Genomic DNA, 48,313 nt, shown 5'->3' with positions numbered 1-48,313 from the left:
AACAAATGAGTTCCCCGAAATAACAAATGAGTTCCCCGAAATAACAAATGAGTTCCCCGAAATAACAAATGAGTTCCCCGAAATAACAAATGAGTCCGCCGAAATAACTTTTGCGTTGGCGAGCATTTACCGCAGGCATCGCCATGATTGCAACAATTTAGCTTTGACGCAGGAGCGTAACGCACCCTTCTCCTATCGCAGACGCTACGCGTAGCAAGATCCCGAAGGGTACGGATGACGCTCCTGTCTTGAAAAGTGACGCTCCTGCGGACGCTCGTTCCGACGCTCCTACGTTGCTAACGCAGCGCTAACGGCAAAAGCCGCCGCTCCGACTAAGCAGACCTAGAGAGCCAGCCTACTAATGTATATTGACAAAAGCTTAAGTATGTGTATTGAAATAAAACGCCTATTTTTGATTGAAGATTACCAAGCACAAGGAAAACCCCTACCAGAGCCTTTGACTGCAAACGTTTCCTTTCGGTTTGTGTAATTCTCACCCTAATTATAAGAACACTCGGTAATTTCAAAAATGATTCAACAAAATTTTATAGGAGTTATGAGGTATAGTCTTTATTCTTAACTCCTGTACATACGCGATTAATCGCGTCTCTCCAAACCCCTAACTTTTTTCATGCCATCTAAAATCTTACCACCGCCCCTAAAACCTGGAGACTTACTACGAGTAATTGCCCCTAGTGGTGCTTTGCGAGAATTTAAGGCATTTGGGCGGAGTGTGGAAATTTGGCGATCGCGTGGTTATCGAGTAGAAATCACTCCCCAGATAGATGACCAATGTGGTTATTTGGCAGGAACAGATGAAAACCGTCGTCACCAGCTCGCAGCAGCATGGCAAGATCCTGATTGTCGCGGTATTCTCTGTGCCAAAGGCGGTTTTGGCAGCACCCGTATCTTAGAAGATTGGAATTGGCCAAACTTAGGGCTTCCCAAGTGGCTCATCGGATTTTCTGATATCACAGCTTTATTATGGAGCCTTTATACAGCAGGAATTTCTGGTGTTCATGCTCCCGTACTGACGACTTTGGCAGATGAGCCAGATTGGTCAATTGAGCGATTATTCAATTTGGTGGAAGGTTGCCCTCTCGCCCCTCTCAAAGGTTGCGGTTGGGGTAATGGTGCAGTTAATGGCACTTTATTACCAGGTAATCTCACGGTGGCCACTCACCTTTTAGGTACACCAATCCTGCCGCATTTGGATGGTGTAATTCTGGCCTTGGAGGATGTTACGGAAGCACCTTATCGGATCGACAGGATGCTGACACAGTGGCGTTTGAGCGGTGCTTTGTCTCAAGTCTGCGGTATTGCTTTGGGAGGGTTTACTCGTTGTGAAGCGCCGCCAACTGTGCCTAGCTTTAGTATAGAAGAAGTATTGCGCGATCGCTTGGGCGATTTAAATATTCCGATTGTCTCTAATCTACCTTTTGGTCATGATAGTCCCAATGCAGCATTACCAGTGGGTGTAAAAGCAACTTTAGATGGGGATGCGGGAATATTAGCGATCGCACATCAGCATTAAGTTAAACTCAGATAAAAATACTGGTTTATCCTCAGGGCTATTTCGTTCTATACATAAACCGCCCAGAACTCAAGTTCAGCGGCTGATAACTAAAGTCCGTTCAAACGGACTATAACCTTTTCTGAGTCATCTTTAGATGACTTTCGCTATTAAACTGGTGAATTGATTCTGAGGCGGGCTTGTCGGAGAATGAAATAGCCCTGGGTTTATCCTTATACGCACCAAAAGTACTATGGGGATTGAGTTCAACTCAATCTCATTTATGGTAGCTTCTGGAAATTCTGCTACTTGATTTAATCATCCACTCACAGAATAATGTGCTAAATGCTCTGGTAAATTCCAATTAATTTTCACATCTGGCTGATGTTGTACTGGTTCAATATTCCCGCGCCAAGCAGCTCCCATAATTTGCATAGTTTGGTAGATGATTGTGTTCCACCCTTTTTGCTTTAAGTAGTCTAAACCTTGTGTGACATCAGGGGAATTTAAATCATGGAATAAAATTAAAGCATCCGCCTCAGCCAATTGTTCACAGATAATCGTATTACTGAGCGGCGCTGGTGCTTCATGATCGCCATCAAGGAAAATCAATGATTACTTACGTTGTAATTGTTTAGCTAATTCCTCTACCTTTTGTGGGCTATAACCGTCTACTAGATTAACTGAGTCGAGAACACTAGCAGGTCGCAGGGAACTAGTTACACTTTCATAAACATCTTCTTTGGCTAAAACAGGATCAATTACATCTAATTCCACTCCTGCTAATGCCATATGGCAGGCAGACCAACCTCGCCAACAACCAATTTCTAAAGCTTTTTTTCCGGCAAATTTGAGTGCTGTATTATATAAAATATGTGCCTCATGTCGATTGAGGAACCCTACAAATGGCTCTTGTCTATCCACGTACCAGCTATGGGGAATCTCTGAACGTAAATAAGGCCAATAATAATTATTGGGGTCTTCAATAATCATATTTGGGAAAAATAAATCAGGATAAATTATCTCAAATTCAGGTGAAATATAGTCCCAAGTAGACAATGAGGCATTTTTCACAATTTCATTAGTTTCTCCCATTATCTGTTCTTTTCTAAAGATTCGTTATGTATAAGTTTTGTCAGCTTTACCAATTGAATACAGTAATACCAAGTCTAAATGAGCGTGCATAGAACTGTAGAATAAGTGAAGATGGAGATTAAAATTCTTGAGGAAGCAATGGCACGCCCTTTCAACCTAGAGATTCATGAAAGTGCTGAGTATTTGTCAAAAAGCCTGAAAAATGCACGCACAGCATTTGAGAAAGAACGTTTACAAATGCTGTGGTGGATAAAAACAGAACAAGTCAGGCAACATAAAGAATTGAGCCGCTTCCTTGGCAGAGATGGGTCAACACTAACACGGTGGTTACAAAGATATCGCAAAGGGGGACTATCCAAGCTTTTGGAGGTAAAAGCTGCACCAGAAGCGAGTCCTTTGATTCAAGGTGAAATGCTCAAAAAGCTAGTGTCAAAGTTAGAATCCCCAGAGGGATTTAGCAGTTATGGGCAAATTGTCGAATGGTTAGAGCAGGAGTGGAATGTGCAAGTCAAGTACAAGACAGTCTACAGTTTAGTACGCTATAGACTAGGGGCGAAATTGAAAGTACCCCGACCGATAAGCTCATCGCAGGATGAACAAGCTGTAAGCCTTTTTAAAAAAACATTCCCTTAGCCTTATTAGCTTTACAAAATCTATTGGCTGGGGGAAAACAACTACGTTACTTGTGTCAGGATGAGACCAGATTAGGTTTGAAAACCGAAACTGGGCGAGTGATTACGGCTGGTGGTGTCAAGCCCATAGTTAGGGTGCAGTGGCCAAGAAAAGCGTACTGGCTTTATGGAGTAGTTGAACCCCTATCAGGATGGCATTTTTGCCAGGAATATCCTCATCTAAACAGTGAAAACTTTCAACAATTTCTTGATGCCCTATCTCAAGAATTAGGTTCAGATATGGCGCTAATACAAATGGATAAAGCCTCAGCACATCAAGCTTTAGCACTGGATTGGCCTGAAAATATTATTCCAATTTTTCAACCATCTCATAGTCCTCAACTCAATCCCATCGAAAGATTATGGCAATTTATTAAACGCCAGTTCAAAGGCGAGAATTTCTCGAATCTCGACCAATTACGTCAACGCGTTCAACATGAATTAGCCCAATTATCTTCTCTGGTTATCTCCTCTTTGACCTGTTACGATTTCATCCTTGAAGCTCTTTTTCATCAAGCTTTATTCTATGCAGGTTCATAGAGAATTGATATTAACCGTGAAATTGAAATCTAATGGCAATTCCTAACTTCCAACTCCTAACTTCCGACTTCCACGAGCTAGCTGGTGAAGTCGGAAGTTACTGCAACATGCAGCGCTGCAACCAGCCGGAGCGACGGGAGCTTCGGCTGTAGGCGGTCGGGTGCAGCGCCTTTTAGCCCGCCGTTTGTCACTTTCAGCTTCGTTTCATCGTGAGCGACCCATCGCTTTCGCTAACGACCTCAAACCTGAAACGCTCATAAAGCCGCAATGCCGAATTGTCTGCCCAGACACTTAACGAAATAGATGATTGCCCGCAAGCCGACGCAAACAAGTGAATGAGCAATTGAGTACCGACGCCTTGACCACGATATTCGGGCAACACAGCAATACTTAATTCAGGCGTGTCATCATCCACATAACCATAACCTTTGTTCCCGCCCACCAGAAAACGCAACCAAACCGCGCCGACAGGCCGGCCTGTTGCCGCATCGCTGGCAAGAAAGCCACAATCACCCTTGCGCCCCCAACCCTGAACGTAGCGCGCAAATTCAGGAAGGCGAACCACCTCACGCGGCGGCGCAGATTGCCATTCTGAAACATGAAGCGCCTCATACAACATTTCCCACAAGAACGGTTCATCTTCTGATATGAGCGGTCGAATATTGCAGTTCATACCCCTTAGTTTGCATCAAAGCTGCGCGCGGCGGGCTAACTATAATATTAGACTGAAAGTTTCTGTCTAAGATCCCGTAGTAGGCGGATAGCCAGAAAGTTTCTGTGTAATACTCTAAAGCCGCTGTTTAAGCCGAATCTTTCCGCATAAGACGCTCATTTTGGTGAATAGGTTGAAAGTTTCTGCATAACATCCTCTCATGGTAGAGGGTGGACTGGCTTTATCGATCTTCCTTCCGAACCGTTGGTGCGATCGCATCTAGTTGAGTTGAAAGTCTCTTTAGACTTGCATATAGCTGTAGATACTGTGCGCCTTCAAAGAGAACTGGTATAACACACTATGGTTGAATAGTTAATACTCAGATCAAGTCAAATCCCCTCTTGAGAAAAAATTAGAGTTTTCATAATTGATGCAATGCCCAAGCAAAAATCCTCAAGGGAAGATTATCCCACAATTCTTAAAAACAAGTGACTTACTCCCAGTAATCATCCCTATTGGGGCTTTGTGAGAATTAGAGGTATTTGAGCATAGGGTGGAAATTTGACGGTTGTATAGTTATTATGTGCTAATAAGCTTTTTTTCAATACTAATACTTAATTTTTCTGATAATCCATTATGAGTCCGATAAAATTTGACCCAATTCCAGAAATATCAGTTGTCATCTGTACTTATAATCGCGCCAAATATTTAGATAATGGTATTAATAGTGTTATTAATCAAACCTTTAAAGATTGGGAACTGATTATAGTTGATGATGGTAGCCAAGACAATACCTTTGAACTTGTCAATTTTTATGTGCAGAAATTCTTCAATATCCGATATCTAAAACATCAAAATAAAAAACAAGCCTACGCTAAAAATGCTGGAATTCAAGCATCTTTTGGCAAATATATTACATTTCTTGATAGTGATGATGCTTACAAACCCAATCATCTAGAATCCCGATGTGAATATATGAAAAGCCATCCAGAAATTGATTTAATTGAAGGTGGATTTGCCAGTGAAGAAGAGATTTTTGTGGCAGATTATTTTCAGCCAGGTAAAACAATTAATTTGCGAGAATGTGTTTTAGGTCCAACATTTTTCGGCAAGAGAAAAGTATTTTTTGAGTTGAAGGGTTTTGAAAATATCCACTATGGAGAAGATACAGACTTTTGGCATCGGGCAGCAAAACTTTTTAAAACGCAAAAAGTTGCTGAACCACAAACATATCTTTATACAAGAGCAGAAACCAGTGTTACCAAAAGTGTTTTATAACAGCACTCATAAAATCAGGCAAATAGAGAATGTAAGTGAGAAGTTGTTGCTTTCCTCTGCTGCTAACTTGATAAGGCATTTGCTAAAGTTAGTAAAAATCACTTAAATATCCGTTTGATTTTGCTAGGAGATGGTGAACTAGAGACAGAAATACAAGCTCTGGCAAATTCTTTAGCTATTAATAATATTGTCCTTTTTGCAGGATCTGTACCCAACCCTAGAGCTTACTTTTCACTGTCTAAAGCAGTTATACTTGCTTCCCATTTTGAAGGCTTACCACTGGTTCTCGTAGAAGCTGTAGCCAGTGGGGTAACGTTTATTGCCAGTGATTGTCCAGTTGGCCCCCGTGATATTTTTGAAGTTCTGAAATGTGGAACGCTAGTTCCACCAAGTGATGTAGATGCATTAACAGAAGCTCTTATTGACCATATAAAAACTCCTCAAAAGAAAATTGAGCGCTCTGAGCTAATTGCACAATTCTTTAGTGAAACTAACTGTGCTAAAACCTTAGAAAGTCTGATCCAGCAAGTTATTTCTCAAAGGGTATGATTAGTTAGGAATAATGTGCTAAATAACCTATATTTCTGGCTAAATACTTTGTATGAATATTAACCTTTTCACATCCCAAGTCAAAAAAGTTTTTTGTCAGTGGTTTAATTATACTTGGCGAATTTTGCTTATAGGAATTGTTTTTAGTTTATGTCTAATATTTTTATTTGGTTGTCAAGGAATCAGACAAAAAGACGACAAGTTAATTCATCTGACACTTTGGCAAGCTATTAATCCGCCTGCACATCGAGAGATTTTTGAAAAACTAGTAGATAAATTTAATCAAACTCATTCTGATATTCAGGTTGAATCTATCTTCGAGCCTGAACCTAACTTACCAAAGATATTAACATCTGTTGTTGCTAATGTGCCTCCAGATATTCTGTCATTCCACCCGGAATATACAGGTCAATTTGTGGAACTAGGGGCAATTCGACCTTTAGAAGATTGGTTAGACAAATTGCCCCTAAAGTCAGATATTAGACCTAACTTATTGGAAGAAATGCAGTTAGATGGTCACATTTGGTCAGTGCCAATGCACACTAGTAATATTGGGATTTTTTACCGTCCTAAACTTTTTGAAGCTGCGGGAATCACAGAAATACCCAAAACCTGGGATGAATTGAGACAAGTTGCCAAAAAATTAACTATAGACCGCAACGGCGATCGCCGACCTGAGCAGTATGGAATATTACTGCCTTTAGGAAAAGGTGGATGGACTGTGATTAGTTGGTTGCCCTTTTTATATAGTGCTAAAGGCGAGATTGTAACCAATAATCGTCCCAATTTAACGAATGCGGGTGCGATCGCTGCCTTAAAATTTTGGCAAGACCTGATAAAAGATGGTTCAGTATTGCTTTCTGCCCCAGAACGAGGTTATGAAGAGGACGCTTTTATTGCAGGTCGTGTTGCGATGCAGATCACAGGCCCTTGGACGTTAATCATGAAATCTGACGTTGATCATCAGGTATTACCCATACCAGCAGGTGTCAGACCTGCTACAGTCACAGGTACTGGAAATTTTTTTGTGATGAAGACCACACCAGCAAGAGAGCAAGCGGCACTCAAATTTTTAGAGTATGTTTTGAGTGAAGAATTCCAAACTCAATGGACTATGGGGACGGGTTTTTTGCCCGTTACCTTCACATCGGCTCAAAGCAAAGCTTATCAGCAATTCATTAATGAAAAACCAGTGTTAAAAGTGTTTTTTGAGCAAATGCCTGTGGCATACTCTCAACCGATTATTGCTGGATATAGTCGTCTTTCTGATAGTCTTGGTCGAGCGATCGAGGCTACATTGCTAGGAGAGTCTGCTGAAAAAGCGCTCAAGATAGCACAAGAGCGTTTAGAACTGATTTGGGATGGCAAATAATAATCAGCAATCAGCTTATACATTATGATTTGCAAAGCTCGTGCCAAATCTGAGTTGATAACAATTATGCAGAAATTCCACTCCGGTGATGTGAATTTCTTTTCAATGTACACAAGCCAATTGCTGGTATGGCTCCTAGAATTGCTGCCGTAAAGCCTTGTCCACTCCAATACAATATAAAATTACGGTTTGCTTCTGGAATCAAATCTTGCACAAGAAAAAGCAACCAAACCAAAATAGTGATCAAGAAGAAAGAGATTGTGGGTAAAAAATTCCACCACCAAACGCTAGCTGTATATCGCCTCAATACCAGCCATTGGCAAATCCCGAGCCAAATTCCAGAGATTATATATGCGATCGCAGACAGAAATCCAAAAATAAAAGTTTGTTCAGGAGATAAAGTTTCATTTAACGATGAGGCTATGGATGAAATATCGTTAATCCAGGCTGTAGAAACGCCGTTGGCAATCAGCCAACCGACGCTAGTAGCAAATATCCACTGCCAACCCGGTAAATATGGGTAGATGACAAGGGCTTGGTCAGCAGCGAAAATCACAGCAAACACAACGTTGCTGAGACTTCTGACCAAAATACTCCATGTTTGTGGTTGGATAGGAACGCTAGGTGAGAGACTTTGGAGAATAATTTTCTCTAAGGCGATACTGGCAACGCCACCCACAATCCATCCGAGCAGGGTCATTAAGGTAAGCTGAATAAAAAACCTCTGTCGCTGCGATCGCGGAATTAAAAGCTTTCCTGGGTTAGGCTCGTTATTAGCAGATGCAATATGATCAGGACTGTTAGAGTCAGTTTGCATAGGAAGTTAGGGGAGTGAGAGAATAGGGAGATTAGGGAGATAGAGGAGCAGGGGAAGAATAACTAATGCCCAATCCTCAATTAAATATTGATTCTTGTTTTACCCTATTTCTCACTCGCCAGTCCCTATTTTCCATTCCTCACTCGCCACTCCCCCAAGGCGGGTATATTATGTCAATAATAGCAGTTTATTCTCAATAGAGTCTGAATTAATCTCATTAACCTATGCTTATTGCTTAAGATTTAGGAGTAGCCCGCACTTTGATTACTTCGGCTGCGTTCAGTACAAGTCAGTGACCATCGTAGACATCGCTTTGAGTCTTGGAAACTAAACCAAATGAGAAATGGTGATTTTTTATCAGTTCTTAACCTTGGTTGTGATCAAGAGTAATTTAGATGCGTTTGTCCTGCCCACTAGAATTGCACAAAAACCTTCACTTAATCTTTAAAGATATTTTAGTATATATACCGTATCTTTTGCGAGTAAAAAAAATCAAAATAGGATTACAAAGCATCAAGATGAACTTACATCTTCAAGCTTGTTGTACCCAACAACAGTCATCTCTCAGGACATAATAATCTTTGTGATTTTATTCTATGTTGTTGGAGTAATAAAGCCAGTTTTTCATAGCTAGGTTTCAAGAAAGGTTCAGTCTTAATTATCTTTGTGTTTCTCAAGGTTTATTACTCGAATGCTGCAAAAATTATCTTTGGCTTTACTGGGAACAACTGTTGTGGTCATCAGTGCAAATCCTGCCAGTGCCGTAACTCTGCAAGTCAACACTGGCCCGTTTTCAAGCTACTCTAATACCAAAACTGTGACCTTTGACGATGGCACAGCAAATGATCCCAATGGATTTGTTACCTACTCTAATATTACTACTAATATTGTTCAAGGTAGTGTATCTGGTCAATACGCCTCACCTTATGGGGATAATACCAAATTTTTAACAATTGCTCCATCAGGTAGTAATGTTGCAGGCGACAGTGGTTTTGTTAATATTAAATTCAAAGAAGCTGTTAATTACTTCGGTTTTTATGCAGGCTCATTGGATAGTTACAACTATATTGACATTTACAAAGGTAATCAGTTGTTAAAGACTTTTAGTGGTGCAGATGTGCCAACTGCTATAGCTGATGGTAGTTGGACTAGCACTCAAGCTAATATGTTTATCAATCTTGTAGCTGGAACAGGAGAAACATTTGACCGAGTTGTGATGCGCTCAGATGGTATTGCCTTTGAAACAGATAACCACGCCTATAGACTAGCCAGCCAGAGCGTTCCCGAACCTAATGCGATGTTAGGTGTGTTAGCAATAGGTGCTTGTGGTATGACTTCACTCTTCAAACGCTCACAACATAAAGTGACAGTAAAAGCATAAATTTATCAGGATACCCGTTGAAAACCCTTAAGGATGTGTCTTTACGCCAGATGTAGAGACACATCTGTTACTTGTCATGCACTTTTCCTCATGCGTTCCCTTCATGCATCAGTGAGAGGTGCATTTCTACGTGGTACTTAAAACGATGATTTCATGGGATAAGTCAAAAAAACAATAACTTGTAGCGCTTGCTGGCATTAATGCTGTAGTCAAGCCAAGCGAGCGCTGATATCCAAAATATTTAAAATACTAGTAATACGTCATGGCAGAAATTAACCTACCATCTGGAATGGGTAAAAAGCTTACAGTATAAGTATTTTTTATTTTGACTTTTGCCTGATTGTACTAGTTATCTAATGTTTCGCACCAAAAAATTTGATTCGCCACAGCTTTTTTGCGAACTTTTTAATATTTCCGCTTTAATTCTGGCGGTAATTAGTGTTTATGGGTGTCTACTGAGATACCTGCAATTTGGGACATGTTGTAAAGAAAGATTGCAAATAATGCTTTATTAATTTACTAACTTACTCAAAATTGATCGGGAGCGAATCAAAATTTTGTCTGGTAAAATCAAGCTTTCATCTCAATAGCCCCTTAGATTTACCCATAAATGGCCTTTTTAGGCATAAGCGTAGCTCGTTGTAGACATCGCTTTGAGTCTTGGAAACTAAACTAAAGGAAAAATCCTAATTTTTTCGTTGATTCTTAACGTTGGTTGCGATCAAGAGTAATTTTAGATGCGTTTGCCCTGCTACTCACCTTTTCCTAACAAGTTGCTAATAAGCTAATAAAGTGTAATTCATAATGATAAGCTAAACAGTGGCAGAAAAAAGTGACTCTTTAGGATGAAGTAATAAATGGGTGTTTCTTCAACGACTCCTCATCTCTTACGGGCTGCTCGTGGTGAAGTAGTAGATCGTCCCCCTGTATGGATGATGCGACAAGCGGGACGATATATGAAAGCATATCGAGACTTAAGAGAGCAGTATCCTTCGTTTCGCGATCGCTCGGAAATTCCAGATGTAGCAATTGAGGTTTCCTTGCAACCGTGGAGAGCCTTCCAACCAGATGGAGTAATTTTATTTTCTGATATTGTCACCCCATTACCTGGTTTGGGTATTGACATGGATATTGCCGAAGGTAAAGGGCCAATCATTCACTCGCCCCTCCGCACTCAAGAACAAATTGATCGTCTGCGTCCTTTAGAACCAGAAGCAGCTCTACCATTTATCAAAACAATTTTGCAGACGCTGCGTTCTGAAGTAGGCGATAAATCAACGGTGTTGGGCTTTGTGGGTGCGCCGTGGACGTTAGCAGCTTATGCAGTAGAGGGAAAAGGTTCTAAAACCTACTCCATCATCAAAAACATGGCATTTTCAGATCCGATGATACTGCATCAATTGTTAGCTAAATTAGCAGATGCGATCGCCATCTATGCCCGCTACCAAATTGACTCTGGTGCTCAAGTTGTGCAAATGTTCGATTCTTGGGCGGGTCAATTGAGTCCTCAAGATTATGACACCTTTGCTCTCCCCTATCAACAGAGAGTTTTCCAGCAAGTCAAGCAAACCCACCCCGATACACCTTTGATTCTGCTAGTTAGCGGTAGTGCGGGTGTGTTGGAAAGAATGGGACAATCTGGCGCTGATATTGTCAGTGTAGACTGGGCAGTGGATATGGCAGATGCACGCGCGAGATTGGGCAAGCAAGTCAAAGTTCAAGGAAATCTTGATCCAGGCGTGCTATTTGGCTCTAAACAGTTTATCCGCGATCGCATTCTTGATACCGTTCGCAAAGCTGGCAATTGGGGTCACATTCTCAATCTCGGTCATGGTGTCTTACCAGAAACACCAGAAGAAAATGTCGCTTTCTTCTTTGAAACCGCAAAGGAACTTAATCTTGCAGGAGTTAAGAGTTAGGAGTTATGAGTTACGAGTTAAGAGTTAGGAGTTATGAGTTATTAAGTTACCAGTTGCGAGGTGCAGAGTTATTTTTTTATTGTTAACTCCTCACTTCTAACTCCTAACTTTATTTTTAACTCCTGATTCGGAACTTTTAACTCCATTTTTAACTCTTCACTTTTAACTCCTTACTTTTTATAAATTCTCTATGAGCCAGAAACGGATTTTAGTGACTGGTGCAAGTGGTTGTATAGGTCATTATTTAACAGAAGCCTTAATTAAGGAAACAGATCACGAACTGTATCTTCTAGTTAGGAACCCAAGTAAACTGCAAGTTGATACAAAGGCACGTTCAGGCATCAACGTTTTGCAAGGTGATATGCAAAATATTCGCCAGTTTGCTGATTTACTATCAACAATTGATACGGCGGTACTCACAGCCACAGCTTGGGGTGGTGATCAGACATTTGATATTAATGTCGTCAAGACTATAGAGTTGCTGGAACTGCTAGATCCAGAACGTTGCCAGCAGGTAATTTATTTTTCTACAGCTAGCGTTTTGGATCGCTACAATCAACCATTAAAAGAAGCCGGGGAAATTGGAACAGATTACATTCGTTCCAAATATGACTGCTTACATAAGATATCAAAATTAGCGATCGCACCCAAAATTACCACAGTATTTCCTACTTTAGTATTGGGTGGTGATGCCAATAAACCCTATTCTCACCTCACATCTGGCATTCCAGAAGTTACGAAATATATTAATTTAATTCGTTTTTTGGAAGCAGATGGCAGTTTTCACTTTATCCACGGACGAGACATTGCCACTGTCGTGCGATATTTAATTGATCATCCTGGCGAAAATGATCAACCACGTCGGTTGGTTTTAGGTCAGACACAGTTAACTGCTACTCAAGCAGTGGAAGAAGTTTGTGCTTATCTGGGCAAAAAGATTTACTTTCGCATTCCCGTATCTTTAGCATTGGCTAATTTAATTATTGTTCTATTCCGCATTCAGATGGCCGCTTGGGATAGGTTTTGCATGAACTACCGGCATTTCACTTATGAAAAAACAATTAATCCCTATAGTTTTGACTTGCCAAATTATTGTGCAAGCATGAGTGATGTTTTGAAAATTAGCGGTGTTGATGCTGCTAAGTAGTTAATGCAATAAATTACACTAATTATTGAGATAAACCTTGTGATTACTGAGTGTAGTTATCATAGCGAACCACTTACTTTTGATGGCTGTATTCTCTTAATTTGTTCCAATTTCAGAGAAAAATATTAGTGCTAAACTAAAACAACTTTAATAAAAAGTCAATAACTCTTAATTTTCGTTAAAGTTAGATAACAATCAAAGTGTGAGGATTTATACTACATGCGAATTTTGTTAATGTATCCAATATTTCCCAAAACCTTTTGGTCATATGAAAAAATCTTAGAGTTAGTTGATCGCAAAGTTTTATTACCACCTTTGGGTTTAGTAACAGTAGCCGCGATTCTTCCCCAAGAATGGGAATTCAAGCTGGTCGATCGCAACATCCGCCCAGCAACAGAAGCAGAATGGGCATGGGCAGATGTAGTAATCCTCTCGGCAATGATTGTCCAGAAACAAGATTTACTTGACCAAATCCAGGAAGCAAAAAAACGTGGCAAGCTAGTCGCAGTCGGCGGCCCTTACCCCACCTCTGTACCTCACGAAGTTGAAAATGTTGGCGCAGATTTTCTGATTCTGGATGAAGGGGAAATCACTCTGCCCATGTTTATTGAGGCAATAAAGAGGGGAGACACATCTGGCACTTTCCGCGCCACAGAAAAACCTGATGTGACAAGCACACCAATACCCCGCTTTGATTTATTAGAATTGAATGCCTATGACATGATGTCGGTGCAGTTTTCGCGCGGGTGTCCCTTCCAGTGCGAATTTTGCGACATTATTGTTCTTTACGGGCGCAAACCGCGTACCAAAACCCCAGCACAACTGTTAGCAGAGTTAGATTACCTCTATGAATTGGGTTGGCGGCGGGGTGTGTTCATGGTGGATGATAACTTTATTGGTAACAAGCGAAATGTGAAATTGTTGCTCAAAGAGTTAAAAGTCTGGATGGCAGAACACAAGTATCCCTTCCGATTTGACACTGAAGCTTCAATTGACTTAGCACAAGACTCAGAAATGTTGGAGTTGATGGTTGAGTGTGGTTTCTCGGCGGTGTTTTTGGGAATCGAAACGCCGGATGAGGATAGTTTGCAAATGACCAAGAAGTTTCAAAATACTCGCAGTTCCCTAACTGAGGCAGTGCAAACCATCATCAAAACGGGATTACGCCCAATGGCTGGGTTTATTATCGGCTTTGATGGCGAAAAAGCAGGTGCAGGCGATCGCATTGTCCGCTTTGCTGAACAAGCAGCTATTCCCTCTACTACCTTTGCCATGTTACAAGCGTTACCGAACACCGCGCTTTGGCATCGCCTGAAAAAAGAAGGACGACTACGGGAAAATCAAGATGGCAACATCAACCAGACAACATTGATGAATTTCCTTCCTACCCGTCCCCTGGAAGAACTTGCTAGAGAATATATTGAAGCCTTTTGTACTTTATACGACCCAGTACACTACTTGGATCGCACCTATCGCTGTTTCTTAATGATGGGTTTGCCGAGTTGGAAAGCGCCAGCGAAAATGCCAGAGTGGGTGGTTGTCAAAGCGTTGTTAATTGTAATTTGGCGACAAGGCATCAAACGAGAAACCCGTTGGAAGTTCTGGCACCATTTGTTTAGCATTCTCAAGCGTAACCCTGGAGTTATTGAGCATTACATCTCTGCTTGCGCCCACAACGAGCATTTTCTTGAGTATCGCCAAATTGTGCGCGATCAAATTGAAAGTCAGCTAGCTGAATATCTAGCACAAGGTGCAGAAAAGCCATATGTATTAATTAAGGAAAAAGTAGAACAAAAAGCTGAAGCGGTAGTCAGTTAAAAAGATGTTTGAAAAATCGCAAAGTATACTATAAACCCCACTTTCATTCCTCTCTCCCTTTCGGGGAGAGGCTTTTAAATCCCCATTCCCCCACTTCGTGCCGCTACACGAACTTAGGAAAGAGGGGCTAGGGGGGTTAGGTTTGGGAGCATTTAGTGTTAGTAATAATACTTTTACAATATCCTCTAAGAGTGGTAATGGGTAATAATAAATTACTTATTACCCGTTCTCAATAAAAAGTATGTCTCTAGAGTTCTTCTGCCTTTAACGCCGCTACAAATTGTTTACCGATCGCGGACTCCATTCTATAGAACAGTGCAGGTTTACCCAGCGGCGCAGCAACCTGAATCCACTTTCCGTTTGCCGCGTTCAGTGTTTCTCCAGTCCACAGGTTTGTCCAGTTCCCTGCCGGAAGATAAAGCCGTACCTTAGTTGCACCCGCATCGACGACGGGCGCAAACATAAACTCGGAGCCGAACATATACTGATACCGCAGCCCGTATGTGTTCACATCATTCGGATATTCCAAAAAGGGATGTCGTACGATTGGATGTCCGGTGCGTGCCGCTTCGTTTGCCAGTTGTTTGCGATAGAAACCGAGTGCCTTGTAGATTTTCGCCATGCGAGCAAAGTGCATTAGCGTTTCAGAGTCGCTGTTTACTTGGGCGCTGATGGCTGGATTTAATCCTTCATGTGTTCGCAGTATGGAGGTGAACGTACTCAACTCGACCCACCGCATCAACAGTTCTTTAGAACGGGCGACGATTGGAACTTTCTTGCCCAATATGTTGACGGCAAAGGCATTGTATCCCCCCGTGTCACTGTGAGTTAGACTAAAGCCCGATATGCCACCCGACAACATGCCGACCACTGCCGTCTTGATTCCGTCATACTCGTCCCACGTTTGCAATTGATCGCCTAACCAAAACAGCGTTGCCTTCCCCGGACTTTGGGTAAAACCAGAGCGATTAAAGAAAACAATGTCGTCACCTCGTCCAGCTTCTTGAATTGCTTCGCGGTTCACTTGTGCCCAAGCAACGGGGTAATGGTTATGCCAGACATCAGGATTGGCTTTGTCGTACAGGGACGCGTTAAACGGTACCGCTTCGCCAAAATCCGCCATCCAACCTGAAGCACGATCGCCTGTAATTAGTTCGTTCTTAATAATATTTTTCATCCACTGACGCGCCGTTGGATTACTAAGATCTACCAGCCCCGCGAAAAAATCTGTGTTTTTGATAAGATATGGCGTACCGTCCTTTTTCTTAATCAAGTACCCTGCTTGCTGCGCTTGGTTAAACAACTCGTTATGCCCTGGCGCATTCGTGAGAAAAGGATTGATATAAATCATCATGCGTGCATTCTGTTTCTGGAGTGCATCTACCAACCCATCCCAATCAGGATAATAGGTTTTGTCCAACTTCCAATTCCAATACAATTGACTTCCAATTTTGGTGATCCGTCTGCCCGGCCAGTCCTGAATCCAAAAAGCGGCGATCGGCACGCCTGCTTTCACAAACGTATCCAGTTTTTGCTTCACAACGTCTGTGCCACCTTGAACGGAAATCACTGCACCTTGCTGAATCCAATCAGGCAGTGTTCGCATTCGCCCCGTATATTCGGTGTACTCTTGAATCAGGTCGAGCGGTGTTTTGCCATAGAGAATGCGTCCTGTCATTTTGTTGGCAAAGAGTGTCAGCTCCACCCGGTCAGAGTGGTGCAAATCAAACATACTGTATTCTTCATTCTCCAAAAACAGCGATCGCAATTTGCTTGTCATGTACTGGGGCGCGGGCATTTCAGTTACATAAGGGTTGCCACCGCCACGGTTCTGCGTCAGATTCACCAATTTGGTAAAACCCGGCAAGCCCCGTCCAACACCGTGTTCCTGAACGAGAATAGGAAGAATTTTTCCCTTTTGATCAAAATCCGTGAGTTGTCCCCCAAATCCGAAGAAGTGCTCGTCTGCCTCCGACGCTCCACGCAGATAAATTCGATTCATTGCGGCTGCCCCCGCACCCTCAAATTGCAGTTGAAATTGCAATTGATTTGCTGCGATCGGTGTAAAGGTCAAGCGATAATTGACCGTGCAGCCTTGTCCGGTGAGCGTCCCATGCAAGACCAGCGCTGTGTTGATCGCTTCGATGGTATCCAGGCTTTGTACTGCACATGAAGAGATAATTTTGTCTTTCACCGAAAAAGATCCTTCAGGTATGCCAAATTCACGTATATTTGCTTGTCCCGTCGCCGCACCCACAAACGCAACATTCGGGATGCTTGCCCACAGCAGCCGTTCCGGTTCTGCCGAGTGCCTCACCAGGAGCGCAGGCGTCTGCCCATTTTCGGCAAAAGACAAAACAAAATTTCCGATTGGAAAAGAACCGCTTACATGCGAGGTAAGCGCCGGATTCGTAGGCGGTAGATTGAACTGGATCAGTCTATACAGATTTTGGATGGCCGACGCTGCAATAAGCACTGAGAGCAAAGTACTGAGTGCTGTAACCCACACTTTGATGAACCGATTTCTCGCGCGAGACGCGCGAAATGCAATGACAGCAAAAATGACTGCACTAACGAATAAAACGAGAAATATTGGAAATTGCATAAAAGGATATTTTAAAAGTGGGGGGCTATTGTAAGAAAGCTCACAACAAGTGATTAATCGCATTTTCACCCGGACACTTGTACGGGTAAATTTACGTATATAGTGGCATTTATATTTTATCTACCGCGATCGCGTTCTAAATCATCAATCACTTTTTGCAAATACCACTCGTCTGACATCCCAGGATAATAATCCTGCTTCTGCTGAATTAATCGTTCGGCAATTTCCCAATATCCCCCAACCATTCGTAAAACTCGCTGACGTAGCAAGTTATATTTTTGCTTTTTTGACTCTGGACTAAATTTTTGGATTTTTTCAAGGCTACTTAAGACTTGTTGGTAATTTACCCAGTCTTCTTGTTCACAAAAAATACTCGCCGCCCGTTGATAATCTTCCAGAGCATTTTGCATTTCTTCTAAACAAGTATAGGCAATGCCGCGATTGTAGTAAGCTTGAGCATCATCAGGATTAATTTGCAGCGCTTGGGTGTAATCTTGAATTGCACCGAGATAATTGCCCGTTGTCCGATAGGCATTACCTCTGGCAATATAGACTAAAGGATCTTCGGGTTGCATCTGGAGTGCTTGGTTAAGATCCGCGATCGCACCTTGATGATCTCCCAATACAGAACGGGCTTTGCCTCGGTTGCGATAGACAATCGCATCTTGAAAATTTAGTCGCAATGCTTGATTAAAATCTGCGATCGCTTCTCGATAATTCCCCATTTTACAACGCACAACCCCACGACAGCAGTAAGCTTGGGCATCTTGCGAATCGGCTTTTAATATCCAATTTAAATCAGCTAGTGCCTCTTGTGTATCTCCCTTTTCAGCCTTTTCTAATAATTGCGTAAAATAATCATTGGTGGATAAAATTGGCGCGTTGGTAGAACGCGATTGCTCAACGACAGCTTTTTCAGAGGGTTGTAGCTGTTTAATTTGTTCCAGACACAGACGACAATTGTCTTTATCCTGTTGTTCTAAATATAATTGTGCAGCTTTTTTAAAGTTAGCGATCGCATCTTGAATATAACCCTGTTTACGCCGCACTATTCCCCGCAGATTATAAGCAGCAGCATAATTGAGATTGAAACGAATAGCGCGTTCAACATCCTCCAGCGCCCCTGGCAGATTTTTCAGCGCCACCCTTGCTAATCCACGACAATAATATGCCTCTACACTCTCAGGATTAAGCTTCAGGGCTTCGGTATAATCTGAAACAGCATTCAGGATTGCTCCTGAGTCATAATGTGCCAAACCCCGTTGCAAGTATGCTTCGGGAAAGTAAGCTGTTACTTCTAAAGCATGGTTAAATTCTTCAATTGCTCCAGCGTAGTCTTTTCGCCTAGCCTTTTCCAATCCTCTATTGTAGAATTCGTCATTCATGGCATTTATTTGGTTGATTGAGTTAGTTGAATTCCAGCAGGCTTGTTTCGTAGCCTAACCTATCCACTTACCTTTAATATTCTAAGTATTCAATGTGGCTTTGCTTCATTTCATATTTTCAGTGAATTCAAACGAACACACTGCCCTAAGTTGTTATAAATGGAATTCACCCAATGGAATATTGTACACGTCCAGATTTTGGAGTTAGATTTAGTGCAAATCCAGGCTAAAACTTTGATTACTCCTAATCAATAATAAGTTCTCCGAATGAAAATTATAACAATCACAACAAATATATCAATGCAATCTTTACAAGAGAGGGAAAAAATTAAGCAAGCTGCTGAGTTTAATCAGCAAGCTCAGATTGTTTTGAAAAACAAGGATATGAAGTACAAACAACTAGAATATCCGCAAGGTTTGTCGAAAATCGAAGTTATCAATGAAATTCAAATTCTAGAATAACTTTGCCAAACTTTAAATATCAGCTTTTTCAATATTGGTTATGCTAGCAAACCCGAAACCATAAATCTAATTTCAGATATCAACAAAAATACATCGATTATTTATTGCTCAAGCAAAATTAGCGACAGGGAAACTGGCATAAACTTTGAGAATATCAGGGAATCTGCCCAAGCTATTAAACGTATTTCCCAAAAAAGTCAAAATGGCTATTGATATGGTAACTTTAGGTATCAAGTTAGATAAACCACTATCAGCCCAATCATTTCCAATTCTAAATAAAAAAGCTGGGGAAATGACTACATTCAATTCCCCATATCTCGTAGATTCTAAAATATTTACAGTTAACTAGAATTATTCTGAAAGCAAGCTAGGAGAAGTCAGTACAAAAACATCCCAACTTCCTTGAGCGTCAGTTTGTGGTTTTATGGGATTGGCGAAGTGGAAAAAATCATGGTCATTAACCAATAAAAGTTCCCCCGGATTTATAACTTTGCTAAATACAGGCTTTTCTTTTTTGGCAGTATACAAATGTGTTTCTCCACCTTCAATATTATCTCTATCTACTGAGAAGATGCCAATAAAATCAGTACCATCTTGATGGATACCTTCAGGCGCTGGATTACCAAAATTATCTGGTGAACAAATAATTCTAATTTGATGAACACCGATTTCAGCTTCCGGATGAAGTTTACAAGAATCACTAAATGCTAAGACAAGATTTCTGAAAATATCAAGTTCTATGAGTCCATCATCTAATTCTGCAAACTCTCTTTTTACATCACCTACTAATTGATTATGCTCTTTACTTTGAAAGAAGTAGCCATGAGGTAATTTGATTAACTCATTTCCAGAGACTGTGAACCGAGATAATCTTCTCGAAGGATAATTGCCTTTGATATAAGGATCAATAGGCATATTACTAAAAAATGGCTTAAAACCTTCTAGTTTTACCGAATTTACCTTTCTGAGAGTAAACAGAAAAGCATATTCTAATTCCGTTGCTGTCCACACTTTTTGCATAGGATTTACCTCCTTGCACATTGAAATTCTCCCAGATTTTTCTTTATGGGAGGCTTATAACACCTAGTATATGCTACTTTTTATTAAGATGTTGTCAATTTTACTACAAATTTTGACTATTTGTGATAAGAAAAGTTCCTCAAATTCTGTCACAGGGTGGAGTAATACTCATGGGTGTAAAAGTAGCTGCTGAAAAGATTTGCTGATGGGCGTTCGGTGGGGAATAAATCGACGTATATTTACTAACAGCAATAAGGTTCCATAATGATTGATTGGCTTTACCGTTACCCACCTTTGTATCCGGGTATTTTGCTAAAACGCTACAAGCGGTTTTTTGCTGAGGTTCAACTTACTTCTGGCGAAATAGTGACAGCACACTGTCCAAATACAGGGCCAATGACTGGAGTCTCGACTCCCCAAAGTGCGGTACAGCTTTCCAAAAGTGATAATCTTAACCGCAAATTGGCTTACACTTTAGAACTAATTCAGGTAGATGATAACGAGCCGACTTGGGTAGGTATAAATACTTTTTTGCCCAATCGGGTGGTAAAGCTAGCTTTGGCGAAACACCTTTTCCCAGAATTGGGCGACTATAGTCAAATCAAGGGCGAGGTGGTTTATGGGCTAGATAAAAAAAGTCGAGTGGATTTTTTCTTAACGGGGAGTGATGAGGAACGCCCGATTTATTTAGAAGTGAAAAATACAACTTTGTCTGAGGGGAGATTAGCCCTATTTCCTGACACGGAGACTACAAGAGGACAAAAGCACTTGCGAGAACTAATGGCGCTGCTACCTCTAACTCGTGCGGTGATGCTTTACTTTATCAATCGCAGTGATTGTACTGAGTTTTCCCCTGGCGATCGCACAGATCCTGTATATGGTAAATTATTACGGGATGCGATCGCACTTGGTTTAGAAGTCTTACCTTGCCGTTTTGACATTTCCCCCGAAGGTATCCGTTATTTGGGTTTGGCAAAACTGAAAATTTGATTACATCTAATCAGACACTAGAGACGTTGCAAGGCAACGTCTCTAAACGCATGAAACAATAAATCCATCTAGATACTGTCTAGATGGACTTATTGGTAGTTGGTGTTTACTAAAAGACATCCAACCAGACTGTAATCAACAAATGACTATAGGTAGTCGCCGCCCCACAAATAAATAGCATTCGCTATTGTGAGGTTTACTTATGCAGGAATCAAAACTGTATCAATGACGTGGATGACACCGTTATCAGCAGCAACATCTGGTGTTGCAACTGTTGCATCATTGATCTTAACGCCATTAGAAGCGTCAATTTTTACATCTGAACCTTCAACTGTTGTAGCTGTCTTCAGTTTAACTACATCAGCAGCTAGTACCTTGCCTGAGACAACATGATAGGTCAAGATTTTCTTGAGCTTTGGAATGTCTTGAAGTAATGCGTCTACTGTACCTGCTGGAAGCTTCTTAAACGCTTCATCAGTGGGTGCGAAGACGGTAAATGGCCCCTCACCTTTCAGTGTATCTACCAGACCAGCGGCTTGGATTGCTGCAACTAGTGTCGTGAAAGAACCATTATTAGTGGCAGTGTCAATTATATTGGCCATGTGCTTTACCTAGTTCTGTGTAATCTGTTACAAATTTAAACTATTTTTTTAATAAAATCTATCTATCGTTAGATGTATGTCAAGTAAAATCTTTTATTGATATCATTAAGGATTGTAAATATTTTTATCCAAACAGAGAATTATATGTAATTGATCCAGATGGATGAGTTATAAGCACTGTTGGATGCGTAGTTTACTGCACTTCTCTACGAGACGCTCCGCGTAGCTTGCTTCCCCGTAGGGGTACGACAGGCTCAGTGACCACCGCAGGCATCGCTCCTTTTTCTACACAGATGTGTGGCGATGCCTGTGCAGTAGTGTCAACGCAGCAATTTAATCACCAAAGAAATCAGTATATAGATTGGTAAACGCGCCTTATTTTTAAAATATTGGTATTACAAGAATTTTAATTATTTAGGATTTAGCCGACAAATTTATGATAAAACCCTTGTTGTACAAGTAAATCAGCTTTTTTCATAATATCTAGATAGATGCGTTTGCCCTGTTGTCAGGGTTTGCTAACCAAAAATATTGGTAATGAGCGTATTTAACTGATAATATTTCATCACTAAATACATTTCACTCGCCGTTTCTGTAATCCTACCTGGAAACAATAAATTTCCATCACACTAATGCTTTTAGCAATTGTGATTGATCCTTTATTTCCAGAATTGATTATACGTAGGACTTACGCAAAAACCCTCTCAAACCTCATTTATCCGTATCCTCTGCCTTCCTTATGTATGGTTGGTTTTTTCCTTGCCTGTACGTAAATTATGTATGTGACCAATAAGATCCTTAGGTAATATTTTCCCCAAACTATGACTTTCATGAACAGAAGAAGACTTATTGCTTGGATTGCTACGGCAGTTACCAGCATGATGCTGGTAATAGGCTTACAGTTTGTCAATTTTTCACCAGCAAGCTCCGCAACCACACTTAACGTGTATGCGGCTGTCAGCTTAACAAACGCGCTAAATGCTATTAAGACTCAGTACCAAAATGCTAACCCAGGTGTCAACGTTGTTTATACATTTGGTGCTTCTGGTACCTTGCTCAAGCAAATACAAGCAGGATCTCCAGCAGATATTTTCATTTCTGCTGCCAACGACCAAATAAATGTCTTACAAAATTCAAGCCCAAGTAAATTGGTAGCAGGTAGCCGTAAAAACATTGTCAGAAACCGTCTAGTTTTGATTACTCCGACGACGCCCCCTGTTAGTGCTGGTAGTGCGGCTCTCACTAGCTTCAATGGTTTAACCAATGCCAATATTAGTGGTGTTGCTATAGGTGACTACACAGGCACTCCTCCAGTTGTACCAGCAGGAAATTATGCCAAACAAGTTCTGACTAAGCGAGGTATTTTCACTACTCTAAGTCCTAAATTATACCTTGATAGCAATGTGCGTAACGTTTTAACTGCTGTTGAAAATAAAGCTTCTGTAACTGTTGCAGGTGTAAATAAAACTATCAACGCAGGTATCGTTTACAAAACTGATGCTGCCATTTCTAACAAGGTAAAAGTCGTACAAACTGCCCTAACAACAGAGAGTGATCTGATTGTCTATCCACTGGGTATACTCACCAGAACTAAAGTTTTAACGACAGCACAGAGTTTTTCTACTTACTTAACTGGTAGTACTGCCCAGAATATCTTCAAAAATAATTATGGGTTTCTTGCGCCTTAATCACCACAAAGTAAATCAATTAAGTAGTCGTTGTCGTTAATTTTGAACTATTTGGAGTAATGTCTTGTGAAGTTTACTAAAAAACTCTCAATTATTATTTGTAGTCTGAGCACTGCTTTGCTTCATACTGCTGTGATTACCAATACTTATAAGTCAGCAGCACAAGCGGAAGGACAAGAGCTAATTTATAACGGGGGATTTGAAATCGACCCTCTGGCAGATCCTAATAATCCTAACGGTGTAAATCCTAATGTTACTGGATGGCTTAAATCTGGCGCTATAGGTACTACAATTAGCAACTTTCCTCACAGTGGTAACCAAGGTTTATCGCTTGGTGCATTTTCAGGCATTAGCTACATATCACAGACTATCCCTACAGTTGTTGGTCGACACTACCAACTTACTTACTATTTCGCATCCATAGAGGAGGAGCCTGACCTTAAGAATATATTTCAGGTTTTTATAGGTGGAAGGAAGGTTTTTGTTAAAAATGATACTCCTTTCCAACCTTATAAGCAATACACCTTAGATTTTAAAGCAAAAGGAAGATACACAGAGATAAAGTTTGGTTCTCTAGCAAAGTATGCGTTTTTATATTTGGATGATGTGAGTGTCAAAACTCAACCTAAACATCAAAAGAAAAACTATTAGGATGATCCGGTGATAGATGATGGGGATAAATAAACCACAGGTAGAAGCCTAAGCAATGTCTAATGTCTGGCTCCATAGTGTTAAGAATGCCACTAAAATTCATCTGATTTAAAAACTCCATCATGGGTTTATTGAGAAAAATCGCCTTGGGTGTATGAATCATTATCCACATCTATAGGTAACTCTTATAAACCAGAAGAAAGTGTTCATTTTTATTGACACTACTGAAAGCCAGCATGGATGTAACTATCAACTTGCTTTAGTTGTCGAAATTTACAATTATTTGGAGTCAATTTTCATGAATTTAACTAAAAAACTCTCAATTATTGTTTTTAGTTTTACTACTACCTTAATTAGTACTGCTGTGATTACTAATATTTATAATGTAGGAGCACAAGCGGCAGAACTTGTTAAAAACGGAAGCTTTGAACTCGACCAACTCGTAGATCCTAATGATCCTAACGTTACAAATCCTAATATTACAGGATGGGCTAAGTCTGGTGATCCGATGGATATATCAGGGATAAGAATAAGCAATTTTCCTCAGCATGATAGTGGTAATCAGGGCTTATCACTTAGTGGATTTATAGACCTCAGCTACATATCACAGACGCTTTCTACACAACCTGGTCAGCAATACGAACTTAGTTACTATTTAGCATCTATAGATGAAGCCCCTGACCTTGATAATCAATTTCAGACATTTGTAGGTGGAAATAAGATTTTTGATCAAAAAGACATTTCTTTTCAACCATACACGCCATACAAGTTCAATTTCACGGCAGACGCATCATCCACAGAGTTAAAGTTTGGGAATTGGGATAAATATGGATTCTTATACTTGGATAATGTGAGTGTAAAACCTGTCCCTGAGCCTGTGCCTGAGCCATCGACTATTGGAGGAATAGCAATTGCTGGATTGTTGGGAATATGGCTGAAGAAAAAGAAGGCAATTAGAGGCAATTAGTTAAAAAGAATAACTCTCTCGGAAAATAACAGAGCGTAGACGCGCAGTTGTCGTTAGACATCGCTATACAATCTCAATAGAAAAAGTGCGTCACTGAACAGCCTGTTGTAGACATCGGCTTACCCTTTCCATAGCTAAATTTTCAAATTTGATAATCCAATGCAACTAGAACTTTGCCACAATGCTGATTTGCAGGTACAGCTTCCAGCATCTTTTTAGGTTTGGGTAAGTTGAGGTTTTTCATTAATTCGATGAACTGGTTGCGGCTGCGTCCTGCAAACCGAGGATTCCAGCACTTTTCCTCGCCAATGGTGGATACTGTCTGTCCTTGGTAGTCGTGACCAGGATATACCAAGGTGTCATCCGGTAATGTGAATAGCTTCTGAGTAACGGCATCATACAGTGATCCAGCGTCGCCGCTTTGGAAGTCGGTACGACCGCAACCCCGGATGAATAGGGCATCTCCAGTTAATAGATGAGTGTCGTTGACTAAGTATGTCATGTGGCTGTCAGTGTGACCAGGGGTAGCGATCGCCCGAATCTGCACATTCCCCAATTCCAACATATTTCCATCGGCAATGTACTGGTCTGCACAGGTAACTGCGGCATTCTCAGGCACAATCCCCAAACAACCCGTTAGTGACCTTAATCTGTCTGTCCCAGTGATATGGTCAGCATGGATGTGGGTTTCCAGACAGTAGCTTAAGGTCAGCCCCAATTGTCGCAATATCTGAAGATCACGTTCGACCTGCTCTAATACAGGATCAACTAAGATAGCTGTTTTGGTTTCTGGGTCGGCAATTAGGTAAGTATAAGTACTAGATTCTTTATCAAAGAGTTGACGAAATAACATAGCAGGTTTCTTCAACGCCAAAGTAGTTGCATCGGGTTTTGGATTGAGACATTTCAGTAACTCCTGTGCCAAATTTGCCGCTTGAACCCGAATTTCAGGAACAGCGGTGGTTTCCCAAAGATTGCCCTTGCGCGGTGTCCCCAAGGTGTACAGCATTTGAGATACATTTCCATCTGCATCAATCAGCGCACCATTTGGGGCAGTGTCGGTTCCCATTGACAATGTGTTAGGACGGATCAGCCGTTGTTCTTGGAGGCTAGCGACCAATGGGTGCTGCAATCTGAGGTAATCACAATTTGCGCCGGTGCAGTTGACAATCCGCTTAACTTGCAAAACGATATCTTTGTGCGTCCCCCGTTCGCAGATTTTCACATTCACTCCATTCTCAAACTCCTGACAACTTTGAATCCGACCTGCGTAATGGATCAGTTGACCAGACTCCATTGCAGCATCTAGTACTTCGGCAATTTCTTCAGCAATCCGATGACGGTGAACTTCCCAGTAAGCTTTGACATGGCGCAGAAATCGTTTCTGTTCCAGCAATGGCAGTGCTTGCCAAAGTTCTGAAATAATGGGGCGGATGGCATCAATTACTGCTCGCCAATCTTCAGCCAGTCCGTTGCCGGGGTTCCCCCGGTTGTACGAACTGGCTTGAGCCAGTCCGTTGTTGTAGGAAGTGGCGTGTCCTTGCGTAAGAGCCTCGCGTAGTTCTTGACGTAGCAGATGCAGCAGTCCTCGCGCCGTTTTTGGTGCAGTTTCTACATCAAGAAATGCCGGATAAGGAGTTGTTGATTTGTGGCTACAGGGCATCAATCCGTGCCGCGAGACGGTATGAATTTGTCCCTGGAACCCCTGATGGTGCAAGGCAACAACCACATCTACCATTGTTAACCCAGTGCCCACCAGCAGAATAGCATCCTCTGGATTTAGGTCAGCGATCGCATCAGCAGACCAAGCATCTTTGACATAGCGGTTGTCTAAAACGGCGAGTGGTCTAGGCAGAATTGCCGGGAAATTGCCCAACGCTAACACCGCCTTTTGCACATGCAAACACTGACCACTGCTCAGGTACACTATTGTGTTGTCAGGTTTTGTTTCGATGGCGATCGCTTCATCCACAATCTTCTCTAGCTGCACATTAGCTGCTGCATCTACCTGTGCTGCTTTTAAAGTCGCCTGCACATAGTCCCCATAAACCCGACGCCCAACGAAGGTAGATGGAGTTACCTGTTCATGACCATTTTTGTGCAGCCAATTCAGGAAGTGATTTGGTTGATCGTCATAAGCGCTCATCTTACCTGCTGGCACATTCAGCAAGTGACAGTCCACTGGTGTCCCGTAAGCAACTCCTCTACCTATTTCAGAATTACGTTCAATCAACTTGATGGACAGTGGCATGGTTGCATTGCGTAAAAGATTGGCTGCAACCAGAGAACCGCTAAAGCCACCACCAATAATGGCGATCGCAACTGGAGAGACGGTTAGGTTAAAAATATTGTTGTTCATAGGACGTGTGAGTTGCACTTGCTGCTTTCTACTGATTAATTTACGGCCGATAAACTGAAATTTCCGCTTGTCGCAAGCTGTTAGGCAGATGAATTGGCTCAAAAAACCACATACACACATGAATAAGTGGGAATTGCACTTGAGTGTCCAATTCCCCAAATCGAGAGAGTGGCGATCGTCAGATTACATAAACTAAAATCTAGAGGAGACAAGGTTTTGAAACTATTTATCTAACATTGATGTGTCTATTGCATCCAAATCCGATGCAAATACCGTGGTTTTTAGTTAACATCAAAAGACCCCTTCAAAAGCGAGAATTTTACCTCTACAATTGTCAATATTTTCTGACACTACTAGCATTCAAGTTTCAGATAATGTTTAGCTTAATGTCATAAAAGCAATACAGAGGTATTGACAAATACAGTAGTCCTAAATCGGTTGTGAGAAAATAATAAGGTTGTGAATTTAACTAAATATTGGGTGCAAAATGTGGAGGTATTTGCTAACTCAATTTCACGAAGCCTATCAAAAACTTCGTGAAATCAAAAGCACATTTACACACAAACTTATAAGGTAATTAAAATGACTTACGATTCCGAAGATGTGCAACAAATTCTTCAAATAGCACTCACTCGTAAACAAGAAGGTGAATTTTCACGAGAACAGCTTGTAGAAATGGCATCTGAGTTAGGTATTTCTTCTAATATTTTGGAAACAACTGAACAAAAGTGGTTAGCTCAACAAGAAGAGGAACGTTCGCGACGCACATTTAATACTTTCCGACGCAGAGACTTTTGGACACATTTTGTTTCCTTCCTAGCGGTTAATTTATTCCTCATTCTCTTGAATTTAATAACTAGTCCTAGTTATTTTTGGGCTATCTTCCCAGTATTAGGATGGGGGTTAGGACTATTTTTTCATTGGTGGAGTGTTTATCAGAATAAAACAGAGGATTACGAGATAGCCTTTCAGAAATGGCGTGCCCAAATTTAACTTCTCCCTACTTTGAAAAATGGAGACACCAACCCACAGCTATCCAGCCCTACGAGTTGGGAGTAATCTTTCACCTAGAAATGGGGAAATTTCCGTACTTGATACTCTGGTAACTCCACTATTGGATAGGATTCTCCAGTGCTTGGATGAATTTGTCTTTAATAGTCTGCAAATCTGCTTGGGGTAGGGCTTTCCACAGTTAGCGCATTGCCCAACGAATGATCACGATAACTTCTGTGTGGTGATTGGGGCTGATCCAAACCTGTTTACCGAGAAATCTAGCATATTCAGCCAACCCTGTTGTCCAAATTTGTGCGTCCTTCTGCATAAAATCTTCCCGTAAATCCGGGACAACCTTAAAGTTGAGGAGTTCTATAACCACACCCTTTCAACCCTGTGTTTACTAATTTGCCAAAATAGAGCTGTAGGCTAGAATAACTACGCTTTTAGCATAGCTTGATTGCCTACACTCAGGAGCAAGAGTCGGCTGGTTTGAAATAAGTAAGAGGAAGGGGAGTATGGACAACAACAACTGGTTGCAACAACTAATGATGGTGGGTCTTGGCACAACGTCTTTAGTAGCAGAAAAACTGCGCCAAGTCAGCGATGATTTAGTTAAAGACGGTAAGCTCAATCCTGAGCAAGCCAAGGCGGTAATAGATGATATTGCCCAGCAGTTAAAGTCAGAACAGGGAAACTTCGATGTCCAAATGCAACGGCAAATGCGAAATATGATGCAGGATTTAGGAGTAGCTCGTCAGTCGGAAGTGGATGAACTGCGGGGTAGAATTGACCGTTTAGAGCGTCAATTGCGCGATTTGGAAAATAAGCTTTGGCGTTAGGATGTCCTTTCTGATTTAAACTAAATGTGTCCTGTTGGTAATGTTTTTGCCAGGATACCTAAGTAAGGAGAACTGATTTTGAAACCAATTTTCCTCAGCGTGGCGTTCATGCTGGTGTGTGTTGTGCTGTTGATTGTGGGGCAAGTAGGCAGTAAACAGAATACTGCCATTGCTGCCCAGTTAACCCAAACGCCGCCAGTGCCCACAACTGTAACTGAAAACAATATCTTAATTGCGAGTAATACTATGTCTGATGCTAATGCTGTAACTACCCCCTCTGGATTAAAGTATGTCGAGTTAAAAGAGGGGACTGGGGCGACTCCTCAACCTGGACAAACGGTTGAAGTTCACTATGTCGGCACTCTAGAAGATGGTACTAAGTTTGATAGTTCACGCGATCGCGGCCAACCCTTCAGCTTTAAAATTGGCGTCGGACAAGTAATCAAAGGTTGGGATGAAGGACTTAGCACTATGAAAGTAGGCGGTCGTCGTCAGTTAATCATCCCCCCAGAGTTAGGCTATGGCTCTCGTGGTGCTGGTGGTGTGATTCCGCCCAATGCAACTCTGCTATTTGATGTGGAATTGTTAGGAGTTAAGTAAGAACTAGGGCATGGGGAATGGGGACGAGAGGGAATTATTAAAAGAAGTTTCTATTTTCTCTGTTCTCAATGCCCTATTAAATAAATTAGATATTTCAGAGTATAGATGGGGCAGAAGTACAGCTAGAAAACGTGAGAGAAAGTATCTGTAACTTTGATCAGACTGCCGCGACTATACCAACAACCTAAACGTCAGACTGATACGCCCGAATGTTTCTGGTTGCTTGAGAATTCCATGCTTCCAATCTTGCTGCGTCTTTTGAGGCATAAAAAGTAGAGAAGCACTTTTAAGTAAGTAACTATATTCTATGCTTTTGTCTTGTTTATTCTGAAATGTAATTATTCTTTCAGCCCCTAACGAAATAATAGAGATACCAGTATTCTCCATGAGTTCATCAATTGAGTCGGAGTGAAATCCCATTGTTGAGTTACCATTTGTGTAATAATTGACTAAACAGTTGTTCGGTCGAAACCCAAAGTTTTTTTCAAGTCTATCAATAATAGGAAGTAACTCATCCAGCATCGGGCATGATTCGTAAGAAATGTTTGAGTAGTTATATGGGGAACCAAAGCTGGCTGTTTTTCGCGCCCGTATACGCTCATCCCAGTTAGTTATGGATATAAGACTATCAAATAGAGAATGACTATTCGGCAAAAATTCATTATTAATGAGTAAATCAGGCTCGTTCATTGCTCAAATAAAAATCTTGTTACGGTTTAATCTTTTAAATCATAAATGTAAAATTCTGTCGCAGTTATCTCCCATTGTATCCAGCCTGATGGTTTCATCAACAAGCCCTCGATTAAATATTCTGAATAATCTACACTAGAATATTTGCCTAAGAGGATTGCACGCTCTTGTGTTGGGCTATTTCGGTCAAAGATAGACTACCTCTATCTTTGGCGAAGGTATTGATTTAAATAATTATTTGGTCTGGCTAAATTTTTAAATTTTGAAACTTTGTAAACTGTGGATTGAACAAAAGTTTTGCAGTCCCTGTAGGCCCATTGCGATGTTTAGCTATAATTACTTCTGCAATGCCGCGATCGGGAGTATCTGGAGAGTAATATTCATCGCGGTACAACATTATTACCAAATCTGCGTCTTGTTCAATTGAGCCACTTTCACGCAAATCTGACAACATCGGACGCTTATTAGTACGCGCTTCCACCCCTCGACTCAATTGAGATAAAGCAATAACTGGTACAGATAATTCACGTGCTAAACCTTTAAGTTGACGTGTAATTTTTGATAATTCTTGAACTCGATTATCGCCTGCTCCTTCCATCAATTGTAAGTAATCTATTACAATTAATCCTAATTCAGTTCCAAGTTCAGCTTGTAGTCTTCTTGCCTGACTACGCATTTGTGTAACTGTAATATTTGGCGTGTCGTCAATATAAATTGGCATCTCTGAGAGGATACCAATAGCACGGCTTAAAGGTTCCCACTGTGTTTGGCTGAGGCGTCCAGTCCGCAGATAAGTACTTTCAATTTGCGCCTCACTAGCTAATAGCCGTTGTGTCAGTTGCTCTTTGGACATTTCCAAGCTGAAAACAGCAACTGGTAATTTATAAGAAGCGGCGATGTTATGAGCTAGGTTCAAGCAGAAGGCCGTTTTCCCCATTGATGGGCGGCCCGCGACAATAATCAAATCAGAGCGCTGAAAGCCGCTAGTCATGGCATCTAAATCATAAAATCCGCAGGGAATTCCAGGTAAGGCAATGCCTTGATTTCGATCCTCTATATCCTGGAAATTATTAATTAGAGTATCAGAAATGTGAACTAAACCCGATTGGGGACGCTCTTGAGTAACGCCAAAGACCTTCTGTTCTGCCTGATCTAAAACAATTGGTAATTCGGTTTCTGTCTCGTAACCAAGATGTACAATTTCATTGCCAGCTTTAATTAACTGTCGCCGCAGGTATTTTTCCATCACTAACCCTGCTAAGGCGTCGATGTTCACAGCTGACACTGTGCGGTCTACCAGAGTTGCTAACTTATTTCTGCCACCAATACGGGCAAGGATCTCATGGTCAGTCAGCCAACTGGTGACAGAGAGCAAGTCTGTGGGTTTACCTTGGGCGTGGAGCCTCACAGCTGCTTGATAAATATCTTTGTGAGCGCTAATGTAAAAAGCTTCTGGAAGGAGGCGATCGCTAACTCGACTAATCGCTTCTGGATCTAGTAAAATACCCCCCAAAATCGCTTCTTCTGCCTCGATATTTTGGGGTGGTACGCGATCGCTACCATCACCTTGAAAACTTAGTTCTTCAGCCATAAACGATTTTAGTTTTGAGATGAAAGCTAGTTAGGAGTAAAGAGACGCGATTAATCGCGTCTGTATAAGAGTTAGGAGTTGTTATTTACCCCTGCTACCCCTGCTTGTGCTCCCTCTGCTCCTTTTGCTGTCTTTTAGCTAGCGACGACTTGAATATCGAGTTGTGCTGCTACTTCCGAATACAGCTTGATTTCGGCTTGATAAGTACCAAGGTGGTTAATATCAGGGATGGTAATTCCACGCCGATCAACTTCTTGACCAGTGGCTGCCTTAATGGCATCTGCAACATCTTGGGTGGTGATAGTACCGAAAATTGCTTCGTTTTCCCCAACTTGCTTGGCAATTGTCAAGCTGCCAACTTTTTCTAAAGATTCTTTTTGCTCAAGAGCTTGTTGTCTGAGTTCTAATTGCCGTTGACGCTCTTGCTCACGACGGCGTTCTACTTGCTTGAGAATACCAGGAGTGGCATTGGTTGCCAATTTCTGGGGAATCAGATAATTACGAGCGTAGCCAGGAGCTACTTCCACTAAGTCACCAAATTTTCCTAGCTTGCTGATATCTTGATTTAAAACTAACTGCACACGTTTCGCCATCGTTTTTCGTTTTTCCTGTAAAATCTGATTAATTTGGGTTTGGGTAAAATAGCTCACAATGTCAATGCTGTATTCCAAGCTTCTTTGCCTATACCCTAAAGCTTACAGATCGTAGCGAAAGAAAGGGTGCGATCGCAACTATTAACGCTAGAAAATTGAAGGAGTGGGCAGTGGGGAGTGGGGGATGAGGGAGCAGGGGAAGTAGGGGAGGCACGAGAGCAGGAGAAAAATAATAAACAATGCTCTATGCCCCATGCCCCATACTTCGACGCCGGCTCAATCGAGCGACTTGTGCTGAACGCAGTCGTTAGCGCAGCCTCTCGAAGAGAAGCAAGTCGAGATGCTCAGTACAAGTGCCCCATGCCCAATGCCTAAAAGTTATTTCTCATTTCCCGTATACGCGCAAAGGTTTGGACTGCGTCACTACTCTTAACAGTTAATTGTAATGATGGCTGATCCCAACGTAAAAAGGGATTGGTTCGCTTCTCTACTGCCAGTAGCGAGGGTATGGTTGCTTCTCCTCGACTACGATAAGCTTCGACTTCATTGAAGCGTCTTTGTAAGTCGGTATTGTCGCCATCCACAGTTAGGGCAAATTGCAGATTTTTTAAGGTGTATTCGTGGGCACACCAGACGCGTGTATCATCGGGTAGAGAGCGCAGTTTGCTTAAAGAGTCCACCATTTGGGTTGCTGTTCCTTCAAACAAGCGACCGCAACCGCCAGAAAATAGGGTATCGCCGCAAAATAAATCGCCTGTCTCACCAGCTTTTTCGGGGGGAAAGTAGTAAACGATGTGAGCGCGGGTATGTCCGGGAACGAAGACAACTTCAGCTATACGGTCTGCAAACTGGACGCGATCGCCTTGTTGCAAAAACACCTGCTGTCCCGGAATTCTACCACGATCCTCGGCTCCTCCATAAACTATCAGTTGGGGGAATTGTTCCATTAATTGCTTATTACCACCCACATGATCGTTATGGTGGTGTGTGTTGAAAATTGCTACCAACTCAGCTTTTAATTCTGCCAGTTTCTTTAATACTGGTTGAGACTCTGCTGGATCGACAACAGCGGCGATATTTTGTTTACGATCATGTAACAAGAATATGTAGTTGTCTGAGAGTGCTTCCAGACGGATTACCTGCATTACCTCTGCCTCCCTTACAACATAAATCTTTGGTATTGAGTACCAATCCTAAGTCTCAGCAAGTAACCAGGCTACCTGCATAAATTATATCAAGTATTTTTACTTGGTTTAGTACAAATGTAATGCCTGATTAATATATGATAATATACTAACCGTAGGTATACGGTAACTATACCATAAAAAAGCAAAATTTCTCTGGATTTATCAGTGAATTTTCTCTGGAAATAACCGCAAATACAAAGTTAGATTTATTTTGTTATTTCCTGTTCTTAGGATACCAACAAATCGATTCAATCATTGGGGATATTTCCTTTCATCTATTAGGTTTAATAGAATTTAATTTCTATGTATATTCCTTTGGATATTAAAGGTTGAAAAAATATTATCAATGTTCATTTCTAGAGGTTTTATACGTGTTAGTAATCTCTGCAAAATCTGGACAACTAGGTAACAGGTTATTGTTATTTGCTAATTTTATTGCATTTGCCATTGAAAATAATTTCACAGTTATAAACCCAGCATTTGAAGAGTATGCTGATTTTTTTAGCTCAACAGATAAAGACTTTTTATGTTGCTACCCTTCAACACCATTTTCAATTGTAGGAAACCGATTGCTACGTAAATACTACTATAATATAAATCGTTATTTAGCTGAAAGTGGACGCTTTAACACAATTATTATTAAGCGTAATCAGCCGTTTAGCTGGAGTAATTCAAGCATTACAAAAGAATTAAAATCACGACCTATCAACTTTTTTCAAGGATGGGTATTTCGCGATGGATGGTTTGTAGATGATATATCAAATCTACAAAAACATGGGGAAAAAATTCGTGCTTACTTTCAACCTTTAAAAAAGTATCAGTTAAATGTAGCAAAACTCATATCCAATATTCGTAGCCAAACTGATGTCATCATTGGAGTTCATGTCCGTCATGGAGATTATCAGCAACATCAAAATGGCAGATATTTTTATTTAGTTGAAGATTATTTAAAGGTTATGGAATCAGCAAAAACACTATTTCCTAACAAAAAAGTGACATTTTTGATTTGCTCAAATCAAAAGCAAAAGGAGGATTATTTCCAACATTTATCTTATGTTTATGGCAATAATCATATAATTGAAGATATGTATTCTTTAGCTGAATGTGATTATATTATTGGTCCTCCTAGTAGTTATACTATGTGGGCATCATTTTACGGTGAGTGACCTCTCTATATGATTAGAGACGTGAATAAAACGTTAAAAATCGAAGATTTTGTTCACTTTTCCCAATGGGAAGGAGTTTTTTACTATAACGAAGACTGGAGTAAAAGTGTCTGGGAATGGACACATTAAATTAGATTTACAAACGAAGATTAAAAGTAATAATTATTTAACTTATTTATGAAAACAGAAAGTAGAGGATTTATTACAATTTTAACTGGACTTTATCCTTTTCAAGATTGTATTCATTTTTTGGCGGCAATTAGAAAGTTTCATCAAGAGCCAATCATTATTTTAATTGATCAAGTTCCAATAGTACTCTATCCTTTTTTGAAGGCTTTTAAAAATGTAATTTTAAAGCCAGCACCTGCAAATGAAAATACTGTTTTAGCATCACGTCAAGCAAAACTGGCTCTCTATGAAGCCTCTGAATTTGATAAAACGATTTACCTAGATTCAGATATTTGCTTACTTTCCGATATCAACGACGTATTTGAATATTTAGATGAATATGATTTGCTATTAACTGAAGATGTGCAACCCTCTATTGTGAAAGCCACAAATTTATTGCGTGGAAAGCAAGAAGACCTTTTACAAAATGTTTTGCCAATTCTGCAATCTATTGGATTACCTTTACAAGCAGATAGTGTGCAATATAATAGCGGTTTGATAGCTTTTTGTAAAACAGAAGTAACTAAGGTGTTTTTTCAGGAATTTCAACGTTATTTTGAGATTGTCAAAAACAACCAAGATAAATTACTTTTAAAAGACCAAGGGGCTTTTGCTTCTGCGATCGCATCTGTACGCCCTCACATGAAAATCCTACCACCCACTTATAATTATCTCAGTAAGTGGGAGGATGCTTATAATATTCAGGAACAAATTAAAGTTCTTCACTGTACCTATCCTTATCGACCTCAATATGCTAAAAATATTAGTCGTTCATTATATACAAGGGTTTTTGACAGATTCGCTAAAGTATTTTTACCGAATCAAGTTACAAATCCTTGGCGCACTAAATAAAAATAAGTATAAAAATAGTGAAAAAGTTTTCCAAAATATCGCTGTTGGTTTCAGACTTATCAAGTGCAGCTATTTTGCGTGCATACTTGATAGCAACAGCCCTAAGAAATTTAGAATATGAAGTCGAAATTATGGGGTTTTTATTTGGAAATAACTTATATCGAAATTTACCATCAGAATTAAACGTTTATAATTTACCAGGTAAAAATTTTCCTGAGTTTTTTAGAGAAATCAACAAGTTTTTACCAAAAATTAATGGAGATATAATTTATGCTATCAAACCACAAATAGCGAGTTTTGGAGTTGGCCTACTAAATAAAATATTTAGCCGAAAACCGTTAATTTTAGACATAGATGATTGGGAATTAAGTTGGTATGGTGGTAATGACTGGCATTATCGTCCCACACTAAAACAATTAGCTAGGGAATTGTTCAAACCAGACGGCGCACTCAGGAATCCTTATCATCCTTTATACGTGAAATGGATGGAAGGTTTGGTCAGTAGCGCTGATGCTGTGACAGTGCATACTAAATTTTTGCAGCAGCGTTTTGGCGGTACATTTGTCCCTAATGGTAAGGATACTTCTTTATTTGATCCTGCTCGATATGATGCTGAGTCCAGCAGAAATCGTTATGGTTTATCTGAATATCGTATTTTAATGTTTCCTGGTGCGCCAAGACCCTATAAAGGTCTAGAAGATGTTCTTATAGCGCTCGATAAAATTAATCAGCCAGATTTAAGACTAGTGATTGTAGGTGGCAGTCCTTATGATGATTATGATCAGCAACTTCAACAAAAGTGGGGACGCTGGATTATCAAATTACCAAAGTATCCAGCTGATGTTATGCCTGATTTGGTAGCGGCGGCTCACATTGTAGTCGTTCCGCAGCGAGATACCCTAGAGACTCGTGCTCAATTTCCTTTGAAGTTGACAGATGGAATGGCAATGGCTAAACCTGTATTATCAACGCGCGTTGGAGATATTCCCAAAATTTTAGGTGATACTGGTTATTTAGTCGAGCCTGCTTGTCCTGAACAGATTGCTGAACAAATTCAATTGATTTTTCAGAATTTGGAATCAGCAAACCAGCAAGGTATCAAAGCAAGAAAAAGATGTGTGGAACACTATAGCATAGAGGCTATGGCTTCTGTGCTTAAGTCGGTAATTGCTCGGTTGTGAATCTTGATTGGGCGTAGGGTATAGGGGAGCCACTGCGTTGTCCGGGTTTCCCAGCTTAAAGGAGGCAGTGCGCCCTTGCGGTTTCTCGACTTGTACCCGGTAGGGTATCTTCTTGCTAGCAAGAGCGTCTCCTCTTCTCCTAAAGGGAGAGGCTAACGCCTGGCGTAGGATGCCCAAAGGGCTGTAGGGAGAAGCAACTGTCGTCAAGTGGCGTTATGGGCATTGAAAAAGAGATTTTCATTCCCTCTTTGTGCCAAATCGGTTTCGGTATTCTATCTGGCAAAATATCTAGAAGCTGTTGTTTTAAGGGTGTAACTATATTTTAACGGAGTTGATACATGAAGATTGTTTAGTTTGATTTATTTGATGATTAGTTAAATTGGCAAATAATTTGTGAATAATATTAATAAGTGAAAGTTGCATAAAAATACCCAATGTCTACCAGAAAACTACTACTAAGATTCGCTAAACCTTATCCAGGTTTAATTCTGCTGACAATATTGTTAGGATTTTCTGGAGCTTTATTTAATGGGATAAGCACAGCTTTAATTGTGCCAGTGGTTTTAAAAATTGTAGGGCAAGAAGTAGATTTAAGTAGCGCCCCTCCCATCTTAAAAAGGTTGATATCTCCCTTTGATAATACTCCAGAACCTTACCGTATAGGAGTAATGGCTGGGGCGATTATATTCACAATTCTTTTAAAGAACTTAGCTACTTATGCCAGCGCCTTAGCATCAAGTTCTTTAACCCGAAAGCTGACATCAGATATGCGCGAAACCGGGTTAAAGCTATTACTAGAAATTGATATAGATTATTACGCCAAGACCAAGGTTGGTGATTTAATCAACTGTCTAGGTGGAGAAATTGGTCGGGCTGCAAGTGCTATAGGTAGTACAGTCAAGATAGTTATTCTGGGAATTACAATTTTAGTTTTTGTGAGTTTATTGCTGTCAATTTCTTGGCAACTGACAATTGCTGCTACGTTTTTGCTGTCGTTGGTGACATTAATAAATCAGTATGCCATTTCCCGGTCTAAAAATTTTGGTAAGCAACTCAGTCAGATGTCTAGAGCATATTCAATCTCTGTGCTGGAGACTTTGAACGGAATTCGATTGGTAAAGGCAACGGGAAATGAAGAAAAAGAATATCAACGGATTAAAAAATTAATTCGCGATCGCGAAACAGCAGATTTTAAATCTCAGGTTAATTCGGAAGCGATTACACCTGTGGGTGAGGTGATGGGTATTACAGCTTTACTGCTGATTGTACTTTTGAGTAAAACCTTCTTTGCAAACCAAGTCTCTTCCCTTTCTACCGTACTTCTGACATATTTATTAATACTACTGCGAGTGCTGCCATTGATTTCTCAGTTAAATACTATTCGCAGCAACTTTGCCAGTACCGCCGCCAGTGTGGATGTTACCAATGAGTTTTTAAGCGTGCACGATAAGCCGTTCATGGGCAAAGGTAAGCTTCCCTATACAAAATTAAAAGAGGGCGTGTCTTTTAATTCTCTTTGCTTTGCCTACCCTGGTCATGAGAAGTTGGTACTCAAAGATGTGAATTTATATTTACCGCGTGGCACAACCTTAGCATTAGTAGGCAGTTCTGGTGCTGGGAAATCCACTATGGCAGACCTTTTACCCAGATTTTATGACCCGATCGCTGGCAGTATTACCATTGACGGCACCGATTTGCGGGAGTTCGATGTGATATCCCTGCGAAAGCGAATGGGAATTGTTAGTCAAGATACGTTTCTTTTTAATGACTCGGTGCGAAATAACATCGCCTATGGACGACCAGAAGCTACTGGAGATGAAATTATCACGGCGGCCAAGCGGGCAAATGCCTATGAGTTTATTAGCAAATTGCCTCAGGAATTTGACACCTTGATTGGCGATCGCGGCGTGATGTTGTCTGGTGGACAAAGGCAAAGATTAGCGATCGCCCGCGCCCTACTTCAAAATCCAGAAATTCTGATTTTAGATGAAGCCACCAGCGCTTTAGATACCGTTTCCGAACGCATAGTACAAGCTGCACTCGATGATCTTAGTCGTGATCGCACCACCTTAGTAATTGCTCACCGCCTTTCCACAGTCCAGAAAGCCGATCAAATAGCCGTATTAGATCAAGGACAAGTAGTAGAGATAGGAACCCATGAAAAACTTTTACAAAAGGGTGGTTACTACTCACGTTTGTACTCAATGCAATTTAGCGATCGCCCTAATAAAAACTTGATTCAGACAAAAATTCTTAAGGCAATGCGCCTAAACTCCAAAAGATTTGCTGAATATCCTGAAGCTGCTAAACACAATCAAAGCTGGCTCCGCATCTCTCACGAAATTCGGACGCAACTGAACTCGATGATTGGGTTCCTCCGCTTATTACTTGATGATCTGGTAGACAATTCTCAAGAACGGCAGGAATTAATTGAAGACTCTTACAAATCAGCTTGGAGAATTCTCAACACCATAGATGTTTTTGAGGATGTTATTAACTTACAAATCAAAGGGAAATTCATCTCAATTTCTGAGCAAAATCAAGATATTTTAAGTACTTATTCTCAAAGTTTTAATCATATCTCCGTTGAGTTTCGGACTTCTCTTAATCTCATACTTAGCTCTCTCCGCTCTCTAGCTGATAATTTGATATCCACCACAGAAGAACAAAATGGATTAATTACTGAAACTTATGAATCTGCTATATATCTGCTCGATAATTTAGAAAATTTTGAGAATAGTATTAATCTATAAAATTATGAAAGCTCCTGCTTTAAAAAAACACTATATTTTTTTCATTGGTGAAGACTTGCCGCAGCCAGAGGCTCACCTAGTCCAGTCTACAAATGCAGCTAACGCTGCCGCCAACTTGGGATACTCAACAGTTTTGGTATACCCTGACAAAGGAGCAAAAGCGATTAACCTAGTTAATTTAGCTCACCCTTTTCAACCGAGAAAAACACCAATGGAACTTGTTAAATATTACAACCTCCATGACAAATTAAAAGTTGCTCCCTTACCGATGCCTTGGCCAATTGACCATTTTCGGAGCAAATTTACTGACTCTAACACCATTGCCAGTAAATATTATTTACCATTTCACATACTTCCGACTACCAAACTTGTCCACAGTCGCAACTGGAATTTTGTAAAAGCTGCTATCAAAAATGGTATTCCTGCAATTTATGAACACCACCACCATGAAGACAAGCCATTTGAGCCAGAAATTGTCACAAATCCGCTATTGCAAATTGCTGTCACAGTTGTAGACACCATCCGCGAAAGTATGATTAAAAATGGGATGCCACCAGAAAAAGTAATTAAGCTGCACAATGGTTTCAATCGATTGTTTATGCAGAGACAACCAGAAAAAGCGGCAGAATGGCGTCAAAAACTATTACAAGACGAAAGCCAAAAATTGGTAGTTTATGCGGGAGGACTACAGCAATTTAAAGGTATTTATGTACTAATTGATGTGGCTAAAGAAATGCCGAATGTGCAATTTGCCTGTGCAGGTGGTAAGCCAACAGAAGTCGAATATTATCAGCAATTTGTAACAGAAAAACAGATTCATAATATTAAATTTTTGGGATATGTTTTGCATAATGAGTTAGCATCTTTGCTACAAGCTGCCGATGTTTTAGCTCACCCTCATTGTTCGGGAAAAGCGGCAACTTTCACCTCTCCCTTAAAGCTATTTGACTACTTCGCCTCTGGAACTCCCATTGTAGCGACAGAAATTCCTTCATTAATTGAGTTTCAAGATACTCAGTCCATTACTGCTTGGTGTGAGCCTGATAACCCCAGCAAATTTGCCGAATGTCTGAAACAGGTTTTAGAAACTCATCCCAAAAAAGTAGAAGGTTATCCAGATAGTATCGAGTTTGTCAAGCAGTTTTCTTGGGAAAATAGAGCGGCAAAAATCCTTAGTTATGTTGATGAATCTCTGCTTCCTTCACTTATTGTGTAAGGGAAAATGGGTGAAATTAGGGAAAATAACTGATGACAAATAATAACTAAAATGACTATTAAAACTGTAGGTATGATTAGCAGCTATCGAGGTTTAGAAACCAGAGCCGATTGGCTGTGGCAACAAACCCCGAATCAATTTGGAATTTGGGGGAATATACAAATGCAGGCACTGGCAGCAAAACCAGATTTTCTGCTGATGTATCAATTTGATTTTCCCCAAGCATCGCCACAAAAATCTTGGTTAGATAGTTTTCGTAAACAGCAGCAAAAATCAGTAATAAATGTTAATTCTCTACTGCGTGGTGTCAATAAAGAGAGGATTATTTATTTACTAAGAGAACCACCTTTAGATGAAATTGTCGAAATAACTAATCATAATTATCAACAAGCCCAAAAGTATTCCGGCTACGTTTCTGGTCCTGATAATTTTGCTCCTACTCCAGACTATATGCCTGCTATTTGGTATCACTCAAATTCATTTCAAGATTTAAATGAAATGCCACCTCCCAAAAAGGTTGCTCCATGTAGTTGGATTACTTCAGGAATCAGCCGCACAGTTAATCATCGGCAGCGTTTAGACTTTTTGCAGTCCCTACAATCTAATGGCATTAAATTTGATTTATATGGGCGTAACTTACCAGAATCGGCTAAAAAATCGGGAGAATTGGGTAATAAATGGTATGGCATGGCACCATACTATTACAATCTGGCAATTGAAAATTATGCTGATAATAATTGGTATGTGAGTGAAAAACTTTGGGATAGTTTGCTTGCTTGGTGTCTACCAATCTACTATGGTGGTCCAGCTGCTGATAAATTATTGCCACCAGGTAGTTTTTTAAGATTGCCCAGTTTAGATGAAAAAGGTATTGCCTACATCCAAGAAGTGACAGCTACACCTGATGCTTGGTATGCTGCCAAAGATGCGATCGCAGAAGCACGTCAAATCATTTTACACAAATTAAACTTGCTTAACTGGTTGTCAAACTTTGTTGCTAAACACTCATAAATTATGAATGGTATTTGTACCCTTGGCAATGACTATGTTTTCGATCAACTGGTGGCTTTGCTCAACAGTATTGATGTTATTTTAGGTTCAGAAACTCCTGTTTGTATTTATCCTTTCGATGATCAGACACAGCGAATTGCTGATGAAATAGTTAAACGTCCTAATATATTTATTTACGATAATCAAGAATCAATCAACCGCTGGGATCAATTTATGCTGACAGCAGCACCAGAACGATTGAATCGTAGTAAATCCCGTCTTTATGGCGCTCACCGTCGTTTTTGCGCTTTTGATGGGCCATTCGATAAGTTTATTTATTTAGATGCAGACACCTTAGTGATGAACTCACTAGCGACAGTATTTGAAAAGCTAGATAGTTATGATTTTGTTGTCTACGATTTTCAATTTAAAGACGTTAGTAAAATATATAATGTTAATTCTCCCAAATTACTAGAAGTTTTCAACCAAAAGCGCATTGATTCCGAAATATTTTGCTCAGGCTTCTATGGTGCGAAACAGGGAATATTTAACTCTGAAAAAAGAGATTGGCTGATATCCCATTTACAAAATGGTGAGGCAGAAATTTTATATGAAGGTGCTGGCGAACAACCATTGGTAAACTACATGGTAATGAGGTCTAATCTTTCTATTTATAACTTTGCTCAACAACTGCCAGATAATGAAAAAACAGGCTGTTCTGCCACATCCAAGCACTTCGAGGAACGAGAACATATTCTCTATGACAAAGGTAATCGACTAACTTACCTGCATTACATTGGTGTTCCTCCTAATATCAATCAAGCAGTCTGTGCTGGAGAAAATATTGAGTTTCCTTATCGAGATTTATTTCTCTACTATCGTTACCTACACGAACCAGAAAAGCGTCCAGTCTTTCAAAACCCTCCTAAAAGTTATAATGACGCTCCAATACAAAATTTACTTACAAGAGCTTTGCGAAAATTTAAGTTAATTAACCAAGGATAATTTATGAGTAGGGGAATTTATATTGTTGCCAATGATCGTGTTATCGATAATGCTATTGCCTTACTCAATAGCATTCGTTACTATGACCTAGAAGTAACCATTTATCTCATACCTTTTAATGAAAGTTATCACAAGGTAGCAGAACAGCTTGCTACCTTACACAACGTCAAAATTTTCCCAGATTTAGAACTTATTGACAAATTTACCAAACGCATTGGAGAAATTTTTGATCGAGATTTTCTTGCCTTACCCAACAAAATGCGTAAACTGGTAGCGTGGCTTGGTCCTTTAGATGAATTTATTTATATAGATACGGATATTGTCGTTTTTGAAAAAATCGCCGACAATTTAGACAAACTTTCAGAAGTTGATTTCTTCTGTTGTGATTACCATCATGCCAATGACAAGCTGCGAAATATCTTTGACCCATTTGTGAAAGAGCAGCAAATTTTTTCCGATGCCCAACTTCAAGATGTTTTTAACAGTGGCTTTTGGGCTTCGAGAAAAGGAATTATTACCGAACAACAGATGGATGAAGCTTTGTGCGAGTGTGCAGTGCATCGCGAATATTTTGATTTTTCTGAAGGAGTTACAGACCAACCTATTCTGAATTATCTTGTGCTCAAGCTAATTGCCAAGCGTGGTAATCTCGTTAAAATTCCTGGGGGAGGACCTGGTAGTTGGGCAGGTTCGCAAAATTTCCAACAGCAAGAATATGCCCTCTATGACCGAGGACAACGACTAAAATATCTTCATTGGGCTGGTACGCGGATTAAAACTGGTAGTCCCTATTGGCAATTGTGGGAACACTATCGCTATCTCCATGAGGGTAAATTCGCCTTCATCCCCAAACTGACTCGCCGTTTATTTCCCTTTGTTACTGCCCGCACTTAATATTAGGAATATCCCAATGATTGATGGCATTTATATCCTAGCAAATGATGTTGTCTATGACCAATTAGTTGCGTTGCTTAACAGTATAGAAGCTAATGCTGGCAAAAAAATTCCTATTTGTATACTTCCATATAATCAGCGATTAGACAAAGTAAAGGTAGAGATTGCATCTAGAGATAATATCACCTTATTTGAAAATTATGATTCCATAGCTTATTGGGATAACTTTGCTATCCAGATATGGAAAAATTATCCTAGAGCACAAAAAACTTGGCGAGAATGGGGTTTCCCGGAACTCTATGAGTTACCAATGCACCGCAAATTTTGTGCTGTGGATGGCCCCTTTGATAAATTTATTTATTTTGATGCAGATACTTTATTAATGGGACCCGTAGATGATGTATATGAAAAATTAGATACCTATGATTGGGTAGTCAATGATTTTCAGTATAAGTCTGATTTAAAATTTATTTTTGATGGTTCGCCAGAGCAGATGCAGGAAGTTTTTAACTCAGAGAACTTGCAATTTAAAGTATTTTGTGCTGGTTGGTTTGCCAGTAAGAAAAATATTTTTTCTACAGCTATAAGAGCCGACTTACTCAACAAATTAACATCAGGTGAGGCAGATGTTATGGCTTTTTTAGCGCCTGACCAATCTTTATTTAACTACATGGTGTTGAGAAGTGGAATTTCGTATTATAACTTTGCTTTTCATGACTGCGAACAGGCAACGGGTAACCACTGGAGTTCTCAATTTGATGTGGTAAATAACGTCCTTTACGACGAAGGGCGGAAGTTGACGTACTTACACTATATGAGTATATCTTCTTCAGCATTTGTGCGGCTTTGTGGGGGTGAAGATGTTAATATTCCTTACCGCGATGTTTTCTTATATTATCGCTATTTAAAATCGCCTGAACAATGTCCTCAAACTTTTACGCGTCCAAGCCAACTAGTGCTTCTGCAAAAGTCCACTAGTAGTTTTATTCAGCAAAGAGTCAATAACATTAAGTTAAAGTATCGTAACTTCAAGGATAGAATTAATGGGTACTAATAATATAGCAATGCTTACTAGCGACGGTAAGCATTTAGGTTGATTTCTATATTAGTGAAGTATCTTAAATATCAATACAGTTCAGTTAATAAGAACTTAACCATATTGTTATAAATCTATGACATAGAATCTAAATCTAAAGATTGCATACCTTCGCGTTCTATAAAGGTCATCATACTTCCCAACTGTAACCAAACTAATAAACAAGTAAACAGACTAATTGGTAGACCGACTCCTAAAGCCAAAGAGGATGGAAAGCCAAATATTTCTAACCCTGAAGACAGAAATAGACAAGTACCGGCAGTTATGCCGAGAAATGGCACAAATAATTGTTTCAGTGAAGAACGAGGTTTAGTATTTTCCGTGCGTTCACTTGGCCATTTCTGCACAATTAGTTTCAAAGTGCCAGATAATGCCAAACCAGATGTTAATGCTGTTAGAAAGCCAACAAGTAATAGAAAATAAGGCGGTTGCAGAGGAAAATAGTACATGAAAACTCCTGATTGTTATCAAATAATTTTTATTTTTTGTTTGTTGACTGATTTCCAGCAAAAGACCCAAGGAATGTAGCTTTTGGGAGGATAGCAGCTGCGCCTTCTCTGGATAAGTCTGTTAAAATACTGATCGCTACATTTAGTAAACGATCCGGTTTTAAGTCATCTTTAACCAGGTTCCACAGGCGTTGGACATCTTCGGTGTGGAGGCGGTCATCTTCGGTAAGAGCAAGTACCAGTTGTCGCCGCAGAAACTTGCCTTCTTGGGACATTAAATATTGGAACCCCATCTGGGCTGTAGGCAATACATCAAAGTTGTTATCACTACGAGCGATCGCAATTAAATTTTCTAACCGCTGCCACTGGAATTTACCATCTTTGAATAACACATTCAATAATCGCCGCCGTAATTCGGGCGATTCCCCTGTCAGCAACCGCCGTGCTATATAGGGATAACCTACTTCAACAATTTTAAAATTCGGGTTAAGGCTAAGGGCAATACCTTCTTGAGTCACCAGGGAACGAATAATCAAAGCAAACTTCGCCGGGACTCGGAAAGGATATTCGTACATCAATTCCGAGAATTCATCGGTAATAGTTTTGAAGTTAAAATCCTTGACATTTTTGCCAATGGCGTTTCCCAGTACCGCTTCTAATGCTGGCACAATCGGGCAAATATTCGTGTCTGGAGTCAGAAATCCTAATTTTACAAAATCTTCGGCTAAGTCGGTATAGTCTTTATTCACCAAATGCACTAATGCATCTACTAGCGTCTCTTTGGTAGTTTCCTCCAACTGATCCATCATCCCGAAATCTATGTAAGCCATACGACCATCAGGTACAGCAAACAAATTGCCGGGATGAGGGTCAGCATGGAAGAAGCCGTGTTCCAAAAGCTGTTGCAATCCTGAAGTAACACCAATTTGGATAATCGCCTCTGGGTCTAAACCTGCTTCGCGGATGCGTTTAGTGTCCGTCAGCTTGAAGCCATCAATCCATTCCAGTGTTAAAACGTGGGTATTAGTATAACGCCAGTAAATTCCTGGAACTTTAACTTGCGGGTCGTTGCGGAAGTTGCTAGCAAAGTGTTCGGCATTGCGGCCTTCATTTATATAGTCGATTTCTTCAAATAGCTTCGTGCCAAACTCGTCCACAATTAAACTTAGGTCGTGACCGAGATTTAGGGGTAACCAGGGAGCTATCCAACTCGCCGCCCACCGCAATAGATAGAGGTCGCGGGTGAGAATCGGGCGTAAGTTGGGGCGTTGCACCTTAACTGCGACTTCTTCGCCGCTGATCAGACGACCACGGTATACTTGACCCAAGCTAGCGGCAGCTACCGGGTTAAGTGACAGTTCACTAAATATTTCATGGATTGGACGGTCTAGCTCAGTTTCGATAATCTGGTGAGCGATCGCATTATCGAAAGGTGGTAACTGGTCTTGTAACTTGATCAGTTCTTCTAAGAAATCTTTGCGTATCAGGTCAGGTCTGGTAGACAGGGCTTGACCAACTTTAATAAAAGTCGGACCGAGCCTGGTCAGCAGTTCTCGCAGCTGGATAGCTCGTTTACCTTTATTCTGCTCAACTTTATCTTGCCATTCGTCCCACTTGAGATTGAGTAGAAATCCTGCAAAAGAGGAGATAATTCTCAGCAGTCGCCCCCAGGCAAGCCACGGACGGTAACTATAGTAGCGAGCGATCACATCTGGATTATAGAGTTTTAGCTGAGTAGGTTGATACTGACCCACGCCTTTTTTTGCCTCTTCCACTGAAAAATTTACAATGATGGTTTTTAGGCTGACCCACAAGTTAGTTGCAAGTTCAGGATTGCGGTAGTCTTTTATCTAAAACTACTAGAACTTTATCCTTTGGGGATATTGTTCGAGGCGATTTTAGCCTACATTACTGCCTAGATTTGTTTATCTTTTTCTTAATTATACTTTATAAAACTACAACTACTTATCCAAGTTTCAGATGATTTTATCTTTTCTTAACCATTGTTTATAAAAATATAAATATTTACCTACGTTTAATGTATACAAATTTAAATAAACTGCGATAGTTAAGTAACTTTATTTACTAAAATTTATATGGGGCAGTAGTACTATTACTGTCTTGGATTTAATCATTTTAAAATTCAGATTGTCTTAGCCACCCATTTAGCTTTGCCTGAATACTCCTGCGATCATGGTCTTCTAAAACACTCGTCCATAATGAAGTTGATAAAATAGCACCACAGGTGACTGCTGTAACTGTCAAGACTTACGCAAAAATGACCGAAAAGCTTAATTTATCGAACCGCCAAGACGCCAAGAACACCAAGAATTCGTAGAGCGTGCCTAAGTCCTAACTGTAATTACAGCCCATTCAGAAGTTATTCCTAACAGAAACAGACTTTTCTTGACTAACCAGGACAAGCCCAAGCAATGTACTACTGCAATGTAGACATGTTATATTTTCACCGTATATTAGACTTGTCGCTTAATAAGGTAGAGTAACGATTAGCAACTGGAATGAGACAGAAAAATGCTAGACATCAATCGGGTGTTGAAAGAAGACC

44 protein-coding genes and 1 pseudogene are annotated in these 48,313 nt (G+C 40.4%); 29 read left to right on the top strand and 16 right to left on the bottom strand.

The features are described from left to right. Positions 1-214 (top strand): hypothetical protein (locus V7K40_RS30295; protein WP_334966378.1); only part of this gene is annotated, 214 nt, incomplete at its 5' end. Positions 215-631: 417 nt separating this feature from the next. After that, positions 632-1,534, top strand: coding sequence for an LD-carboxypeptidase (locus V7K40_RS30290; RefSeq protein ID WP_334966376.1), 903 nt, complete (start codon positions 632-634; stop codon positions 1,532-1,534). A 297-nt stretch (positions 1,535-1,831) separates the two neighbouring features. Here the strand turns inward: V7K40_RS30290 and V7K40_RS30285 are convergent, their stop codons facing one another. After that, positions 1,832-2,125 carry a hypothetical protein gene (locus V7K40_RS30285; protein WP_334966374.1) on the bottom strand — a complete coding sequence of 98 codons (294 nt, stop codon included), beginning with the start codon at positions 2,123-2,125 and terminating at the stop codon, positions 1,832-1,834. 3 nt (positions 2,126-2,128) lie between these two features. Then, positions 2,129-2,608, bottom strand: coding sequence for a hypothetical protein (locus V7K40_RS30280; RefSeq protein ID WP_334966372.1), 480 nt, complete (start codon positions 2,606-2,608; stop codon positions 2,129-2,131). Positions 2,609-2,719: 111 nt separating this feature from the next. Between V7K40_RS30280 and V7K40_RS30275 the strand changes: the two genes are divergently transcribed. Then, positions 2,720-3,241, top strand: a complete 522-nt coding sequence (locus V7K40_RS30275; protein ID WP_334966370.1) for a helix-turn-helix domain-containing protein — start codon at positions 2,720-2,722, stop codon at positions 3,239-3,241. Positions 3,242-3,318: 77 nt separating this feature from the next. Continuing rightward, entirely contained in the window at positions 3,319-3,819 is a 501-nt protein-coding gene (locus V7K40_RS30270; protein ID WP_334966368.1) for an IS630 family transposase, read from the top strand. 193 nt (positions 3,820-4,012) lie between these two features. Here V7K40_RS30270 and V7K40_RS30265 read toward each other — a convergent pair whose 3' ends face one another. After that, positions 4,013-4,492: an N-acetyltransferase gene (locus V7K40_RS30265; protein ID WP_334966366.1), complete on the bottom strand. Its 480-nt coding sequence runs from the start codon at positions 4,490-4,492 to the stop codon at positions 4,013-4,015. A gap of 615 nt (positions 4,493-5,107) precedes the next feature. Here V7K40_RS30265 and V7K40_RS30260 point away from each other — a divergent pair. The 3 genes and pseudogenes from V7K40_RS30260 (at position 5,108) to V7K40_RS30250 (ending at position 7,670) form a co-directional block, all read left to right on the top strand. Beyond that, positions 5,108-5,749 (top strand): glycosyltransferase family A protein, encoded by a 642-nt coding sequence (locus tag V7K40_RS30260; RefSeq protein WP_334966364.1) that lies wholly within the window; start codon positions 5,108-5,110, stop codon positions 5,747-5,749. A gap of 84 nt (positions 5,750-5,833) precedes the next feature. Then, positions 5,834-6,298 (top strand): annotated as a pseudogene (locus V7K40_RS30255) (glycosyltransferase); the annotation flags it as partial. Positions 6,299-6,350: 52 nt separating this feature from the next. Next, positions 6,351-7,670, top strand: coding sequence for an ABC transporter substrate-binding protein (locus V7K40_RS30250; RefSeq protein ID WP_334966362.1), 1,320 nt, complete (start codon positions 6,351-6,353; stop codon positions 7,668-7,670). A gap of 64 nt (positions 7,671-7,734) precedes the next feature. Here V7K40_RS30250 and V7K40_RS30245 read toward each other — a convergent pair whose 3' ends face one another. Beyond that, the gene (locus V7K40_RS30245) at positions 7,735-8,487 is read right to left on the bottom strand and encodes a hypothetical protein (RefSeq protein WP_334966360.1); all 753 of its coding nucleotides are present in this window, start codon (positions 8,485-8,487) and stop codon (positions 7,735-7,737) included. Between the two features lie 691 nt (positions 8,488-9,178). On the opposite strand from V7K40_RS30245, the gene V7K40_RS30240 reads away from it, so the two are divergent. From V7K40_RS30240 to V7K40_RS30225, 4 genes are all read left to right on the top strand, one after another. Next, entirely contained in the window at positions 9,179-9,868 is a 690-nt protein-coding gene (locus V7K40_RS30240) for a PEP-CTERM sorting domain-containing protein (RefSeq protein ID WP_334966358.1), read from the top strand. Positions 9,869-10,725: 857 nt separating this feature from the next. Further along, complete coding sequence (gene hemE / locus V7K40_RS30235) at positions 10,726-11,787, top strand: uroporphyrinogen decarboxylase (RefSeq protein WP_273769410.1); 1,062 nt, start codon at positions 10,726-10,728, stop codon at positions 11,785-11,787. A 190-nt stretch (positions 11,788-11,977) separates the two neighbouring features. Next, a complete protein-coding gene (locus V7K40_RS30230; RefSeq protein ID WP_334966356.1) occupies positions 11,978-12,934 on the top strand; it encodes an NAD(P)-dependent oxidoreductase in 957 nt (318 codons plus the stop codon). Positions 12,935-13,153: 219 nt separating this feature from the next. Next, entirely contained in the window at positions 13,154-14,752 is a 1,599-nt protein-coding gene (locus V7K40_RS30225) for a DUF4070 domain-containing protein (RefSeq protein ID WP_334966354.1), read from the top strand. A gap of 247 nt (positions 14,753-14,999) precedes the next feature. Here the strand turns inward: V7K40_RS30225 and V7K40_RS30220 are convergent, their stop codons facing one another. Both V7K40_RS30220 and V7K40_RS30215 read right to left on the bottom strand, forming a co-directional pair. Continuing rightward, the gene (locus V7K40_RS30220) at positions 15,000-17,420 is read right to left on the bottom strand and encodes an alpha-glucosidase (protein ID WP_334966351.1); all 2,421 of its coding nucleotides are present in this window, start codon (positions 17,418-17,420) and stop codon (positions 15,000-15,002) included. A gap of 53 nt (positions 17,421-17,473) precedes the next feature. Beyond that, entirely contained in the window at positions 17,474-18,742 is a 1,269-nt protein-coding gene (locus V7K40_RS30215; RefSeq protein ID WP_334966349.1) for a tetratricopeptide repeat protein, read from the bottom strand. Positions 18,743-19,009: 267 nt separating this feature from the next. Between V7K40_RS30215 and V7K40_RS30210 the strand changes: the two genes are divergently transcribed. Both V7K40_RS30210 and V7K40_RS30205 read left to right on the top strand, forming a co-directional pair. Continuing rightward, positions 19,010-19,204, top strand: a complete 195-nt coding sequence (locus tag V7K40_RS30210; RefSeq protein ID WP_334966347.1) for a hypothetical protein — start codon at positions 19,010-19,012, stop codon at positions 19,202-19,204. Between the two features lie 18 nt (positions 19,205-19,222). Then, entirely contained in the window at positions 19,223-19,417 is a 195-nt protein-coding gene (locus tag V7K40_RS30205; protein WP_334966384.1) for a DUF711 family protein, read from the top strand. A 138-nt stretch (positions 19,418-19,555) separates the two neighbouring features. Here V7K40_RS30205 and V7K40_RS30200 read toward each other — a convergent pair whose 3' ends face one another. After that, positions 19,556-20,224: a 2OG-Fe dioxygenase family protein gene (locus V7K40_RS30200; protein WP_334966345.1), complete on the bottom strand. Its 669-nt coding sequence runs from the start codon at positions 20,222-20,224 to the stop codon at positions 19,556-19,558. A gap of 264 nt (positions 20,225-20,488) precedes the next feature. Here V7K40_RS30200 and sfsA point away from each other — a divergent pair, with 264 nt between their 5' ends. Next, positions 20,489-21,214: a DNA/RNA nuclease SfsA gene (gene sfsA / locus V7K40_RS30195; protein ID WP_334966343.1), complete on the top strand. Its 726-nt coding sequence runs from the start codon at positions 20,489-20,491 to the stop codon at positions 21,212-21,214. Between the two features lie 200 nt (positions 21,215-21,414). On the opposite strand, the gene V7K40_RS30190 is transcribed toward sfsA, so the two are convergent. Further along, complete coding sequence (locus tag V7K40_RS30190; RefSeq protein WP_334966341.1) at positions 21,415-21,816, bottom strand: fasciclin domain-containing protein; 402 nt, start codon at positions 21,814-21,816, stop codon at positions 21,415-21,417. An 830-nt stretch (positions 21,817-22,646) separates the two neighbouring features. Between V7K40_RS30190 and modA the strand changes: the two genes are divergently transcribed. From modA to V7K40_RS30175, 3 genes are all read left to right on the top strand, one after another. After that, on the top strand, positions 22,647-23,504 hold the full coding sequence (gene modA / locus V7K40_RS30185) for a molybdate ABC transporter substrate-binding protein (protein WP_334966339.1): 858 nt from the start codon (positions 22,647-22,649) through the stop codon (positions 23,502-23,504). Positions 23,505-23,570: 66 nt separating this feature from the next. Continuing rightward, positions 23,571-24,155 (top strand): hypothetical protein, encoded by a 585-nt coding sequence (locus V7K40_RS30180; RefSeq protein ID WP_334966337.1) that lies wholly within the window; start codon positions 23,571-23,573, stop codon positions 24,153-24,155. A 298-nt stretch (positions 24,156-24,453) separates the two neighbouring features. Next, positions 24,454-25,122: a PEP-CTERM sorting domain-containing protein gene (locus tag V7K40_RS30175; RefSeq protein ID WP_334966335.1), complete on the top strand. Its 669-nt coding sequence runs from the start codon at positions 24,454-24,456 to the stop codon at positions 25,120-25,122. 142 nt (positions 25,123-25,264) lie between these two features. Here the strand turns inward: V7K40_RS30175 and V7K40_RS30170 are convergent, their stop codons facing one another. Next, positions 25,265-27,481: an FAD/NAD(P)-binding protein gene (locus tag V7K40_RS30170; protein ID WP_334966333.1), complete on the bottom strand. Its 2,217-nt coding sequence runs from the start codon at positions 27,479-27,481 to the stop codon at positions 25,265-25,267. Positions 27,482-28,063: 582 nt separating this feature from the next. On the opposite strand from V7K40_RS30170, the gene V7K40_RS30165 reads away from it, so the two are divergent. Next, positions 28,064-28,474: a 2TM domain-containing protein gene (locus V7K40_RS30165; protein ID WP_334966331.1), complete on the top strand. Its 411-nt coding sequence runs from the start codon at positions 28,064-28,066 to the stop codon at positions 28,472-28,474. Between the two features lie 199 nt (positions 28,475-28,673). Here V7K40_RS30165 and V7K40_RS30160 read toward each other — a convergent pair whose 3' ends face one another. Next, positions 28,674-28,856, bottom strand: coding sequence for a TIGR03792 family protein (locus V7K40_RS30160; RefSeq protein WP_334966329.1), 183 nt, complete (start codon positions 28,854-28,856; stop codon positions 28,674-28,676). Between the two features lie 136 nt (positions 28,857-28,992). Between V7K40_RS30160 and V7K40_RS30155 the strand changes: the two genes are divergently transcribed. Next, on the top strand, positions 28,993-29,316 hold the full coding sequence (locus V7K40_RS30155) for a phasin family protein (protein WP_273769398.1): 324 nt from the start codon (positions 28,993-28,995) through the stop codon (positions 29,314-29,316). A 78-nt stretch (positions 29,317-29,394) separates the two neighbouring features. Beyond that, positions 29,395-29,916: an FKBP-type peptidyl-prolyl cis-trans isomerase gene (locus V7K40_RS30150; RefSeq protein WP_334966327.1), complete on the top strand. Its 522-nt coding sequence runs from the start codon at positions 29,395-29,397 to the stop codon at positions 29,914-29,916. A gap of 171 nt (positions 29,917-30,087) precedes the next feature. Here V7K40_RS30150 and V7K40_RS30145 read toward each other — a convergent pair whose 3' ends face one another. From V7K40_RS30145 to gloB, 4 genes are all read right to left on the bottom strand, one after another. Continuing rightward, positions 30,088-30,606 (bottom strand): alpha-ketoglutarate-dependent dioxygenase AlkB, encoded by a 519-nt coding sequence (locus tag V7K40_RS30145; protein WP_334966325.1) that lies wholly within the window; start codon positions 30,604-30,606, stop codon positions 30,088-30,090. 247 nt (positions 30,607-30,853) lie between these two features. Continuing rightward, entirely contained in the window at positions 30,854-32,197 is a 1,344-nt protein-coding gene (gene dnaB, locus V7K40_RS30140; protein ID WP_334966323.1) for a replicative DNA helicase, read from the bottom strand. Positions 32,198-32,331: 134 nt separating this feature from the next. Further along, the gene (gene rplI / locus V7K40_RS30135; protein WP_334966382.1) at positions 32,332-32,790 is read right to left on the bottom strand and encodes a 50S ribosomal protein L9; all 459 of its coding nucleotides are present in this window, start codon (positions 32,788-32,790) and stop codon (positions 32,332-32,334) included. A gap of 371 nt (positions 32,791-33,161) precedes the next feature. Further along, positions 33,162-33,935, bottom strand: a complete 774-nt coding sequence (gene gloB, locus V7K40_RS30130) for a hydroxyacylglutathione hydrolase (RefSeq protein WP_334966321.1) — start codon at positions 33,933-33,935, stop codon at positions 33,162-33,164. Between the two features lie 413 nt (positions 33,936-34,348). Between gloB and V7K40_RS30125 the strand changes: the two genes are divergently transcribed. The 9 genes from V7K40_RS30125 to V7K40_RS30085 all read left to right on the top strand — a co-directional run bounded on the left by V7K40_RS30125 (position 34,349) and on the right by V7K40_RS30085 (position 45,256). Continuing rightward, entirely contained in the window at positions 34,349-35,143 is a 795-nt protein-coding gene (locus V7K40_RS30125; RefSeq protein ID WP_334966319.1) for an alpha-1,2-fucosyltransferase, read from the top strand. A gap of 177 nt (positions 35,144-35,320) precedes the next feature. After that, complete coding sequence (locus V7K40_RS30120) at positions 35,321-36,163, top strand: glycosyltransferase (protein WP_334966317.1); 843 nt, start codon at positions 35,321-35,323, stop codon at positions 36,161-36,163. A gap of 17 nt (positions 36,164-36,180) precedes the next feature. Next, a complete protein-coding gene (locus tag V7K40_RS30115) occupies positions 36,181-37,344 on the top strand; it encodes a glycosyltransferase family 4 protein (protein WP_334966315.1) in 1,164 nt (387 codons plus the stop codon). Between the two features lie 434 nt (positions 37,345-37,778). After that, the gene (locus V7K40_RS30110; RefSeq protein WP_334966313.1) at positions 37,779-40,097 is read left to right on the top strand and encodes an ABC transporter ATP-binding protein; all 2,319 of its coding nucleotides are present in this window, start codon (positions 37,779-37,781) and stop codon (positions 40,095-40,097) included. Between the two features lie 4 nt (positions 40,098-40,101). Beyond that, the gene (locus V7K40_RS30105; protein ID WP_334966311.1) at positions 40,102-41,313 is read left to right on the top strand and encodes a glycosyltransferase; all 1,212 of its coding nucleotides are present in this window, start codon (positions 40,102-40,104) and stop codon (positions 41,311-41,313) included. Positions 41,314-41,364: 51 nt separating this feature from the next. Continuing rightward, positions 41,365-42,324: a glycosyltransferase family 10 gene (locus V7K40_RS30100; RefSeq protein WP_334966309.1), complete on the top strand. Its 960-nt coding sequence runs from the start codon at positions 41,365-41,367 to the stop codon at positions 42,322-42,324. A gap of 3 nt (positions 42,325-42,327) precedes the next feature. Beyond that, the gene (locus tag V7K40_RS30095; RefSeq protein WP_334966307.1) at positions 42,328-43,308 is read left to right on the top strand and encodes an Npun_R2821/Npun_R2822 family protein; all 981 of its coding nucleotides are present in this window, start codon (positions 42,328-42,330) and stop codon (positions 43,306-43,308) included. 3 nt (positions 43,309-43,311) lie between these two features. Further along, positions 43,312-44,202 carry an Npun_R2821/Npun_R2822 family protein gene (locus V7K40_RS30090; protein WP_334966305.1) on the top strand — a complete coding sequence of 297 codons (891 nt, stop codon included), beginning with the start codon at positions 43,312-43,314 and terminating at the stop codon, positions 44,200-44,202. A gap of 16 nt (positions 44,203-44,218) precedes the next feature. Next, positions 44,219-45,256, top strand: a complete 1,038-nt coding sequence (locus V7K40_RS30085; protein ID WP_334966303.1) for an Npun_R2821/Npun_R2822 family protein — start codon at positions 44,219-44,221, stop codon at positions 45,254-45,256. A 116-nt stretch (positions 45,257-45,372) separates the two neighbouring features. Here V7K40_RS30085 and V7K40_RS30080 read toward each other — a convergent pair whose 3' ends face one another. Together V7K40_RS30080 and V7K40_RS30075 are read right to left on the bottom strand one after the other, a co-directional pair. Further along, positions 45,373-45,747: a hypothetical protein gene (locus tag V7K40_RS30080; RefSeq protein ID WP_334966301.1), complete on the bottom strand. Its 375-nt coding sequence runs from the start codon at positions 45,745-45,747 to the stop codon at positions 45,373-45,375. Between the two features lie 29 nt (positions 45,748-45,776). Further along, positions 45,777-47,501 carry an AarF/ABC1/UbiB kinase family protein gene (locus V7K40_RS30075; RefSeq protein WP_334966380.1) on the bottom strand — a complete coding sequence of 575 codons (1,725 nt, stop codon included), beginning with the start codon at positions 47,499-47,501 and terminating at the stop codon, positions 45,777-45,779. Positions 47,502-48,313: the final 812 nt, after the last annotated feature.

This window comes from Nostoc sp. (assembly GCF_036917195.1).
Classification (GTDB): domain Bacteria; phylum Cyanobacteriota; class Cyanobacteriia; order Cyanobacteriales; family Nostocaceae; genus Nostoc.
Note: the sequence above shows the minus strand (reverse complement) of the source record. Positions and strands in the feature narration are given on the sequence as shown.

Excerpts from the sequence above, each read along its gene's own strand:
- V7K40_RS30145 (WP_334966325.1), bottom strand. The coding sequence starts at position 30,606 with ATGAACGAGCCTGATTTACTCATTAATAATGAATTTTTGCCGAATAGT.
- V7K40_RS30225 (WP_334966354.1), top strand. The coding sequence starts at position 13,154 with ATGCGAATTTTGTTAATGTATCCAATATTTCCCAAAACCTTTTGGTCA.
- V7K40_RS30245 (WP_334966360.1), bottom strand. The coding sequence starts at position 8,487 with ATGCAAACTGACTCTAACAGTCCTGATCATATTGCATCTGCTAATAAC.
- V7K40_RS30275 (WP_334966370.1), top strand. The coding sequence starts at position 2,720 with ATGGAGATTAAAATTCTTGAGGAAGCAATGGCACGCCCTTTCAACCTA.
- V7K40_RS30110 (WP_334966313.1), top strand. The coding sequence starts at position 37,779 with ATGTCTACCAGAAAACTACTACTAAGATTCGCTAAACCTTATCCAGGT.
- V7K40_RS30210 (WP_334966347.1), top strand. The coding sequence starts at position 19,010 with ATGAAAATTATAACAATCACAACAAATATATCAATGCAATCTTTACAA.
- V7K40_RS30165 (WP_334966331.1), top strand. The coding sequence starts at position 28,064 with ATGACTTACGATTCCGAAGATGTGCAACAAATTCTTCAAATAGCACTC.
- V7K40_RS30265 (WP_334966366.1), bottom strand. The coding sequence starts at position 4,492 with ATGAACTGCAATATTCGACCGCTCATATCAGAAGATGAACCGTTCTTG.
- hemE (WP_273769410.1), top strand. The coding sequence starts at position 10,726 with ATGGGTGTTTCTTCAACGACTCCTCATCTCTTACGGGCTGCTCGTGGT.
- V7K40_RS30080 (WP_334966301.1), bottom strand. The coding sequence starts at position 45,747 with ATGTACTATTTTCCTCTGCAACCGCCTTATTTTCTATTACTTGTTGGC.
- V7K40_RS30085 (WP_334966303.1), top strand. The coding sequence starts at position 44,219 with ATGATTGATGGCATTTATATCCTAGCAAATGATGTTGTCTATGACCAA.
- V7K40_RS30175 (WP_334966335.1), top strand. The coding sequence starts at position 24,454 with ATGAATTTAACTAAAAAACTCTCAATTATTGTTTTTAGTTTTACTACT.
- V7K40_RS30260 (WP_334966364.1), top strand. The coding sequence starts at position 5,108 with ATGAGTCCGATAAAATTTGACCCAATTCCAGAAATATCAGTTGTCATC.
- dnaB (WP_334966323.1), bottom strand. The coding sequence starts at position 32,197 with ATGGCTGAAGAACTAAGTTTTCAAGGTGATGGTAGCGATCGCGTACCA.
- V7K40_RS30290 (WP_334966376.1), top strand. The coding sequence starts at position 632 with ATGCCATCTAAAATCTTACCACCGCCCCTAAAACCTGGAGACTTACTA.
- V7K40_RS30240 (WP_334966358.1), top strand. The coding sequence starts at position 9,179 with ATGCTGCAAAAATTATCTTTGGCTTTACTGGGAACAACTGTTGTGGTC.
- V7K40_RS30095 (WP_334966307.1), top strand. The coding sequence starts at position 42,328 with ATGAATGGTATTTGTACCCTTGGCAATGACTATGTTTTCGATCAACTG.
- V7K40_RS30220 (WP_334966351.1), bottom strand. The coding sequence starts at position 17,420 with ATGCGATTAATCACTTGTTGTGAGCTTTCTTACAATAGCCCCCCACTT.
- gloB (WP_334966321.1), bottom strand. The coding sequence starts at position 33,935 with ATGCAGGTAATCCGTCTGGAAGCACTCTCAGACAACTACATATTCTTG.
- V7K40_RS30105 (WP_334966311.1), top strand. The coding sequence starts at position 40,102 with ATGAAAGCTCCTGCTTTAAAAAAACACTATATTTTTTTCATTGGTGAA.
- V7K40_RS30155 (WP_273769398.1), top strand. The coding sequence starts at position 28,993 with ATGGACAACAACAACTGGTTGCAACAACTAATGATGGTGGGTCTTGGC.
- V7K40_RS30190 (WP_334966341.1), bottom strand. The coding sequence starts at position 21,816 with ATGGCCAATATAATTGACACTGCCACTAATAATGGTTCTTTCACGACA.
- rplI (WP_334966382.1), bottom strand. The coding sequence starts at position 32,790 with ATGGCGAAACGTGTGCAGTTAGTTTTAAATCAAGATATCAGCAAGCTA.
- V7K40_RS30200 (WP_334966345.1), bottom strand. The coding sequence starts at position 20,224 with ATGCAAAAAGTGTGGACAGCAACGGAATTAGAATATGCTTTTCTGTTT.
- modA (WP_334966339.1), top strand. The coding sequence starts at position 22,647 with ATGAACAGAAGAAGACTTATTGCTTGGATTGCTACGGCAGTTACCAGC.
- V7K40_RS30230 (WP_334966356.1), top strand. The coding sequence starts at position 11,978 with ATGAGCCAGAAACGGATTTTAGTGACTGGTGCAAGTGGTTGTATAGGT.
- V7K40_RS30170 (WP_334966333.1), bottom strand. The coding sequence starts at position 27,481 with ATGAACAACAATATTTTTAACCTAACCGTCTCTCCAGTTGCGATCGCC.
- V7K40_RS30100 (WP_334966309.1), top strand. The coding sequence starts at position 41,365 with ATGACTATTAAAACTGTAGGTATGATTAGCAGCTATCGAGGTTTAGAA.
- V7K40_RS30090 (WP_334966305.1), top strand. The coding sequence starts at position 43,312 with ATGAGTAGGGGAATTTATATTGTTGCCAATGATCGTGTTATCGATAAT.
- V7K40_RS30280 (WP_334966372.1), bottom strand. The coding sequence starts at position 2,608 with ATGGGAGAAACTAATGAAATTGTGAAAAATGCCTCATTGTCTACTTGG.
- V7K40_RS30120 (WP_334966317.1), top strand. The coding sequence starts at position 35,321 with ATGAAAACAGAAAGTAGAGGATTTATTACAATTTTAACTGGACTTTAT.
- sfsA (WP_334966343.1), top strand. The coding sequence starts at position 20,489 with ATGATTGATTGGCTTTACCGTTACCCACCTTTGTATCCGGGTATTTTG.
- V7K40_RS30215 (WP_334966349.1), bottom strand. The coding sequence starts at position 18,742 with ATGAATGACGAATTCTACAATAGAGGATTGGAAAAGGCTAGGCGAAAA.
- V7K40_RS30250 (WP_334966362.1), top strand. The coding sequence starts at position 6,351 with ATGAATATTAACCTTTTCACATCCCAAGTCAAAAAAGTTTTTTGTCAG.